This window comes from Fibrobacter sp. UWB3, from assembly GCF_002210405.1.
In the GTDB taxonomy this organism is placed as follows: domain Bacteria; phylum Fibrobacterota; class Fibrobacteria; order Fibrobacterales; family Fibrobacteraceae; genus Fibrobacter.
The window spans coordinates 1-57,671 of the sequence record NZ_MWQJ01000011.1; the positions used below are offsets into that span (position 1 = coordinate 1).

53 protein-coding genes and 1 pseudogene (1 of these 54 running past the window's edge) are annotated in these 57,671 nt (G+C 42.7%); 17 read left to right on the forward strand and 37 right to left on the reverse strand.

What is annotated here, in order from left to right; genetic code table 11:
• Window positions 1-47: 47 nt before the first annotated feature.
• On the reverse strand, window positions 48-2,495 hold the full coding sequence (locus B7991_RS11860; protein WP_088631019.1) for an FISUMP domain-containing protein: 2,448 nt from the start codon (window positions 2,493-2,495) through the stop codon (window positions 48-50).
• A 51-nt stretch (window positions 2,496-2,546) separates the two neighbouring features.
• Between B7991_RS11860 and sppA the strand changes: the two genes are divergently transcribed.
• The 5 genes from sppA to tnpA all read left to right on the forward strand — a co-directional run bounded on the left by sppA (window position 2,547) and on the right by tnpA (window position 7,725).
• Entirely contained in the window at window positions 2,547-4,865 is a 2,319-nt protein-coding gene (gene sppA, locus B7991_RS11865) for a signal peptide peptidase SppA (RefSeq protein ID WP_254917963.1), read from the forward strand.
• A gap of 86 nt (window positions 4,866-4,951) precedes the next feature.
• Window positions 4,952-6,010, forward strand: a complete 1,059-nt coding sequence (locus B7991_RS11870; protein WP_088631020.1) for a hemolysin family protein — start codon at window positions 4,952-4,954, stop codon at window positions 6,008-6,010.
• Between the two features lie 190 nt (window positions 6,011-6,200).
• Window positions 6,201-6,629: a 50S ribosomal protein L13 gene (gene rplM / locus B7991_RS11875; protein WP_014545714.1), complete on the forward strand. Its 429-nt coding sequence runs from the start codon at window positions 6,201-6,203 to the stop codon at window positions 6,627-6,629.
• A gap of 18 nt (window positions 6,630-6,647) precedes the next feature.
• Entirely contained in the window at window positions 6,648-7,052 is a 405-nt protein-coding gene (rpsI, locus tag B7991_RS11880; protein WP_014545713.1) for a 30S ribosomal protein S9, read from the forward strand.
• Between the two features lie 220 nt (window positions 7,053-7,272).
• Entirely contained in the window at window positions 7,273-7,725 is a 453-nt protein-coding gene (gene tnpA / locus B7991_RS11885) for an IS200/IS605 family transposase (protein WP_088629096.1), read from the forward strand.
• A gap of 294 nt (window positions 7,726-8,019) precedes the next feature.
• Here the strand turns inward: tnpA and B7991_RS11890 are convergent, their stop codons facing one another.
• Entirely contained in the window at window positions 8,020-8,775 is a 756-nt protein-coding gene (locus B7991_RS11890) for a flavodoxin family protein (protein WP_088631021.1), read from the reverse strand.
• 152 nt (window positions 8,776-8,927) lie between these two features.
• Between B7991_RS11890 and B7991_RS11895 the strand changes: the two genes are divergently transcribed.
• Window positions 8,928-10,331 carry a CotH kinase family protein gene (locus tag B7991_RS11895; RefSeq protein ID WP_088631022.1) on the forward strand — a complete coding sequence of 468 codons (1,404 nt, stop codon included), beginning with the start codon at window positions 8,928-8,930 and terminating at the stop codon, window positions 10,329-10,331.
• 29 nt (window positions 10,332-10,360) lie between these two features.
• Window positions 10,361-10,864 (forward strand): serine acetyltransferase, encoded by a 504-nt coding sequence (locus B7991_RS11900; protein ID WP_176421820.1) that lies wholly within the window; start codon window positions 10,361-10,363, stop codon window positions 10,862-10,864.
• A 14-nt stretch (window positions 10,865-10,878) separates the two neighbouring features.
• Here the strand turns inward: B7991_RS11900 and B7991_RS11905 are convergent, their stop codons facing one another.
• The 22 genes from B7991_RS11905 to B7991_RS12005 form a co-directional block, all read right to left on the reverse strand.
• The gene (locus B7991_RS11905) at window positions 10,879-11,856 is read right to left on the reverse strand and encodes a hypothetical protein (protein ID WP_141099876.1); all 978 of its coding nucleotides are present in this window, start codon (window positions 11,854-11,856) and stop codon (window positions 10,879-10,881) included.
• Window position 11,857: 1 nt separating this feature from the next.
• A complete protein-coding gene (locus B7991_RS11910; RefSeq protein WP_088631025.1) occupies window positions 11,858-12,694 on the reverse strand; it encodes an aldo/keto reductase in 837 nt (278 codons plus the stop codon).
• Window positions 12,687-14,225 carry a hypothetical protein gene (locus B7991_RS11915; protein ID WP_088631026.1) on the reverse strand — a complete coding sequence of 513 codons (1,539 nt, stop codon included), beginning with the start codon at window positions 14,223-14,225 and terminating at the stop codon, window positions 12,687-12,689. Before B7991_RS11915 ends, B7991_RS11910 begins: the two co-directional genes overlap by 8 nt.
• Before the next feature lie 6 nt (window positions 14,226-14,231).
• Window positions 14,232-16,037, reverse strand: coding sequence for a Coenzyme F420 hydrogenase/dehydrogenase, beta subunit C-terminal domain (locus B7991_RS11920; protein WP_088631027.1), 1,806 nt, complete (start codon window positions 16,035-16,037; stop codon window positions 14,232-14,234).
• Window positions 16,034-17,485, reverse strand: coding sequence for a class I adenylate-forming enzyme family protein (locus B7991_RS11925; protein ID WP_088631028.1), 1,452 nt, complete (start codon window positions 17,483-17,485; stop codon window positions 16,034-16,036). The genes B7991_RS11920 and B7991_RS11925 overlap by 4 nt, the downstream gene beginning before the upstream one ends.
• Window positions 17,482-17,712 (reverse strand): acyl carrier protein, encoded by a 231-nt coding sequence (locus tag B7991_RS11930; protein WP_088631029.1) that lies wholly within the window; start codon window positions 17,710-17,712, stop codon window positions 17,482-17,484. The genes B7991_RS11925 and B7991_RS11930 overlap by 4 nt, the downstream gene beginning before the upstream one ends.
• A 71-nt stretch (window positions 17,713-17,783) precedes the next feature.
• On the reverse strand, window positions 17,784-18,797 hold the full coding sequence (locus tag B7991_RS11935) for a polysaccharide pyruvyl transferase family protein (RefSeq protein ID WP_088631030.1): 1,014 nt from the start codon (window positions 18,795-18,797) through the stop codon (window positions 17,784-17,786).
• Window positions 18,794-19,750 (reverse strand): glycosyltransferase family 2 protein, encoded by a 957-nt coding sequence (locus B7991_RS11940; protein ID WP_088631031.1) that lies wholly within the window; start codon window positions 19,748-19,750, stop codon window positions 18,794-18,796. The genes B7991_RS11935 and B7991_RS11940 overlap by 4 nt, the downstream gene beginning before the upstream one ends.
• A gap of 17 nt (window positions 19,751-19,767) precedes the next feature.
• The gene (locus tag B7991_RS11945) at window positions 19,768-20,694 is read right to left on the reverse strand and encodes a deacetylase (RefSeq protein WP_088631032.1); all 927 of its coding nucleotides are present in this window, start codon (window positions 20,692-20,694) and stop codon (window positions 19,768-19,770) included.
• The gene (locus tag B7991_RS11950; protein WP_088631033.1) at window positions 20,691-21,848 is read right to left on the reverse strand and encodes a glycosyltransferase; all 1,158 of its coding nucleotides are present in this window, start codon (window positions 21,846-21,848) and stop codon (window positions 20,691-20,693) included. The genes B7991_RS11945 and B7991_RS11950 overlap by 4 nt, the downstream gene beginning before the upstream one ends.
• Window positions 21,849-21,859: 11 nt before the next feature.
• Complete coding sequence (locus B7991_RS11955) at window positions 21,860-22,936, reverse strand: glycosyltransferase (RefSeq protein WP_088631034.1); 1,077 nt, start codon at window positions 22,934-22,936, stop codon at window positions 21,860-21,862.
• 12 nt (window positions 22,937-22,948) lie between these two features.
• On the reverse strand, window positions 22,949-24,235 hold the full coding sequence (locus B7991_RS11960; protein ID WP_088631035.1) for a hypothetical protein: 1,287 nt from the start codon (window positions 24,233-24,235) through the stop codon (window positions 22,949-22,951).
• A complete protein-coding gene (locus B7991_RS11965; protein WP_088631036.1) occupies window positions 24,228-25,301 on the reverse strand; it encodes a glycosyltransferase family 1 protein in 1,074 nt (357 codons plus the stop codon). Before B7991_RS11965 ends, B7991_RS11960 begins: the two co-directional genes overlap by 8 nt.
• Window positions 25,298-26,275: a glycosyltransferase family 8 protein gene (locus B7991_RS11970; protein WP_088631037.1), complete on the reverse strand. Its 978-nt coding sequence runs from the start codon at window positions 26,273-26,275 to the stop codon at window positions 25,298-25,300. The genes B7991_RS11965 and B7991_RS11970 overlap by 4 nt, the downstream gene beginning before the upstream one ends.
• A gap of 110 nt (window positions 26,276-26,385) precedes the next feature.
• Window positions 26,386-27,474, reverse strand: coding sequence for an NAD-dependent epimerase/dehydratase family protein (locus B7991_RS11975; protein WP_088631038.1), 1,089 nt, complete (start codon window positions 27,472-27,474; stop codon window positions 26,386-26,388).
• A 9-nt stretch (window positions 27,475-27,483) separates the two neighbouring features.
• Entirely contained in the window at window positions 27,484-28,803 is a 1,320-nt protein-coding gene (locus B7991_RS11980; protein WP_085491208.1) for a UDP-glucose/GDP-mannose dehydrogenase family protein, read from the reverse strand.
• 120 nt (window positions 28,804-28,923) lie between these two features.
• A complete protein-coding gene (locus tag B7991_RS11985; protein WP_088631039.1) occupies window positions 28,924-29,364 on the reverse strand; it encodes a hypothetical protein in 441 nt (146 codons plus the stop codon).
• A gap of 153 nt (window positions 29,365-29,517) precedes the next feature.
• The gene (locus tag B7991_RS11990) at window positions 29,518-30,861 is read right to left on the reverse strand and encodes a Na+/H+ antiporter NhaC family protein (protein ID WP_085491206.1); all 1,344 of its coding nucleotides are present in this window, start codon (window positions 30,859-30,861) and stop codon (window positions 29,518-29,520) included.
• A gap of 46 nt (window positions 30,862-30,907) precedes the next feature.
• Window positions 30,908-31,243: a hypothetical protein gene (locus B7991_RS11995; RefSeq protein WP_088631040.1), complete on the reverse strand. Its 336-nt coding sequence runs from the start codon at window positions 31,241-31,243 to the stop codon at window positions 30,908-30,910.
• Window positions 31,209-31,451, reverse strand: a complete 243-nt coding sequence (locus B7991_RS14695) for a hypothetical protein (protein ID WP_141099877.1) — start codon at window positions 31,449-31,451, stop codon at window positions 31,209-31,211. The genes B7991_RS11995 and B7991_RS14695 overlap by 35 nt, the downstream gene beginning before the upstream one ends.
• A gap of 96 nt (window positions 31,452-31,547) precedes the next feature.
• Window positions 31,548-32,630, reverse strand: a complete 1,083-nt coding sequence (locus tag B7991_RS12000; protein ID WP_088631041.1) for a YhcG family protein — start codon at window positions 32,628-32,630, stop codon at window positions 31,548-31,550.
• A gap of 165 nt (window positions 32,631-32,795) precedes the next feature.
• Window positions 32,796-33,227, reverse strand: a complete 432-nt coding sequence (locus B7991_RS12005) for a hypothetical protein (protein ID WP_235002882.1) — start codon at window positions 33,225-33,227, stop codon at window positions 32,796-32,798.
• Between the two features lie 9 nt (window positions 33,228-33,236).
• Between B7991_RS12005 and B7991_RS12010 the strand changes: the two genes are divergently transcribed.
• The 3 genes from B7991_RS12010 to B7991_RS12020 all read left to right on the forward strand — a co-directional run bounded on the left by B7991_RS12010 (window position 33,237) and on the right by B7991_RS12020 (window position 36,609).
• Window positions 33,237-33,620 carry a hypothetical protein gene (locus tag B7991_RS12010; RefSeq protein WP_088631042.1) on the forward strand — a complete coding sequence of 128 codons (384 nt, stop codon included), beginning with the start codon at window positions 33,237-33,239 and terminating at the stop codon, window positions 33,618-33,620.
• A 225-nt stretch (window positions 33,621-33,845) separates the two neighbouring features.
• A complete protein-coding gene (locus B7991_RS12015; RefSeq protein WP_088631043.1) occupies window positions 33,846-34,949 on the forward strand; it encodes a DNA cytosine methyltransferase in 1,104 nt (367 codons plus the stop codon).
• Window positions 34,933-36,609, forward strand: a complete 1,677-nt coding sequence (locus tag B7991_RS12020; protein ID WP_200816179.1) for an ATP-binding protein — start codon at window positions 34,933-34,935, stop codon at window positions 36,607-36,609. Before B7991_RS12015 ends, B7991_RS12020 begins: the two co-directional genes overlap by 17 nt.
• 14 nt (window positions 36,610-36,623) lie before the next feature.
• Here the strand turns inward: B7991_RS12020 and B7991_RS12025 are convergent, their stop codons facing one another.
• Genes B7991_RS12025 through B7991_RS12050 form a run of 6 tightly spaced genes read right to left on the reverse strand, consistent with a single transcriptional unit; the run spans window position 36,624 to window position 43,597 of the window.
• A complete protein-coding gene (locus tag B7991_RS12025; protein WP_088631044.1) occupies window positions 36,624-38,102 on the reverse strand; it encodes an LlaJI family restriction endonuclease in 1,479 nt (492 codons plus the stop codon).
• The gene (locus B7991_RS12030; RefSeq protein ID WP_088631045.1) at window positions 38,099-39,616 is read right to left on the reverse strand and encodes an AAA family ATPase; all 1,518 of its coding nucleotides are present in this window, start codon (window positions 39,614-39,616) and stop codon (window positions 38,099-38,101) included. Before B7991_RS12030 ends, B7991_RS12025 begins: the two co-directional genes overlap by 4 nt.
• Window positions 39,613-40,707, reverse strand: a complete 1,095-nt coding sequence (locus tag B7991_RS12035; protein WP_200816178.1) for a DNA cytosine methyltransferase — start codon at window positions 40,705-40,707, stop codon at window positions 39,613-39,615. The genes B7991_RS12030 and B7991_RS12035 overlap by 4 nt, the downstream gene beginning before the upstream one ends.
• On the reverse strand, window positions 40,704-41,708 hold the full coding sequence (locus B7991_RS12040) for a DNA cytosine methyltransferase (RefSeq protein WP_103143259.1): 1,005 nt from the start codon (window positions 41,706-41,708) through the stop codon (window positions 40,704-40,706). Before B7991_RS12040 ends, B7991_RS12035 begins: the two co-directional genes overlap by 4 nt.
• A 34-nt stretch (window positions 41,709-41,742) precedes the next feature.
• Window positions 41,743-42,120 (reverse strand): hypothetical protein, encoded by a 378-nt coding sequence (locus B7991_RS12045; RefSeq protein ID WP_088631046.1) that lies wholly within the window; start codon window positions 42,118-42,120, stop codon window positions 41,743-41,745.
• Window positions 42,095-43,597, reverse strand: coding sequence for a PIN domain-containing protein (locus tag B7991_RS12050; protein ID WP_088631047.1), 1,503 nt, complete (start codon window positions 43,595-43,597; stop codon window positions 42,095-42,097). Before B7991_RS12050 ends, B7991_RS12045 begins: the two co-directional genes overlap by 26 nt.
• A gap of 525 nt (window positions 43,598-44,122) precedes the next feature.
• On the opposite strand from B7991_RS12050, the gene B7991_RS12055 reads away from it, so the two are divergent.
• From B7991_RS12055 to B7991_RS12070, 4 genes are all read left to right on the forward strand, one after another.
• The gene (locus B7991_RS12055; protein WP_088631048.1) at window positions 44,123-45,391 is read left to right on the forward strand and encodes a hypothetical protein; all 1,269 of its coding nucleotides are present in this window, start codon (window positions 44,123-44,125) and stop codon (window positions 45,389-45,391) included.
• A gap of 386 nt (window positions 45,392-45,777) precedes the next feature.
• Window positions 45,778-46,272, forward strand: a complete 495-nt coding sequence (locus tag B7991_RS12060; protein WP_088631049.1) for a hypothetical protein — start codon at window positions 45,778-45,780, stop codon at window positions 46,270-46,272.
• A gap of 81 nt (window positions 46,273-46,353) precedes the next feature.
• Window positions 46,354-47,136, forward strand: a complete 783-nt coding sequence (locus tag B7991_RS12065) for a co-chaperone YbbN (protein WP_176421824.1) — start codon at window positions 46,354-46,356, stop codon at window positions 47,134-47,136.
• Window positions 47,137-47,225: 89 nt separating this feature from the next.
• Window positions 47,226-49,151: a carbohydrate-binding protein gene (locus B7991_RS12070; protein ID WP_088631051.1), complete on the forward strand. Its 1,926-nt coding sequence runs from the start codon at window positions 47,226-47,228 to the stop codon at window positions 49,149-49,151.
• Window positions 49,152-49,245: 94 nt separating this feature from the next.
• Here the strand turns inward: B7991_RS12070 and B7991_RS12075 are convergent, their stop codons facing one another.
• From B7991_RS12075 to B7991_RS12085, 3 genes are read right to left on the reverse strand one after another with little or no spacing between them, the layout of a single operon-like run.
• Window positions 49,246-49,785: a low molecular weight protein-tyrosine-phosphatase gene (locus B7991_RS12075; protein WP_088631052.1), complete on the reverse strand. Its 540-nt coding sequence runs from the start codon at window positions 49,783-49,785 to the stop codon at window positions 49,246-49,248.
• Window positions 49,782-50,219 carry a MarR family winged helix-turn-helix transcriptional regulator gene (locus tag B7991_RS12080; RefSeq protein WP_088631053.1) on the reverse strand — a complete coding sequence of 146 codons (438 nt, stop codon included), beginning with the start codon at window positions 50,217-50,219 and terminating at the stop codon, window positions 49,782-49,784. The genes B7991_RS12075 and B7991_RS12080 overlap by 4 nt, the downstream gene beginning before the upstream one ends.
• 8 nt (window positions 50,220-50,227) lie before the next feature.
• Entirely contained in the window at window positions 50,228-50,770 is a 543-nt protein-coding gene (locus B7991_RS12085; RefSeq protein WP_088631054.1) for a glutathione peroxidase, read from the reverse strand.
• Between the two features lie 285 nt (window positions 50,771-51,055).
• On the opposite strand from B7991_RS12085, the gene B7991_RS12090 reads away from it, so the two are divergent.
• Window positions 51,056-51,433: a (deoxy)nucleoside triphosphate pyrophosphohydrolase gene (locus B7991_RS12090; protein ID WP_088631105.1), complete on the forward strand. Its 378-nt coding sequence runs from the start codon at window positions 51,056-51,058 to the stop codon at window positions 51,431-51,433.
• Window positions 51,434-51,509: 76 nt separating this feature from the next.
• Here the strand turns inward: B7991_RS12090 and B7991_RS12095 are convergent, their stop codons facing one another.
• Window positions 51,510-52,439 (reverse strand): ketopantoate reductase family protein, encoded by a 930-nt coding sequence (locus tag B7991_RS12095; protein ID WP_088631055.1) that lies wholly within the window; start codon window positions 52,437-52,439, stop codon window positions 51,510-51,512.
• Between the two features lie 185 nt (window positions 52,440-52,624).
• Between B7991_RS12095 and B7991_RS15235 the strand changes: the two are divergent.
• Both B7991_RS15235 and B7991_RS15240 read left to right on the forward strand, forming a co-directional pair.
• Window positions 52,625-52,981: pseudogene (locus tag B7991_RS15235) on the forward strand (Gfo/Idh/MocA family protein); the annotation flags it as partial.
• A 690-nt stretch (window positions 52,982-53,671) separates the two neighbouring features.
• A complete protein-coding gene (locus B7991_RS15240; protein WP_369597617.1) occupies window positions 53,672-54,616 on the forward strand; it encodes a transporter in 945 nt (314 codons plus the stop codon).
• Window positions 54,617-54,707: 91 nt separating this feature from the next.
• Here the strand turns inward: B7991_RS15240 and B7991_RS12105 are convergent, their stop codons facing one another.
• The 3 genes from B7991_RS12105 to pepT form a co-directional block, all read right to left on the reverse strand.
• Window positions 54,708-55,463 (reverse strand): fibrobacter succinogenes major paralogous domain-containing protein, encoded by a 756-nt coding sequence (locus B7991_RS12105; RefSeq protein WP_088631057.1) that lies wholly within the window; start codon window positions 55,461-55,463, stop codon window positions 54,708-54,710.
• A 64-nt stretch (window positions 55,464-55,527) separates the two neighbouring features.
• A complete protein-coding gene (locus B7991_RS12110; RefSeq protein ID WP_088631058.1) occupies window positions 55,528-57,081 on the reverse strand; it encodes an SLC13 family permease in 1,554 nt (517 codons plus the stop codon).
• An 84-nt stretch (window positions 57,082-57,165) separates the two neighbouring features.
• Window positions 57,166-57,671: the final stretch of a peptidase T gene (pepT, locus tag B7991_RS12115; RefSeq protein ID WP_088631059.1), read on the reverse strand. It continues 742 nt past the right edge of the window; 506 of the gene's 1,248 nt are visible here — the last part of the coding sequence; its start codon lies off the right edge, out of view; its stop codon occupies window positions 57,166-57,168.

The window sequence follows — 57,671 nt, forward strand, 5'->3', positions numbered from 1 at the left end:
AAAATCATAGAGCGCTCCTTTTGAAGATTTGTTGTCCGATATCGACTTTAATCATTTTTAACGCAGCGGATGTAGTGTTGATTGTTCTTGGGGCTTGTTCCGGAGTAATCTTTGGCGTATCCTACTCCGTCTTTTATATATTTTGTATAATCCGTTGTTATTTCATAGGCGTTTTGGCCATCAAAATCATTGGATGCCCAAAAGATAATTTCGTTATAGAATTCTTGTGGTAAAAAACCGACATTTTCAAATATGCTCATATATGGATTCATGGAGTACTTAGTCATCCATTCGTATAAAGTATCCCACTCCTTGACGCTGGGTATATGCCAATCTTTGGGGCAAATCCCTTGCACCGTTTCGGACAATTCACAGGAACTATCTTTTTCAGGTGTGTAACCGCAAGTTATGCCTTTGCTAGACCAGTAAACGGAATCGATGGCGGCACTCCATGTGTAGAGACGGCCATATATTTCACAATTGTCAAGTGTATCTTCTTCACAGCTGTTTCGGTTTAAAATGCTTGGAAATTTGGTGCTGTCCGCGAAATTGAGGTTTTCGGCCATCCATGTTTGTGTTCCGATATTTATCGTTTTATAAATGGTATTGTCGCGAGGATCGGTCATGGTGCCTTGATTTTTTTCGGGGCTGACATCCCAATAGAAATATGTTGTATCGCCCTCGAACAACGAATCGCACATAAGATAAGATTTTGTTCCTTTCAAAATTTCGAATTTTCCATAGGTGTGGGGTGTGCAGCCTAATCCTACGGCTATTTCGATTTTCTTGGCTTCCCTGAAAGAGCCTCTATCGCAAAGGTATTGCTTTTGAGGATTTTTTATCCCTGAAACTAGCTTCCCTTCTTCGGGACAAGACAATCCCTCCGTATTGATTTCTGTGTCCGATGCGATGTCCCAAAAATAGGTTAGACCACCTGTTTTGTATGTTAAGTATTTCAATTCTGCATGCATTAAATCGAAGTTGTGATTAGAATCGTCACGGCATATATAGAATGTTTTTTTTGTAGTATCGATTGATGTTATTTCAGTTATGCATGTACTATAATAATTTTTTTCATTGAAATGGAGCTCTTCGTCACAATCCATTTTTGTGTTCAAAACGGGTGCTTCTTGAATGGTTCCGGTACGCTTTGGGGTACATACGGCAAAACCTAGATTGCAATCAAATACATTGCCCAATCGCCATTGTCCGTTATCATATACATAACATTGATCGTTGCATTTTTTTTCATGACGAATTTCCCATTCTTTGCCGTCCTTCCATTTGGAAATTGTATAGGTGCATTCGTCTGATTTTTCCCATTTTAGGTTGTTACATTTGTACCATTCTTCAGCGGTTCCTTTTTGGATAACATCCTGATTTTTTTCTGTACATAATCCGACTATGCAATGAATTGGATCACTTTTCTCCCATGAATTGTTCCTATAGACGTAACAAATGGTTGTATCGTTTTTACCGATATAGGTGTCCCCCTCTTTTCCTTTGATGCTGTCCAAATTGTCTGGCCAATAGTATTTGGAGATTTCTTTGTCAGATGCCGCTCTCCATATTCCGGGTCTGCAAATGAATTGTTTCTTGACGAAATCGCTGTTGGAGTTCTTATTGGGGGCAATCTCGTTCTTGCGTTTTTCTATACAGTCCTTAAGCCCGTAAATATTCCACCAGAAACGGTTTATGTATTTGTCGAATGAAGGAATGTCAATGGATGGATATAGGTTTGCAATGTTGTCTTGGATGTCCGAATATCTTGTTTTTTCGAATTGTTCGTAAAAGAAGTCGGCGACGAGGGCCTTTGTTTTTTCGTCGTCCCAGGTTCCGTCCTCTTCAAAATCAGTAGCAATGAGTTCAAGACGTTTGCTGGTATTGTTTTTGGAAATTTCGCATTGCATTAAAATAGATAACGTGAATAATGCTTCACTTTGATTGCCTTTCCCAAGAATGTCTAATTTCCCGGCTTCTTTAAAATTGTCATCCATGCCAAAGAATTTGAGAATTTCTGATTCCGCTTGATTCCTGGCTTCTTCTAGGTGCATCTTTTTTTGCGTTATCAAGTAAATTGTTCGCTTGTAGGCCAGGTGCGTGAGCACATTTACGTTGAACCCTCCGTCATCGAGTATGTTTACGATGGCGTACAAGGTTATTTTGTTCATCGATTGCTTGTTTGTGATAAGGTTGCGGTAATAACCGGACGCTTTCAGGAGCGCATATTGTGATTTTAGTTCTTTTACATCCACAGAATATTCGCCCTGGTCGTTTTCAATTTCGGTTTCATAATTGCGGCCCGTTTGCTCGAATTTTTCGTCGAGTTCATAGACAGCGATGGTAGCTCCTTTTTCAAAGGGGCCTATTTGCACTACGCCCGAAATGGTCTTGTTTGTTATGGTTTCAGAATCGCCAGCGGAATTGCCAGAATCGTCACCGCAGGAAATAATGAAAAATGAAAGGAGGATTGAGAGAATGACTGTGATTTTCATGATTTACCCCTTTCGGAATTTTTGCCTTCTTATAAAATTACTAAAATATTTATGATGAAGAAAGAAAAATTTCCATTTTCAGCATTTGCTGTTGCGATTACCGCGCTTTCTGCAATGGCCTACGCCTACCTTCCGGGTGAATCGCGCTTTGTTTCGCTCGACGGGGCGCACGGTGTTTTCGGGAACCCGGCTGGGCTTTCGGCTCTAGATTCCAAGGGGGCGCTGGCTTCGTACCAGTTTGACGATGGCATTACGGAATTTCGCGTGGGCGGCAATCTGGACCGCATCGGGGCGGGGTTTGAATACCGCTTCAACGATAAGGGAATGGATGAATCCCGCTGGAACTTGACGCATGGCTTTCCGCTTTTTGACCGCAGCGTGTTTTGGGGCGGTCGCGTTACGGCGTTCCGCAGTGCCGATTTCAAGGGGACGGAATGGACTTATTCTCCGGGCATTTTGATTCGCCCGTTCAGCATGCTTTCGCTAGGCTATTCTTGCGATAACTTGCTGTATCTCGGGCCGTCTTCGATGGAGCGCGTGCACAACGCTGGTGCGACACTTCGCTTTGGCGATTTCTTTAGTGCAAGTTACGATGTCGAGGACTGGAAAGAACACCGCCTGCTTCTGGAACTTTCGCTTTACGGGTATCGCTTTGGATTCAAGATGCCGATTTATGGCGATGACAATGAATACTCGCTGACGCTTTCTGCTTCGTTTGGCGGGCATGTCGATGCCTCGCTGAAAATTTATGATGACTTTTTGCCTAAAGGCGGTAGCATCGGCTTCCATACCTCTCGCAACCCGTATGCCTCGCGCTCGGCGCAGATTGTGCGTGTGCCGCTCAATATGGATGTGACCGAAGTCGAAAAGAAAATGCTCTTTTTAGGTCCTTCGTCCATTGGACTCATGAAGGTGCGTAATTTGTTTGAACATCTATTGCTCGATCCGGCGGCAGGGCTTGTGGTGCTTGACTTCTCGGGTTATAGTGGCAACTTGGCGATATCCGAAGAAATCAACCGTTACGTAAAAAAACTCAAGGCGCGTGGCGGCCTCGTGATTGCGTACATGGATGACGTGCGTCCGGCGGTTCTTATGGCGGCTGCCAATGTGGACCGCGTTGTCGTAGAGCCTTCGGCTCATTTTACGTGGCTTGGGCTTGGTGGCGGGATTACGTTCTACAAGGGACTTTTGGATAAATTAGGCGTCAAGGTGGAATTCTTGCGCCATGGTGCGTACAAGTCGGCGGTAGAACCTTATACGGCTGATTCCATGTCGGTAAATGCCCGCGAAAATATTGAAACGCTTTACAAGGATATTTGGGAACTTGTCCGTATGCGCGTTGCCGCTCGAATGAAAAAGGGACCGGTTTCTCTCAATACGGAAAGATTGGATTCGTTGGCTCAAAAGCCCGTAATTACAGCTCTTGGCGCCAAGAAGGCGGGCCTTGCCGATACGCTGCTTTACATTGATCAGGTGCCTGCGTATGCGTTGAAGACGTTCTTTGATCTCGATGCTCCTTATGCGAATTTCAGAACGTGGACTCCGTCGAATACCAAGATTTTTGATGAACGCTGGAATCACCGCACGAAAGTGGCGCTGCTGAATATCAACGGCACGATTGATTCCCGCATGGAAGAAGCTGTGCTGGATAACTTGCGCAGACTGCCCAATTCTGGAGCGAAGGCTTTGCTTTTGCGGATTTCTTCGCCGGGCGGGAGCGCAATTGCGTCCGATAAAATCTGGGGTGCTCTCAAGAATTTGAAGCGCTTTGATATTCCTATTGTGGCAAGCATCGGAAGTTCTGGAACATCGGGTGCATATTACATTGCCTGCGGGGCGGACAAGATAATTGCAGAACCTTTTGCCATCGTGGGTAGCATTGGAATTTATGGCGGTAAGGTCGATGCGTCTGGCTTGATGCAGAAAGTCGGGTTGCGCAATGAACCGGTCAAGACGAATGATTATTCGGATGCACGTTCTTTTGCACGCCCGTGGACGGATACTGAAAAGGCGGCTCTTCAGGAATACATGGATGACTTCTACAATCGCTTTACGGGCGTTGTTTCGCAGGCGACTGGAATTGACCAGGCCGTGGTCGACTCCGTTTATGGCAGCGGCCGTGTAATGGTTGGCTGGAAGGCAAAAGAGGCTGGGCTTGTGCATGGCTTGGGGGGATTTGACGACGCCCTTGACGAAGTCCGCAAGCTTGCCGATATCCCGAAGTCTACTGAAATTGAACTGTTGCAATTGAATACGGAGGATTCTTTTGTGGTGCCGTTTATGAATACGAAATCGTTTGGAGACTTTATCCGTGACATGGAACGCACACAGTTCTGGGCGATAGAACCGATGCTGTTTAATGGACCCTAGCTTTATAAAGTTGATTTGTCATCCTGAGCCCCGGAACAGGTCCGGGGTAAACTCCGCGAAGGATCCAGTTAAGTCTTGAGGATTATATGTTAGAAATTGCATTAACTGTTTTTTGTTGTCTTGCTGCTTCGGCATTTTGCTCTGTGACCGAAGCCTCGTTCTATAGCGTCCCGCCTTCGACGGTGGAAGTCTTGGAACGCCAGAAGAAGTTTACCGCGCGTTATCTGAAACACGTGAAGGATAACATCGACCGCTATATTGCTTCGGTGCTTGTGGTGAATACGGTTGCGAATACGGTGGGCGCGTCCTTGGCGACGGCCTTGGCCGTGAAGCGATTGACTCCTTCGCAGGCGATGCTGCTCCCTGTGGTGCTCACAATTCTCATTTTGCTCTTTGGCGAAATCACTCCCAAGACACTCGGCGTGAAGCAGGCGAAAGTTTGTGCGCCGCTTGTGGCCGTGCCGTTCTACTACATCACGAAAATCCTCAGCTGGACGGGAATCATCTGGCTTTGCCTCACGCTTACCAAGCACTGGACGCACGAGGACAAAGAAAAGAAGGACGTGAGCATCGAGGACATCAACAGCCTCGTGAGTCTCGGGCTTCGCGAAGATGTGATTGACCGCCAGCAGGCGCTTGTCATCAAGAACATCCTTTCGCTCAAGTCGCTCCCAGTGCGCCGCGTGATGACGCCGCGACAGGTTGTGTTTACGCTCTCTGCCGACAGTACGATTGGCGAGACTCTTGACGAGCGCGGCAACTGGCCGTTTTCGCGTGTGCCGCTTTACGATGGTAAAAAGGACAATTGGATTGGGATTGTGCTCCGCCGCGATGCATACAACCAGCTTGCCGAAGGCCACCGCGATGTGAAACTCCGACAGCTCATGCGCCCGATGCAGCTCGTGCCTGATAGCCTCATGACCGACAAGCTTTTGCTGCGATTCCTCAAACAGCGCGGACACATGGTGGGTGTTGTTGACGAATTTGGGGCGATTGCGGGCATCGTGAGTCTCGAAGATGTGCTCGAAGAAATCCTCGGTCGCGAAATCGTCGATGAATTTGATGTGGCTGTAAACCTCCAGGAAACCGCCCGCCGCAAGTCCAAGGCGCTCGCCTCCATGCGCAAGGAGAAAAGTAAGCAGTAAGAAAATCTTTGAATTTGCTATACTAATTAATATAATTCTATCGATTGATAGAATGTTTAACCCGCAAAAATACTACTTTTTTCAAAAATTACACCTTTTTACCCTTGAACCCTTGCAAAAAATCATCTAAATTTACTCTGCTTTTCTCGGGGCGCCTTTGCCCCGGAATTTCACTCACTAGAGGATTTACATGAAGACCATTACGGTAAACCCGAAGACTGTCTCCCGCAAGTGGAAGCTTGTGGATGCAGCTGACAAGCCGATGGGACGCGTTGCAAGCGAAGTTGCTCGTCTCCTCATGGGCAAGCACAAGGCCATCTATTCCCCGAACGTCGACACTGGCGACTTCGTGGTTGTCATCAACGCTGAAAAGGTTGCCGTTTCTGGCAACAAGGCTCTCCAGAAGCAGTATTTCCACCACACTGGCCACATCGCCGGTGAACGTTGGATCAACTTTGCTGACCTCTTGGCAAAGAACCCGACTGCTCCGCTCGAAGCTGCCATTTGGGGCATGCTCCCGCACAGCGCTCTTGGCCACAAGATGATCAAGAAGCTCAAGATTTTTGCAGGTGCCGAACATCCGTTCGCTGCCCAGAAACCCGAAGTCGTAGAACTTTAATTTAGAACGGAGAAAACTATGGCTACAGCAAAGAATAAGAAGATCTACCGCGGCACTGGCCGTCGCAAGAACGCCATCGCCGCTGTGATTCTGAAGCCGGGTTCCGGCAAGCGCACTATCAATGGTCGTGATTTCAAGGAATACTTCCATTCTGAAGTGCAGGACATGATTGCAAATCTTCCGTTCGCCATCCTTGGCAACGCTGAAGAATGGGACGTCGAAGTTACCGCTCGTGGCGGTGGCATCGCTGGCCAGATGGGCGCTGTCCGTCTCGGCATCTCCCGCGCACTCGTTGCTAACGACGCAGAAGTGAAGCCGGCCCTCAAGAAGGAAGGCCTCATGACTCGTGACGCACGTGCCGTTGAACGTAAGAAGTTCGGCCGCAAGAAGGCTCGTAAGCACTTCCAGTTCAGCAAGCGCTAATCTGCGATTTTGCTTTTACGGAAAACCCTGGCATCTGCCAGGGTTTTTCTGTATTAAGTCCTTTAGGTAAGAAGCCGATGCGTAGCAGCGGCTTTAACAACCACCCGCTATGCGGGTGAGATTAGAGCTTAAGCCATTACGAATAGAAGAAAAGGGATGTTCCCAAAATTGATAATGTTTAGTTGTTCAAGCCAACACTATCAAAAGGAAACATCCCAAAATGGCAGAAAGTCTAGCGCATACCAAGTATGTATGCAAGTATCATATCGTTTTTACACCTAAATATCGTCGCAAAATAATCTATTTCCAGTTGCGGACGGATATACGCCAAATTATAAAAGATTTGTGCAAGTGGAAAGGTGTCACAATTATCGAAGGTCATTTAATGAGTGACCATATCCATCTCCTCGTGTCGATTCCGCCTAAATATGCGGTGTCAAGCTTCATGGGTTATTTGAAGGGAAAGTCGTCGATGATGATTTTCGAACGCCATGCAAACCTGAAGTATAAGTTCGGCAACAAGCACTTCTGGGCAACGGGATATTATGTCAGTACAGTGGGGTTAAACTCTGCGACTGTAGAAAAGTATATCCGCGAGCAGGAGAAAGCGGATCAGATAGAGGATAAGCTCACAACGAAAGAATACGATGACCCTTTCAAGGGTGGCCGGTAATCAGTCCACAATGGCTTGAACGAAGAGAAAGCCAGCGTCATTAAGGCGCTGGCAGTAACAGCCCCTTCTAGGGGCAAAGCAAGCCACCCCTCTTAGGGGTGGCTTGTGACTTGCTCCCAATACGTCATCCTGAGCGTAGCGAAGACAACTCAGAAGGCGAGCGTTGCAAAAATGAGTTTGCTCATTTTTATAACCGAGCCGAAGAGTTGGGGCTTCAGCCCAATCCAGTTATTTTTGCAAAAAAAAAAAACGCTCCCGCTTTGCGGGAGCTCGTATGTGGCATAGTCCAAATCGTTAGAAATTATCGTCTCTATCAAACATGTGCGTCACGAATTCCACGACGAGCGTCTCGTAGGCGTCGTCGCTAAAGATCGGCTTCTGCATCAAGTCAATCGCCTCCTGCGAGAGCGTCCCCGTTTTGGCAAGTTCGGCGCCGCCCTTGCGGTACTTGTCGCGGAGCATGTTCAAGCGGCGCGGACCGCCACGGTGGTCAAGCGCGCGCATTTGCGGACAGGCGATAAGCGTGTAGCCCTCGTGACCGAGAATGATGTCGAACTGCTTGCGAACCGGCTCGTAAACCACGTCCAAGTCCATCCAGGCGCAACTCGAAAGCAGAATGATCTTTTGGCCTTCTTTCTGAAACTGCAGCCCGTGTAGCGGGGTGCCCATGGCGTTAGCCCCTTCCTTGAGCTTCTGGCCCATGTACGGATGGACCATGCCCACGATGCGGTCCATCAGGACCTTCATCTGGCCCGGGACACCAAACAGGAACAGCGGAAAACTCCAAATGACAATATCCGAATTGATGAGCTTTTCGCGGATCATCGGAACATCGTCGTCTTTCATGAAACACGAACCGTCTTCGCGCCCCCAGCAGCTGAGACAACCGCGGCACGGCTTGATGTTCATCTTGTCAATGAAAATGTATTCCGTCTCGTAGTCGCCGTTTTGTTCCAGGCCCTCGACAAAAGCCTTCGTCGGGATGAGGGTTCCACTGCGTTCCCTTTTCGGGCTAGCGACCATTACGAGAATTTTCTTTTTTTCTGCCATGCGCGCAAATTTAGAAAAATTGTGGAGAGGATTGTTCCACTACTTGTGTGATTCTGGTTGAATGTTTGGTATGCTACAATAACCTTTCTGATTTAATGTCTTTAAAATTCTCTACTAAAAAGCTAATTTTGGGTATCTAGCAGGGATTAAACATGAATTGGGTTGGTTATAGAGTTTTTTCGTATCTGTTAATTTTTTGCATGGCTATTGCTATTGGCTCTTTGGGCGCCTGTAGCAATAGCGTTTTGGATGCGGAGGTTGATGAACAAACCGATGCAGTGCCGATTCGTGCAGACGAATCGTCGTCCCCAAAAACAATGACAAGTAAATCCTCTTCATCGTCTTCGAAGGAAAAAAGCTCTTCTTCTAAAGAGGGGTATCTGAGTTCGTTTAAGCCTGATGATAAGGAATACCCTTATGCCGGAATTCCCCGTATTGTCATTGAAACGGAAAAACGCCAAGCGATTAAAGACCGCGAAACTGAGATTCCTGCAAAACTCCAAGTATGGGGTGAAGACAACGCTGAAAGTGAAATTTTGGACTTGACGATAAGGGGAAGGGGAAATTCCTCTTGGGATGTAATGCCTAAGAAAAGTTACAAGATTGAGTTTGAAAATAAACAGTCAATGCTTGGTATGCCCAAGGACAAAGACTGGGCGCTTATTGCAAATTATGCTGATAAAACATTGATGCGAAATTATCTTGCGTATCGATTGTCAGCTGCGTTAGATGTGTTTTATGCGCCAAGATGTGAATTCGCAGAGTTATATGTGAATGGAAATTATTTGGGTGTATATCTAGTTACGGAGACTATAAAAAAAGACAAGGATAGGGTTAATATTCCTAAAGAAGATGAATCATTTATAGTGGAATTTGACCAAAAATATAAAGCTGATGAACAAGTTGTATTTTCTGATATTATTAGTAAAAATGGTAAGGGGAAACCTTTTAGAATTCATGATCCCAAGAATGCTTCTGAAAGTGTTTTAGATGCTGTCAAAACACATATTGAAGATTTTGAAACATATTTATTGTCTATTAAGGCTCAGGAAGATAATGGTGTTGATGATTGGATTGATGTCGATGAAAGTGTAAAGCATTATTGGGTTCAAGAGCTTTTAAAAAATCCAGATTCAGGCTTTTATACAAGCGTATATTTTTCATGGATTGTAGGCGAAAAAATAAAAATGGGCCCCGTTTGGGATTTTGATTTGGCTATGGGAAATTCTACAAGTGAAAGTGTAAATACAATTGATAATCTTGTTGTACGGACTTGTTATTGGAATAAGTTTCTCTTTAAAGATTCTTTGTATAGTCAAAGAACTAGCGATTTTTGGAATCAAAAATACGAATTCTTTTTGAGCCTTCTTGATTCTATAGATGTTTATAAGGGAAAATTAGCACTCCCTGCACAGAATAATTTTAAAAAATGGAATATATTAGAGAATACTTCTGATCCATGGCATCCCAAACCGTTTAAAACATATGATGAAGCTGTCGAATGGATCAAAGATTGGCTGATGCGGCGAATAGAATGGATTGACCAAAATAAGTAGCTGCAAAAAAAACTATATTGAATTATAGTATGCAGGAATTACAATATCAAAAATATCTTTGCGATAAATCAAGAAATAAATCAAGCGGACGCTCTGTTTTGTATTTGTGGTGCTATCGTACGATTTGTTCAAAGTCGTTTTTTGCTTTAAAGATTCTTGCTAAGATATGCAATGAAATGTTCAAATTTAGTGGAATGGGCATTGAAACCCCAGATATTGGTGGCGGTCTTAGAATACCTCATTTGAATGGAATTTACATTCACAATAATGCAACACTAGGTGAAAATTGTACAATACTTCAACAAGTGACCATTGGTGCTAATGAACATAAAATTGAATACGGTAAAGCCCCGCAGATTGGAAATCGTGTTTACATTGGTGCTGGTGCAAAAGTCATCGGGAACATTGTAATCGGTGATGATGTTCGTATTGGTGCAAATGCCGTTGTTACGAAAAGTGTTCCTGCTGGTAAGACCGTGGTTGGGTATAACAAGATAATAGAAACTCAATCGGAAAGACAAGGCATAATATAGCTTTTGATGTGAGATTATTTATACAAGTCTTGCAAAACTTGTTCGGTGAATTTTTTTCTTCCTTTTTTATTCAGGAAAAACGAATTAAAAAACAAGTCATCTTTTTGCAAGGATTCATCTTTACTATAATCAAGAAGCAAAATGTCGCGATCTACAGATTTCAAGAATCCGTATATATATGTTTCTTCAAATTTAGGGGTGTAGTATTGAGACAAATGCTTTGTGACTGGTGGAATTACATAAGCAGGCTTATAAGTTCTTTCCGTACAAAAATCTATTATTTCGCGCATTAGTTTGATTCGATATTCGCGACCTTTCTGATTAGCTTCTGTTAGTGGAGCCTCAAAATCTTCAATGGAAAATTGTTTTTTCCATCCATCAATCCAACGCTTTGCATCGGCGTCTAATTGAATGTCGGACATTGGGTTATTGTCCATATTTTCTTTTGAATTTGCGCTAGAGACAATTTGTTCTTTACCTAACCAATGTCTGATAACAGCTTTAATTGCTGGTTTGCCCAATAAAATAGGACACTGGGTGTATAGTTGAGCCTTTTTTATTTCTATAGGCTGAATAGGCTCATGAGCGTCAATTTTTAAATATTTCATAGCGTCTCTAAAGCCAGTCGTTTTGTTTAATCCTGTAAACGGCATTATTGTGATAAGAACAATTCCGCCTTTTCTCAGGATAGAATGATAGTTGCGCAACAGGTTGAAGTCTTCTAAAAGGGTCTGAGGCTGCTGAGCCCAATTCATGGCTTTGATGTTGAATCCGGAATAGTCGAATGCCCATTTACCTCCGCTACTGCCTAGATTGATTAAGTCAAAATTACGTTCTTCATGTTTACGATACCAGTTGTTGTCTGGGTATGTTTCGCCATCGGCGCCTACAAAGAAACCTTTATACCATTCCGTTGCGTAAATGGGTTTGCTGAGTATTTTTAAAGGAATCAATGCAATATGTTTTAATTTGCGAAAAATCTTTCTTATCATATCAAAAGCCTGGGCAGCTAGCCGATTCAAGGTGGTACTTGTAATCTTCATCCATGGAATTAATCAGCGCCATGTCGGTTTCGGTTAATTCAAAATCCCAAATGTTAAAATTTTCCGCAAGGCGTTCTGGCTTTGTAGACTTAAAACAAGGTATGCTCTGGTGCTGGTAATGCCAGCGTAAAATGACTTGACCAATGGTTCTATTGAGTCTCGTTGATATTTCCTTCAAAATGGGGGATTCTTTTATTTTGGGTATCATGCGACACAAAGGAGAATACGCTTGTATTGCAATATTGTGTTGCTTGCAAAAATCTAGGATATCTTGGGCGACACGCATGGGATGATGTTCGAATTGCACACAATGAGGAACGATTTCTACTCCCGATTCAAATAGCTTGTTGAAATGGCGAACATGATAATTAGCCATTCCAATCGAATGAACTCGACCCGACTTGTATATATTTTCCATTTTGTGGTATGTATCAATGTAATAACTGGGATATGGCCAATGCATCATCCAACAATCTACATAATCTGTTTGCAAGTTTTTTAGGGATATTTCGAGTTGTTCCTCTATATTTCCAAGACGCTGTTGGCTATTGCCAATTTTTGTTGTAATGAAAATTTCACTACGGTCAATATTTTGTTCCTTAAGGCATTCTTTTAGAACTTGACCAACGATGTGTTCGTTGCCATAATCACGGGCTGTATCAAATGCTCTAAAACCAATTTTTAAGCCTGCTGATACGACTTTTTTCATTGTTGGATAGTCCATCCAATTGGTGGACATGATGATTGGCGGAAACTCAAGGCCGTTGTGAAATTTTATGTTATGCATTTCTTTTCCAAATTATTTTAACAAGCTTTTCTTTAATAATTAATCGAGTACCTCTAGATAAACCAAGATAAAGTACGCATAAACAAGTTGAAAGTATGCTGGATATTGTAGTGGTGCAAAGCCTTAGCCATCCCTCAGTCATGACTTTTAGTTGAATGTATGGTAGGACTATTGCAAGTAGCGAAACTGCTATAGAGTGAATATGGACATTAAGAAAATATTTCCACATTTTGAATTGAATGTTCTTGTATAATGCTCTTGTCTCTAAATAAGTACACACGACCCCATTAACGGCTTGGACGACGAAACAAGTCCAAACAGGAAACTGCATTTTGTACAACAGGTATGTTGTAGGCAAAAAGGTCAATGCTGAATAAACTCCGCTTGTTAAATTTAACGTTTTTACATTACCTGTTGCGTGAACGCCATTTATTAGAGGGCGTACTAAAATTCTAAACAATGTTATTCCAATAATACATCTCAAAAAGAGTACTGTATATTCAGGAACTTCAACTAACCATATCGATAGAATAAACTTAGCTTCTAAAAAAACGGGAAGAGATAGCATGAACAATAAATAGTATGCGAATTTTCCAGATTCAAAGATCAGTTGAAAAAAACGTTTGTAATCTTCTTGAGCATAGGCTTTTACTATTTGAGGGTTGACTGCCGTCAAAAAATTATTGCTAAATGTTGTCAATGCGTTTTCGACTTGATATGCTACAGTTCTTGCTGCATTTACGGTCACGCCAAAGAACATGTTGATGAGAATGTTTATGCCTTGGCCGTTTCCTGTTGCGCAAAACTGTCCTATAAAATCCCACAATGAGTAAGACAGCATACTTTTGTAAATAGATTTATCTTTGCATATTCCAAGATGACTTTCAGGAAAATGCTTATAGCAATAAAAACAATAAAAAAATTGCAAACCGATGCTCCATGCTGCAAGAATTATTCCGTATGCAATTAAATTGTCTTTAAACGGAATGTAGAGCAACGCAAAAATCAGAGCTAGTTTGAACACTGCTTCGGCAATGCCGACATAAGCATAAATGTTCATTTTTTCATATGCAATAATTAATGCATTATAGGGTACTTGGGTTAAACTAAACATGCACGAAACAATTGACAACTGAAAAATTACATTGGCCGCAAATTCACGTCCTTCAGGAATTTGCATACGATTGTTTAGAAACCATAATCCTATTGATTCTAGAAGTATGAACAATGCTGCTGCCATTGCTACATGCATCGCGAATGCTGCACTAAATGTTTTTTTCAGCTTTGCTGCATCGCCTTTACCTAGTTCAAATGTTAAAAAACGGCTAGTTCCAACTGCAAGCGTATTGTTGATAATGGTGAACATCATTACAATGCTACCGATGGCTCCATATAGACCATAATCGTCTACGCCCAGTGCTTGTAAAATTATTCGTGATGAGAATAGCGTAATCGCCATAATCAACAGCGATCTAAAATACAGGAATATCGTATTTTTTGCAATTCTCTTATTTGCAGATTCTTCTGCCATTGGACTTTATGGTCTCCAATAAATATTTTCCGCAACAACTTTAGCTGGGTTTCCTGCTACAATCGAATGTGCTGGAACATTACTTGTTACAACACTATTCGCGGAAATAACAGCTCCATCACCAATTGTGACACCCTTCATAATTTGAGCGCCGGAGCAAATCCAAACATAGTTTCCAATGATGACAGGAGCTTTATCTTTATAGCCGACCTGAATAATCTTGTGTCCGCCGTTATTATCGCGAATCCAGACGTCGCGACCAATGCGAGTGTGGTCTCCTATCCAAATTTTTTCGGAGCAGACGATTTTTAGCCCCATATTGGTAGCGCCGGGGCCAAATCTCAACAGAGCATTCTTGAAAATTTGAATATCGCTTGTGGTCTTGATGAAGTTGTCGCCGTCAATCTGTAATGTTCCGCCATTTTCGATCAGAAGAGCCGTTTCTTCTTTTGTCTTGAAGTTGCGCTTTTCACCAAATGTGAACGATCCTTTGTTTACCACAATTTTGGCAGTCCCTCTTAAATCGATAGCGCAATGGCTTTTGACCGCAAAAATATTGCCTTTTAAAATGTCTGCTTTGACGTGTTTACTAAGGAAACAATAACGCAAAGTTCTTAATGTGTCAAGCGGAGTTTTTTTGTTGTGGTATAAGAATTTAAGTAAGTTTTTGACTTTAGTTTTGAATGTAGCTTTATACTTATGTTCTGGGAAATACTTGTTTGCAAGTTCGTCAAACGGCATTGAATCCATATCATTGAACAGAGCTTTTCTGTCTATTGGTGGATACTTGATAGGTTCAAGAAGAGCTGCTCGATTACCGGGTAAAATATCGTTTAATGAAAAAACGCGACAAACGAGTTTGCTTTTTATCTTTTCAAAGAACGCTTCACCTTTGGGTGTGTTGAGCATTACCATGGATGTTCCAAGATTCTGTTCTAATTCGGGAGCAATCATTTCAACTCCCCAGAAATCGCCAAGTGTGATGTCTGAATAGCGTGGAATTTCTTTGAATTTGCAATCATAGCATGATGGGCGTTCAAACATGTTCCAATGATAGCCGCGACGGTAATGGTCGTCATGGCCTTCACCGTAATATTCCTTGCCGTTGTCAAAGACGACTTTGCGAGCTAGGCTATGCCAGCCATGTTCTTTATTCTTTGCCTTGACATAGACTATTTTACCGCCATATTGTTTTTCTAGCATATCCATGTATTTACGATATGCCTTAGGCGAATTCGTTGCACGGCAAAGGAAATCAACAATAATCAGATTGTCGTAATCTTTTCCAAGATAGGTGCGCAATGCTCCCATTTGGCAGGGAGAACCGCAAGCTAAAACTTTTTCTCCTGCAACAAGATGTTCCTTTATTTCTTTATAGAGGCCTATTGCAGAACTTTGAACATATTTGCTGCTGCGTAAACGGGCCAGGTCGCTTTTGTCGTTTGAAATGAAGTTGCAAACTGTAAGGTCTGGATTTTGTATTGCACCACTTACATATCCGCCATCTTTGTACATTGCGTTGGCTAGTGCCGAAAAAATCCCACCTGAGGTGCTGTCAAAACGGATGGCAATATTCTTGTGATATCCGCCAATGACTTTAGGCGGATTCAGTTTTTCTGCGGATTTGACTTTGTCCATGTTCTGGAGCGGGCAAACTTTGTTGCACATGCCGCAGTTTACGCACTTTTCCAAATCGACTTTCGGATACCAGAAACCTTCTTCATCTTGTGGGAATGAAATTGCCCCCTTGGGACAAATATCGCCACAAGCGTTACAACCACAACATTGTTCTTTGTTTGTAATCTGAATCATTTAAGCAATCCACGTTGAACTTTCCCGCTAGAAGTTTTGGGAATTTCGTTTACCCACTCATAAACGGCTGGAATCTTATAACCTTCTAATTTCCCTGACAAAGCTGAAGATATTTCTTCAAATGTTGGACGCTCTGCGTTCGGCTCTGCCACCAGACATGCCTTCACGACCTCGCCAAGAACTTCTCCAGGATCTGGAATTGCGATACAGGCTGATTCTGCAATTCCTGGAATCAATACAAGCTGGTCTTCAACCTCAATAGGACTTACTTTTTTTCCACCAACGTTGATAAGTTCTTTCTTGCGACTTTTCAAGAATATGTAACCGTCTGAGTTTTTTGCCCCCCAGTCGCCAGTTCTAAAGTAATTTCCAAAGAAAACATCGTTATTTGGATGATTGAGATAGCCCTGCGTTACATGCTCACCTTTAACGCAAATCTCACCTTCTTCTCCTAATGGCAGCATATTGCCTGATTCGTCAAAGACTTGAATATCCGTGTTTGGAGAGGCCTTGCCAACACTGTTTAAAGCGTTTGCATCTTCGTGAAATTCCATAAATGCGGAACGAGAAGCCTCGGTAAGACCATAGTGCATGGTTACGCGGGTGTTTGGTAAAAGCGAAGCTAGTTCTTTTTTGTCACTTTCGGAAAAATAGGCACTGCCCATTTCTATGTACTTGAGTTGGAACGCATAATTGCCTAGCTGGTTGCCACTCATCTTCTGCAGAAATTTCCAGCTTGAAGGCACCATTGTAAAACCTGTTACGCCATCTTCTTCAAAGCTTTTGTAAATACGTTTGACGTTCACAAAACTTCCGAGCAAAATCAATGTTTGCCCATTGGACAAACAACAACGAACGCGTCCGAGTCCAAAGGAATGACTGATGGGAAGTGCTAGCAACTCAACATCATCGGTTTTATTGCGAATGAAATCATTGATATTTCGAGCTGCTGCCGCTTCGTTTTTAAACGTCAGGGGAACTCCTTTGGGTGTTCCCGTTGTACCTGTCGTAAAAAGAATGTCAGCCACAGAGTTCATATCGGGGAAAGCAACCTCCGATTGAAGTCCGCTTTCTTGGAAGGAAAAATCCTTGAGAGATTTATTTACCCAAGATCCTCGAATTTTATCAAAACCGATGACAACAAAAGGATTTAGTGTTTGGGCAATAAAATCAAAGCGGGTCGGATTTGTTTCTGGATCAATGGGGGCTACTTTAAGTCCTGCCAAATGTGCTCCGAAATAAGCGTATGCAAATTCAACCTGTTTTCCTGCAGCCAAGATAACGCATGAGCCATTTTGATAATTTGGCATGCCCTCAAAATATTTTTTTGCATCGAGGCAATGATTTACCAATTCACCATACGATACTGTTGTTTTACCGCTTTTTAAAGCGATTTTTTGAGGATTTTGCTTGGCAAACTCAAATATGGACTGCTCAACCGAAATCATTTTGAGGCGAGTTTTTGGGTGAGGGTGACAAGATCGGAAATATCTTCTAAATCCATGATGTCGGACTGACTGAACTTAATGGAAAACTCTTTTTCAAGGTTTGCAATGATATTCAAGTGATTCATTGAAGTCCATTCTGGCATATCACCAATGCCACAATCGAGTTCTATAGAGGACGGTTCAACTTCAAGAACTTTAGCAATGACGTTAATAATCTGTTCTTCCATAATGATGAGTCCTGTTTCTTAATAGTCTAAAAAAGAATCTATATAAGAAAGATAGCTAATAAAAAAGGACTCTATTTCTCCAATACTTTTTTTAGCCATTTTAACGAGAATTCGCGCATTTCGTCTAGCCTGCCAGATTCATATATTTTGAGCAAGGACTCGAATCGAGCGGAACCTCGGCTTTTGTTATATAAACATTTGAATTTTTTGCCAAAGATTATAGAAAAAACGGTTCCATGGAACGAGTCTGTGACTACATAAGACGCATCACGGAACATAGATAACCACTCTGGGACGCTTAACGAGGCTTTTGAATCTGCCTCGAAAAATTTTAGTGTTAGATTGCTTTCTTTTGCAATGGATTCACATTCTTTGTATGTTGCTTCGTTTTTGTCTAAAACGTAAGCGGCAAGAAATTTTTCTTTTGTGATAGGAACGTTTTTACATAATTCGCAATAGGTTTCTTTGCTGAGCAATAGTGTGGGATCCAATACGGTTGTTGCTTCAATTCCAAGGTACTTGTTGCAAAGTGCTTTGCCTGATTCTTCACGAACGCTTATAGCGTCAAATTTTTTTGCAAGCATAGCGCATTTTTTTGTTTGCCATGCCGTGAATTCCCATTCATCAACCCCGAAAGATGCTGCATAAGCAATTCGCTTTAGGTTGCTTTGGTCCTTACAAAAGTCTAGGAATGTATTTTCTATTCGATAATTGTATTTGGGGCGCCAAACTTGATCTGAACCGACGATGATTGTGTCAATTTCGTTTTGCTTAAGAATTTCAGTATTGTATGTGAAATAAGTCTTAGTTTTATTTATATGTAATGAGACGAATTTTTCATTTTGCGGATTTCGTGTTCCTACATGGGTGTATTTTATAAATTTTCTACGTTTCCCAATGCACAGAAGGAGTATGGTCTTTATCCAGGATTTTATATATCTCCAAAGAGGAGGAATGGGCGTCTTCATATAGTCAATGGTTGTAACGTCATGCCCCATCTGCAACAAAGCTTTTTGTAAAGCAAGGTTTTGCAACAGGCCTCCATAGTTGTCTTGTAACGGTAGTGTTAGAATTCCTATTTTCATATAGTCGAAATCTTATTTTTAAAATTTTCTTTTATTGCATTCAGATGTCTTGCTAATCTAAGCGAAACATGTATTGCCAAATACATAAAAAATTCAAAATGGCCAATTTCTTTAATTTTGAATTTGTAACAACTGTTGATTTCGGGGTAGAGGCTGCGAAATTCTTTGGTGTTTATTTCCTTTACGAAAAAGGCGGTCCTCTTTGCATCTTTTTTTAAGTTTATGATTTCGTTCTTTACTATGGAATCTGTTTTTTGTTCTAACCAATTAATGACGGTCTTTTGGGATTCTAGTTTTTTCCTTGACCATGAACGAACTGCGCTATTACTGTTTGTTGATTCATCGTAGTGATAGAATGCTTTCGGTAAGTATGTAATCTTTATTGGTTGTTCTGCAAGTTTTAGAATCACAAATTGATCTTCCCACATAACCAAGTCTTGAGAAAAAGATATGTTGTATTTGGAAAAACATGATTTTCGTACTAGCTTGTTCCAGCAACTGCCATGTAGCCGATATATCATATCGTAAAAGTAGGATTTTGCTCCATCCATGCTGGGGATTTGCTTCATATAAGAGGTCTTTCCGTTGCATTCTTGAAGGTAATCGCATACAACCATGTCGGAATTATTTGCTTTCGCCTCGTTATACAAGTTTTCTAACATGTCTTTTTCAACCCAATCATCTGGGTCTACATGTATTATATATTCTCCAATTGCATGATCTAAACCAACTTGTCTTGCTGAACTGACTCCACCGTTTTTTTTATGAATTACTCGAAAACGAGAATCTTGAGCTGCATATTCATCGCAAATGATTCCTGATAGATCTTTGCTGCCGTCGTCAATCAGCAAAACTTCAAAATCCGAAAATGTCTGATTTTGAAGACTGTTCAAACATTTACGAATAAATCTTTCGACTTGATAAACTGCGACGATGACGCTAATCTTAATCATAATGTGGCTTGTTTGTTTTAAATGGCAGGTTGTTTTGCAAAGTCACGCAACGAAATACCTTCATATCCAAGGCGTGATGAGTATTTGAATATATTGTCGATGATTTGATAAAGTAATTTTATTGATTCTTCGTCTTTAAAATTAGGACTACCGGCAGGCATCAATTCCGAAGAATGAATCATAAACATCAAATACTGATTTTCTTTTGAAATAATGTCAATCAATTTTATCAAAGGCTTTTGCAACAAGGATGCATCTGGTCTTAGCCACTGGTTTCTTCCAAATACAAAACGCTTGAGTTCTCTGCAAAGGGAATAGAGTGTATAAGGTTTTTCCCATACGAACATATGTTTTTTTCGTATGGTCATTGGGACTTCTAAAATGTCTTTGTAAATGTAGTAAGGCTTTTCGGGACATTTCGAATAGTCACTACCGGGAATACCTGTTGCGCCGACATCTTTTGTCCAATTGATATGGGGAGTCACGGAACAGTCTACTTTATATCCGTATTTGTGAAGTATTTCAAAGTATTTTTGGTTTGTTGTCCAACGTCCGCTACGGTGTGTTGTTGGGCTTTTCCCAAATTTTTTTTCTATAAGTTCTGTCATCGTTGCGACTTTTTTATCCATGATGTCTACAGGATATTCGATTAAATAGTCGCGTTCTCGATGTGTTTTTTTTAGGGAATAATCTGGAGGGGTGTTCCACGCATGCAAATGCATGCCGATTTCACACAAACGATCATCTTGTTTTTCTTTCATGTAGTGGCAAAAGAAATCATCATTTGCCATTTCGTAATTGGTTAGCCATGTAGGCTTGAATTTGTAACGCTCACATAGCTCCTGAAAACGGGGCAAAAATTTTGCATTTTCTGTTGAAATGGGGTTGTCGTAATCCCATTGGTTGTCTGATTCTGTGTCTATTGTAATTAAAAACTTTTTCATTGCTGTATCATATTTGTGTTATTTGAAACGGCTTGTTGATAAATATATTCTAGCTTTTTTATGACAATGTTCATGTCCCAGTTCTCAATTCCATTGTATTTTATTGAATCGACTTTGAAATTTTGCAATTGTTCGGCCCATTCTTTGTCCGTTGCGTTTGGGGACATTCGATGAACAAGGTTGGATACAATTGCGGCTTCAGGAATTGCGGACGATATGACGCATGGAATTCCCATTTTTTGAGCTTCGATAAGGACGATTCCTAAGCCCTCTGATGTTGAAGGGAAAATAAAAATGTCCATGGATTGCATGATTCTTGGAATATCTGTTCTTGAATTAAGAATGGTAACTGATTGCGTTAGTCCCAAAGAATTGATTTTGCTGATTATAGAATCTTTGAGTTCTCCTGAACCGACTAGGAGTAAGTGTGTGTTTGTGTTATTCTTATGGAGTTCGCTGAATGAGTTAATGATTGTAGAATGATTTTTTTCTTTAATAAAACGTCCTACATGACCAATTAAAAAACATTTTTCGGGAATATTAAGAGATTTTCTTATTTCTTCGCGTGTTTCTTGGATCTTAAATCGATTGAAATTAATACCATTGTTTAGCGTAATTGTATTTTGCACCGAAAAACGATGATTTAACTCACTTTGCATTTTGTCATGTAAGGCAATTAATGTCATGTGGTGCTTTTGAATGAGTGAGGAACATGCTTTGCGTTCTTTCTGTGAATTAGGATTGCTGGAATCCCAATATCTAGCGGGTTCTCCATGTACGGTATAAAAAAGTTTGGTTGAATAGGGCGTGTTTGCGAACATCAAGTATCTTAATATTGATAGGTGCGCATGAATGATGTCTGGTTGTATTTGGTTTAGTATTTTTTTTACCTTTAGATGATAAAGTCCGCACTCTTTGGCAATTTTGTTTGCTAATCGACCTGAAAATTTTTTTGTTGACCCAAAGAAATCACTAACAAATATAATTTTAATCCCTGCAGTGGTAAGTAATGTTTCGTATGGAGAATCTGTTCTTCTTATACACAAAATTGTGATGTCAAATTTTGTTTTGTCTAATAAAAGGGCATAATCCTTAACCAAGGTTTCTGCACCACCTTGATAAAGAGTTTCTATGAAGTGAACTACTTTAGTCATGTCTTTTTTGATTAATTGCTAATTAACTGATTTAAGAATTTATTCCACTTTTCAAATATCAAATCTGGATTAAATTGAAGCAACTTTTCTTTGCCTTTAGTGATGAAGTTCGTTGCTCTTTCCTCGTTATCGACGATTGCATCCATTTTGGCCGCAATGGCTTGGGCATCCCCTGTTGGGGTTATATAACCATTTTCACCATCATTGATAAGTACTCGAGCACCACCGGGACTGCAATCTGTCGATACGACAGGAACGCCCATAGCAAAAGCTTCCATTATGACATTCGGAATACCTTCATAGTCCGATGTTAGCACGAGCATTTTTGCGCTGCCAATTTTTTTTGATGCCCCTACAACATCTCCAAGAAAATTGACATTTTTTTCTATTTGTAAGTTTTGGGCTAAATGGCGAATTTTATTAAAATCTAGACCGTCGCCATAAAAAGTTAAGATATAGTCGGGATGCTTTTGCAAAAAAATTTTGAATGCATTTAACATGACATCCTGACGTTTTTGAACAATCATCATTCTTGCAATATGTACAATCTCGTTTTTTCGCTTCTGGAAAGGGATGCTTTCTTGGTCCCCTATTTGAGGATCAAAAGGGTTGTGGATTACGACGCTTCGAGATGTTAAGCGCTTGTAATATTTTTGTACAGCCTCTGTTTGGAAAACTCCAGCGCTTGAAAAGTTGCAGAAAAATGCCGAAATTTTTAAAAGTAAAGAAGTTTCTGTGTAGGGATCGCTTCGTTCACTGAAAACCGTTTTTATAGGTAAACCTAAAGCCGCTAATACTGTGAAACACCCTGCATTGCATCTCCAAGATATTGCAATGTTGGGCTTTATCATTTTCATTTGATCCCGAATGTGCGGTACTGCCCAAAGGTATTCCTTTAATTTAGAATCAGGGATTGGGGATTGGGCAATGTATTTTACGCAGGGATTTAGGATATGTTTGTTTTCTCCACCGAAGTATGAATAAATATAAACTTCGTGCCCTTTTTCTGATAATGCATTTGCGGTAAGTGCAAGTTGTTTTCCTGCACCACCAATTACCATATCTCGAATGACAAAAAGAATTTTCATTTTTAGAATGCTTTAGGCTGCGCTTTTGTTGTCTAGAATGTTGGCGCTAGAACAACATACTATTATTAGCTCTAGCCATAAAATCGGGAATGACAAATATCCGACGGAAGTACACATGCCAAAAAATAGAACCCATAGGCATAATTGCATTTTTATTTGTCTGTTGCTTAAATATTTTACGATGAAGTATAGCCATCCTAAGAAAAGAGAACATCCTAGAAAGCCGATTTGTCCTAAAAGAGTTAACGCCAATCCGGAACCATTGGACGCTCCCAAGCCAACTCCTAAACCGTAAGTGTCCTTAAAAATTTGGAGACCTGACATCATAATCTTTGAACGGACTTCTGCTGATTCTGATCCAGACTTGTTGATTGTCATATCGTAGACGATGTCTAGAAGATTTAAATATTGCGCGAGCAAGTAGAAGGATGTTCCTATTATAAATAAAAAAATAATAACTTTTATGTTGCGTTTTTTTATAAGATAAAGTGCTGCTCCGAATAGAAAACAAAAGAATCCTGTTGATGCTACTGTAAGTAGTAAACAGAGGAGAATGATGGATGAAAAAATTATCTTATTTTTCGTTTTGGTAAAGAATGTATTCCACCAAAAAAGAGCAAGAAATAGTCCGCAGATAGAGGCTTCTACAAATATAGAGGTGAATCTCATTTTGCCGCCGACTGATTGCCATATGTTATTTAGATCAAATGACAAGTTGTTAAAGAAGAATGTTTCTGGAAACCATCCTCCAAAATTATCGGCGATATATTTCCAAATGCCGATAAATGAGATAAAAAGAACGGAATTTTCAATAATTTTTCTTGAAAAACTTTGATCAAGATATTGCTTGTGCTTTATAAGCGAAATCAATCCACCTATATTTAAAAGAAGGTATACCCATTGAATACATTGTTTCATTGAAAAATAGTATGGCACCATACCCTTTGCTAAGGCCGTTTCCATTCCGCCTTGCTCATAGACCATTACTTGACCTTCAAAAAAGTATTTTGCGAGGAAGGACTGGGCAATAATGAATACGATGAAAACTAGCGAAATTATCTGTATATTTTTTACATCCCGAGGAACTTCTTTTTTTAGTCTGATGCCTTTTATGATAAGAAGTATGGGGCCTATTAAATAGGGCATAAAGCCAGTATTGCCAATTGCAAAAATAGCTGTTGTTTGAAATAAGTATGAAAACGCAAAAACCTTAGCCACGGCTTGGTATGAATGGCAAAATGCGATAATTGCAAGAACAATGTAAACAATGCCAAAGGGGGTTATTGATATGTTAAGCATTACTTATAACCTCATTTATTGTACTGAGTACTTTTTTTGCGCTTTGTTTCCAAGAAAAACGGGATGCATTTTTTAAACCCGCTTCAATCAATGCATTTCTGTGTTCGACATTGCTTACAATGTTGTGTATGGCTTTGATAAAGTCGTTTGTATTTTGGGGGTTGATTAAGTCTGCCGAATTGCTTAGAACCTCTGGTAATGAGGATACATTTGATGCTATTACAGGACATGCACAGGATTGGGCTTCAAGAACGGGTATGCCGAATCCTTCATATAGGGATGGAAATAAAAAAGCAATAGCGTTTGAGTAAAGTTTTATTAGTTGCGAGTCATTGACTCGTCCTAAAAATTTTATTCCCGGGTGTTTTACGAATATGTTTAGGTCAATGTTTGAAAAATTGTTGTTTTTTAAATCACCTACAATAAAAAGTTTGAGATTGTTGATTTTCTTAGAAGCCTCTTTATATGCTTTGAGAATCATTCCGAAGTTTTTATTCTCTTTTACGGAGGAAACTGCTAGAAGATAATTTTCTTTTTTTAGATTTTCATCTAATTGCTGATGAAATGCTTGGTCTACAGCATTATATATTACTGAAATGTTTTCATTTGAAATTTGGTAATAGCCAGAAATTTCTTGTTTAGAAAAATTACTAACTGTAAAAACATGCCTGCTTGTTTTTAGTACTAACGGAATGATGACTTTGTAAAAATACCGAAATGATTTTGAAAATGTTTGCGGATAACGGATATAAGTAATATCGTGTATTGTCGATAATTTGTTCTTGTAGAAAATTGGTGCTGTGTTGCAGAAATTTAAAAGAAGGGGGTTGCCTATTTTTCTTAAATACTGGGGCAGGTCTAATTGCTCCCACAGATGTCCTGTGTGGGAACCAATTATTTCTACATTTAGTTCTTTTGCTTTTTGGGGGGTAAGAATATTGTTTGGGGCGACAAAATGAATATCTTTGTCATTGCAAAGATATTGTAATGCTTTTGATATTTCAAACGCAAAACGTTGTACACCTGTAAGAGGTTGTGTTAAAAAACGCGCATTTACAACAATCATTTTTTCATCAACCTCGGTTTAATTCGTGCATGCAAAAAGCCAAGAATTGCTAAGCTTAAATTTTTAGGAGCTAAGAGGTATAAGCAGACTCCTAGATATTGGAATAGATTCTTTTGGGGATTTCTTTCTGATGAGTTTTGCCATGGTGATATTTGCTTGTAGTACTTCCATTCATCAAAAAAGGGGCCTGATGAATTTTTAAACCATGGACGAGATGTACAGAATAAAGTGACGAAGTGTACTATGGACGGATTTTTTTTTGCCTCTTCAATCTCCACGCTGGAATCACAAGCACTTGGTTTGCGGTATTTTAGTAAATCGTCAAAGCAAAATACTGTAAAAATAGACATACAGTTATAGCGTGGGTGGGCAAGCTTGATTTTTCCTTGAAGAGCTAGATTTAAAATTCCTTGGTCTGCGTAAGGTACCTTGCCATTGAATTTTTTAATTATATTCGATATCTTGTTTTCTATAAGGTTTTGATTCCAAGAACTTAAATCAACAAGCATCATTCCCGAATTAATGTAGATATCATTTTCTTCAAGGCCTAGTACTGTTCGATGCTGTTTGCTGATGCAGTCCATTACGCCACAAACCGTATTCCCATTAAGGTCTTGATTGTAGAAATTTTCAATATTTTTACGGATGCAGGTGTCACAATCAAGGTACAATACTCGGGTGCAGTTGTCCGGTAATAGCTTTGATAAAAAAAGTCTTGAAAACTGACTTGCTCCACCACGATCCTGGTGGAGGGTGGACAGTTCGTTGATTATGGAAGTAGTCGGTATTCTTTTAATTGTTCGGCCATATGCTTTGGCTAATGCTTTGAGTTTTTGTTTGTTTTCATCACTGAAGTTTTCTTCCAAAACATAGACTACAATCTCAGCAACATCCTTGTTGTTTTCGAAAAGCGAACAGATGGAAACACCCATGATTTCCGCAAAATTGTCGTCACTGGCGTAGACTACGTTCATCTTATTCCAAATCTCTATTTTGTGTATTAGTTTTTATAATATAGTAACCGACGGTCTTTTTGCTACCGCGATATTCAATTTTATTGTCGGTTTGTCCGCTACTATATCCGTTACTCTCCCTTCCCGTAATACGTTGCGTACCACTCTGCAAACTTTCTCAGACCTTCGCGGAGAGGTGTTGCGGGCTTGAATCCGAAATCATTCTCCAGGGCGGTCGTGTCTGCGTAGGTTACGGGCACGTCACCGGGCTGCATGGGTACGAGTTCCTTGTGGGCCTCGAAGTCGTAATCGGCGGGGAGCACATGCGCGCGGACGAGCTCTTCTTGGAGAATTGTCACGAAGTCGAGCAGATTTTCCGGGTGGTTGTTGCCGATGTTGTAGACCTTGTACGGCGGCAGGGGGAGGCCGTCTTCGCCGTTTTGCTTTTCGGGGGCGTGCTGCATCACGCGCACGACGCCTTCGACAATGTCATCGACGAACGTGAAGTCGCGCTTGCACTTGCCGTAGTTGAAAATTTGGATGGTCTTGCCGGCCTTGAGCTTGTTGGTGAAGCCGAAGTAGGCCATGTCCGGGCGGCCGGCGGGGCCGTAGACGGTAAAGAAGCGGAGCCCCGTGCTGGGGATGTTGTAGAGCTTGCTGTAGGCGTGCGCCATGAGCTCGTTGCTCTTCTTGGTGGCGGCGTACAGAGAGACTGGGTTATCGACTTTGTCGTCGGTGGAGTACGGGATCTTCTTGTTGCTGCCGTACACGCTGGAGGAGCTCGCGTACACGAGGTGCTCGACTTCGCCTTTTTCGGCGCCCTTGCGGCATGCTTCCAGGATGTTGTAGAATCCGATGAGGTTGCTCTGGATGTAGGCATCTGGGTTTGTGATGGAATAGCGGACGCCTGCCTGGGCGGCGAGGTTCACGACGACGGCAAAGTGGTACTTCTCGAACAGGCTGTCGATTGCTGCCTTGTCGGCGAGGTTCGCCTTGATAAATGTCCACTTTTTGCCGGTTGTTGTCGCGAGGGCCTCGATTTCCTTGAGACGCTCGTGCTTGATGTTTACGTCGTAGTAGTCGGTGATGGAATCGAGCCCGACGAGTTCGGAGCAGTTATAGTCGTTGAGCAACTTCTTGCAGAGGTTGCAACCGATAAATCCTGCCGCACCCGTAACAAGGACGGCCTTTCCATTGAGAATAACGTTTTTATCAAGCATGGCGATTCCTTAGCAGCCGATAGCGCTGTATTCAAAACCGGCGTCGGCGAGTTCCTTGGCGTCGTAGATGTTGCGGCCGTCGATGATGAGGGCGTTCTTCATGGACTTCTTCATCACGCCGAAGCTCGGCATGCGGAACTGCTTCCATTCGGTCACGAGGAGGAGGGCGTCAGCATCGAGCAATGCTTCGTACATGTCGTTGCAGTAAGTGACGATGTCGCCCACGCGGCGCTTGCATTCGTTCATGGCGACCGGGTCATAGACTCTAACTATAGCGCCAGCCTTTGTGAGCTTGTCGATAAGTACGAGTGCGGTCGCTTCGCGCATGTCGTCTGTTTCTGGCTTGAAGGCGAGGCCCCACATGGCAATCGTCTTGCCCTTGAGGTTTGCTTCACCGCCGAATCGCTTTGCTAGTTTGTTGAAAAGGACCGTCTTCTGGTATTCGTTCACTTCTTCGACGGCCTTGAGAACGCCCATCTTGTAGCCGTTCTTTTCGGCGGTCTTGATGAGGGCTTTCACGTCTTTCGGGAAGCAGCTTCCACCGTAGCCGCAGCCCGGGTAGAGGAATTTGCTGCCGATGCGGGTGTCGCTACCGATGCCCTTACGGACCATGTTCACGTCGGCGCCCACGAGTTCGCAGAGGTTTGCGATGTCGTTCATGAAACTGATGCGGGTCGCGAGCATGGAGTTTGCGGCGTACTTGATCATTTCGGCGCTCGGGATGTCCGTGAAAATCACGCGGAAGTTGTTGAGCATCATCGGGCGGTAGAGGCGGGTCATGAGTTCCTTGGCCTGTTCGCTTTCGACACCCACGACAACGCGGTCGGGTTTCATGAAGTCCGTGATGGCGGAGCCTTCCTTCAAAAATTCCGGGTTGCTGGCCACGTCGAACGGGACGTTCACGCCACGCTTGTCGAGTTCTTCCTGGATGGCGGCCTTGACCTTCTTGGCAGTGCCGACAGGGACTGTAGACTTGGTCACGAGAACGGTGTACTTCTTGATGTTCTGGCCGAATGTGCGGGCCACTGCGAGCACATACTGTAAGTCGGCGGAACCGTCTTCGTCCGGAGGCGTACCCACGGCGCTAAAGACCATTTCGACATTGTCGAGAACGCTTGCGAGATCGGTCGTGAAGTTGAGGCGGCCTTCGCGCTGGTTCCTGAGCACCATTTCATCGAGACCCGGTTCGTATATAGGGATTTCTCCCTTCTGGAGAGATTCAATCTTGGCCTGGTTCACATCAACGCAAGTCACGTTGACGCCCATTTCGGCAAAGCACGTGCCGCTAACAAGACCAACGTAACCGGTACCGACAATAGCAATATTCATAAATAAATCCTTGTGAAATTCTCTTCTGTTTATCAAAAGAAAAAGTAATAAAATCGTAAGACTGCGTTTGGGAAAGAACAAAAAAAACGCTGCCCCGCAGGGCAGCGCTGATGCGTGAGCTCAGTTCTCTCCATTTCGTATTTCTGTTTGCTCACGATCCATAGTGTATGTCAGGTATTCTTTGAAATCGCGATCAATCTGTGCGATGTCAAAATCTTCAATGTCGCCGATCAAAATACCGGTACCCATTGGATTGTCGTGCCAATCTAATAACGGGATTTCGTCAAAAATAATGACCTTGTCCTGCGCCTTGGCGACATATTCAACTTTTGATTTATCGACCCAGCCCATTCCGCATCGCCCTTTGACGAGGACTTTAGTTTCGGCTTCTTTGACAATAGTCAGTTCGTCATTGAATTCTGCTGTGCAGACAACTTCGCCACCGTCTTTTGCGTTGGTGACTTCGATATCGCCCAGTTTCGATTTGACTATTCGTGCTGCGAACGATGTTGTGACCATAAACGCAAGCATTACAGCTGTTATGAATTTTAAGGTTTTCATGATTTCCTCCTAGTTTATTCTGAGACGTTTGTCTGCCTCAATTGTAAACTACAAAGTAACGTATATGAGGAGTAGTTGTGGGGTAGTCTAAATTGGAATATGAAAAAAAATCCCCGCGAAAGCGGGGATTGTTGACGCAAAATTTTGTTAAAGTTAGTGCTTGTTCTTGCGCGGAGAAATTGCAATGAATATAAGTACGCTGACAAGCAGCAAGAACGGATAGAACATGTAGGGAATGAGGTCGAATGCGCTGATGTTTGCGTTTGGGATTGCTGTCGAAATGGCGGCGAGCGCTACGAGCATCTGTGCGCCATAAGGCAAAATGCCTTGCACCACGCAGCTGAAAATATCCAAGAGCGAAGCCGTCTTTTTCGGCGAGATTCTGTATTCGTCGCCCATCTGCTTTGCAATCGGACCTGCCATCACGATGGCGACTGTGTTGTTTGCTGTAGCAATGTCGAGTGCGCTCACCAAGAGGCCAACGCCCACTTGACCGCTGCGGTGTCCCTTGAACACTTTATGGATAAAGTCTAACAGAGCTGCGAAACCGCCGTGAATGCGAATGAGCCCGCACAAGGCGCTCACCAGAACTGCGACGAGAATTGTCTCGTACATTCCTGAAATGCCGTTCCCGATGTTCTGCAAAAGGCCAATCATGTCAAGCGTGCCGGAACCCACCATAATGATGGAGGCTGCGACAATGCCGATGAGCAAAACCGCAAAAACATTGATGCCCGTGAGCGCAAGTACCAATACGAGAACATACGGAATAAGTTGTACGAGATTGTAGGAGTTTTCGGCAACCGTATTTGCCTTGGTCACAAACGAAATTGCCGTGATAATGATAATCGCGAGAAGTGCTGCCGGGGCTGCCACCAGAAAGTTCACACGGAACTTATCCTTCATCTTGCAACCCTGCGTAGACGTTGCCGCAATCGTCGTATCCGAAATAAAGCTCAAGTTGTCGCCAAACATCGCGCCGCCAATCACCGTCGCTACGCAGAATGGAACGCCAAAGCCCGCCATCTGTGCGACCTCAACCGCAATCGGGGAGACCACCGCAATCGTGCCAACAGACGTACCCATCGCCGTAGAGACAAACGCCGCGACAACGAACAGCACTACCACCGCGAACTGCGCCGGAATGAAATCCAAGAGTAAGTATGCTGCCGCTGAGGCGCTTGAACGCCCGAGAATCCCTGCGAAAATGCCCGCGCAAAGGAAAATCAGGATCATCAAGAAAATATTGCGGTCGCCAAGTGCGCCTGCCATCACGTTCATCTTATGGTCGAAATTCAGCTTGCGGTTTTGCACACAAGCCACGAAAATTGCCACCAGGAATGCTGCGACAATCGGGATGTTGTAAAATCCCATCGGGATCTTGAGGACATATTCAAACGTGATGCCGAGACCCAGATAAAGTACCAGGAACACGGCGATAGGCAAAAGGGCAATCGGGTTGCCCTTGATCTTTTCTTGAGAGTTTTCGTTTTGCATGACGTGAAAGATAGAAAAGTGGGGGGAGGAGGGAGGCTATAAAGCTTTAAGCGAAAGCCGCCTTGTCAAGCAGAACATTCACGTAGGTCTGATACGGAATCCCTGCGGCTGCAGCTTTGCGCTTGATCGCGTCAACAGTCTTGACCTTGAGTCTTATGGAATACATCTTTTTTTCTTCTTTTGCCTCTGCAATGGCACGGCTAATGCGGGCGATGGATTCTTCGAGAGTTTCCGACTCGTGTCCGCCGGTAATAATTATTGGATCTTTTATGGTTGTGTCGTTCTCTAGTCTATCTATTTCTTCTTTGGAAAGAAAATCGTCAACTAGTTTGAAACCCTTAGGTAATTTAATCTTCTCGTGCTTTTCTTTCTTCGTCTTCATGTGCTCTCCTTACGGTTATTAAAGTTTTTAGGTCGTCGGATACAAACAATGTCCAAAAACGATTGTCTACTTCAGAAACGATTTTAGATACACCTTCTCTATCTGATGAAATCCGTACCAAGTTCTTTTTCCGTAGAACTTTCGCAAGCATTTCTACATTAAAGCCTCTTTCACGCATTCTCTCAAAAGCGTGTTTCGTAATATTCATCTAAAGTCCTCTTTATTATAGAAAAATGTATATGCTAGTGTCAATACAACTGTATATACAATATGTTTTTTTTCGATTTCGATATGTTTCAATTTGTCATCCGTTGGCTGACAATTGGGGTGTCCTACCATCTTGCGTTTCGAATTCATTTACCCATTCTTTGACCTTCGCTTGCAAAAGTTTCTTGTCCGGCAGATACAACTCATAAGCGGATGCATAAATATTTGCATTTTCGGGTAACGTCAACCTCACAAGGGTATCCTTCTTCTCTTTGCAAAGTAAAATGCCGATAGTCGGCTTTTCGAAATTCTGCTTTACATAACGATCATAGTAGTTTACGTACATCTGCATTTGGCCAAGATCTTGATGGGTCAATTTGTCGACTTTTAAGTCAACGAGTACATAGCATTGCAGCAGGCGATTGTACAAAACCAAGTCTACATAGTAGTCATCCTCATCAAATGAGAATCGTTTTTGTCGTGCTTCGAACAGGAATCCTTTCCCCAGTTCGAGCAGGAATTCTTGCAGCTTGTTAATGATAGCGGATTCCAAGTTCGATTCCGAATACGATGCATCCGGTTTCAAACCGACAAACTCAAGCGTCACCGGGTTCTTGATGATATCCTCCGGCTTCTCCACCATGTTGCCGACTCGCGATAAGCGGGCAACCTGTTCCTTGTCCCGGCTCAACGCAAGGCGTTCATACAGACTTGAACCATACTGCCGCTGCAACTCGCGAACAGACCAGTTCCCGGAAGTAGCCTCTATCTCGTAAAAACGGCGTTCATCATCATTCTTGATGCGCATGAGCACTAGGTAATGCGACCAAGAAAGTGTGAATTTATATTCGCCCTCAATTTCGTAAACACCGTTTACGAAATTCGAATATACATTGAAAAATTTTCTACAGAGCGTTAATGTTTCAACGGACCAACCTTCCCCATGTTTTTCTATCAGTCTGGCAGATAGATGAATGAGTACTTGTTTCCCATATGCCGCTCGGCTTTTGCCTTTTTGTTCATCTTCGACTATATATTGGCCTATCTTGAATTTGGTGCAGACTTCAGCAGTATTGATGGTCGTTGCAATCATTTTACGAGATTGCGTAATAAGAGGGGATATTTTATTGAACAACGATTCCACCGCTTTTGCAGGGACATTCTCTTTATTTTTAGCCATATTAGCCTCCATGTGGTCACAATTTGCGGCCGGTTGATGTTAGAGGCGTCCCCTTATTCAGAATTTTCGGAATAAAAAAAGACGCGATTCTCCATTTGACAGAGAATCACGTACTGCATTAATGTACCTAAAATCAAAAATGTTGGCTAGGGGAGTAAGAAAATTTTACAAGTCCTTCGGTGTGGTTATTGAGAGAAAATTTAAGGAATAACGACCTGGTCCTACTCCTTCTATTTTCTTTAAAAGATTCAGCGAGCGCATTCGTTTAATCATCTCTGTTGCGGCTGTTGGCTTACACGCTAAAATTTTCATAATATCCTTTGCTGCAATTACTTGATTTTCATCTATTTCATCAATGATTTTTTTCATTTTTTCTTTTATTGTCTTCCCAAAACCTGAATTTAATACAATAGATGCGATTTCCATTTTTTGGAGAGCAATTCCCGTTTTTTGAAGAGCGTATCCCGTTTTTTCGGACTCAATGCTCCCGTTTATATACGGGTAGTAGGCCTCACGCAGAGAGGGGGCTTGACCGACATATTTCGGGCGTATAAATTGTACACAAGGAACCATCAAAATGGAACAAATTTTCAACATGGAGGTAATATGTCCGGCGGGGCTTTTGAATACCACGAAATGTATATTGAAGAAATCGCAGAGTGCATCAGGAACATATACGTAAAACAGAAAAACAAAAAGTGGGTTGCATGGGCGCGGAACGAAGACATGTATTTCGCCCCACATTCAAAGGGAGTCCTAGCCGTGTACAAAAAAGCCTACAAGGCCCTGCGTGTGGCGCATATCTACGCAAAGGCTGTTGACTATCTAGAGGCTGGTGACTACGGCGACGAGGACTTTTTATCGAATGTCAATATGCAACTCGAAAAACTGGATAAAGAAATGAAATCGGGGCTGGAAAACATTGATGGATGCGAAATCAGTCATGAAGGCTATGAGTTGCCAAGAATATATTGGGAAAGTTCAGATTAAACATGAGCGTTCCCCGGCTTCTCGCCGGGTCGGGCTATATTGCAAGGCAGCCCGTGTGCACCTGCGGTACCCTCGTGCCGCTCTTGCAACGGCGTCACGCATGGCGCGTCTCCGCCCCAAGGGGTCACTATCCCTAACGCGAATGCGAAAAAAATTAACTATATTTATGCTTTTTTTCACTCCAATATTGAATGTGCATAAATTTATTTTGGTATTTTTATTTATATGGCTAAATCACGCAAGAGTTCTGCAAAAAAGAAATCCCCTCCTATAGAAGTTGTTGATCTGTTTTGCGGGATAGGAGGCCTAAGTTTTGGATTAAAAAGCCAAGGCTTTAAAATTAAAGCCGGGTATGATCTAGACTATACTTGCCAATATGCATATCATCACAACAACAATGCTGAATTTCGATATGAAGATATTCGCAAAGTAACAGCCGAAGAAATAAACAATACTTATAGTAAAGGTGCAATTCGAGTTCTTGCGGGGTGTGCTCCTTGCCAGCCATTTTCTTCATATGCATTTAAAAACAAAAATAAAGACCCAAATAAGTACAGTTTACTAGATGAATTCGGACGACTAGTGGAAGAAGTTCAACCCGACATTGTCACTATGGAAAATGTTCCGCAAATTTTGAAATTCAAATTGGAACATGTTTTTCAACGTTTTATCGAAACCTTGGAACGTAACGAGTATAATGTAAGCTATAAGGTTGTCTTTTGTCCCGATTATGGTATTCCTCAAACAAGAAAACGTTTGGTTTTATTAGCATCAAAAAAAGGAAAAATTGAATTAATCCCCCCAACACACACTGCAGAAAATTATGTAACCGTAAAGGATGTGATTGGAAATTTGCCGCCAATCGAAGCTGGAGAAAGGGACCCAAATGATGCTTTACACAAAGCACGAGCATTAACACCTTTGAATATTCAACGAATAAAAGCAACTCCTACAAATGGAAGTTGGTCTGATTGGCCTAAAGAACTTCAGCTAAAATGTCATAAAAAGAATAGTGGAAAAACCTTCGGTAGTGTATATGGTCGTATGGATTGGAATAAACCTGCTCCAACAATGACTACACAGTGTACTGGTTTAGGAAATGGACGATTTGGACATCCCGAACAAGATAGAGCAATATCTCTTCGGGAAGCCGCTTTGATACAGACGTTCCCAAGAAATTATCAATTTTTTGTAGATGAAAAATCTGTATCAACGACTTTAGCGTCCAGATATATAGGGAACGCTGTCCCCCCAAAATTAGGGGAAATTATTGGGAAAAGTATAAAGCAGCATTTAAAACAATGCGAGGCTCATGATGGAAAACTATAAATTCAACATTTCCTTAAGTGTTCTAAATCATTTAGGAAGAAATTTGTACCGAAGCCTTATAACCGTTATAGGCGAGGCTATATCTAACTCATGGGATGCGGACGCAAAAAATGTCCACATATACATAGACAGAGAAAAGAACCAATTAGTCGTTCAAGATGATGGTGTTGGAATGACGCCAGACGATTTTCAAAATAAGTTCCTAAAAATCGGATATTCTAAAAGAAAAGATGGAAAAAGTTGCTCTCCAACAAGACGTCCATTTATCGGACGAAAGGGTATTGGCAAGTTGGCATTGCTTTCTTGCGCAAAAAGCATCTCCATCGTTACCAAAACACAAAAGTCAAGCTTGACGGGAGGAACAATAGACAATGCTCGTCTAGATCAGGCAATTAAAGATGACATAACTCCCAATGATTACAATCTTACGCCGTTAAATTCCGATTTGCTAAAAGAAAACAAAAAACTCTCTCATGGGACTATAATTATTTTCAATGGGATGAATGACGGCATAAAAAATCGCATTGATTATTTACGTCAACTTATTGCTCTTGACTTCAGATTTTCATTGTTTGATCCTTCTTTTAATATAAGCGTTAATGGAAAAGAAATTTCAATGGTTGATTTGGAGCCATTAATAAATGATACTCAGTTCTTATGGTTGATAAACCATGATAATGATAATGATGCTTTTGAAAAAGCGATTCGAAAGTCAAAAAGCTTAATCACTCATCGTTTAATATACACAGAATCCGTGACTGTGTCCGGGTTTATCGCTTCTGTTGATACGCCTTCGAAACTAAAAATTAGAACTTCAGACGAAAAGGCAACAGTTGACCTTTTTGTTAATGGAAGACTTCGTGAAAAGAATATTTTGAGTCATATTCCATCAACTCGAATTGTAGAAAGTTACCTTTATGGTCAAATCCATTTCAACGAACTTGACGATGATACAGATCGTTTTACTAGTAGTCGAGAAGGAGTTGTTCCAGACGATCCTAAATTCAATTCACTTTTAGATGTATTGAAAAAAGATATCATGGCGAAGATAATTGAAGAATGGGATGATTTACGTCGAGCCAATCGAAAAACAGGTGATTCCGACAATAAAAAAATACCTCCAAGACAGCGAAAGTCTGAGGAGCTATATGACGCCATTACTGATGATTACGTTCATTTCGACAAAACAACGTCTACCGAAGATAAAGATAGGGTCAATTCTTGGATTAATGAGTTAAAACCCGATGCCGTCTATAATTACGAATCATATGGAGATTGTTTTCTAGCGGAAAATCTACTGCGAAAGTATATTACTACCCAAAAGATTGCATATCCAGATAGTTTAAAAAATGACATAAAAAATTGGAAGGAAGGCTATCAAGCAAAGAAAGATAAAGCGAATTTAAGCATACAAATTCGACATGACGACAACGATTTATCGTATTGCGGAATGGAACAGCTAGCTTATATAGCTGACACCGAAAAAGACAAACAAAAAAAGTCAACTTTACTACGAGACTGCATTGAGTACACCCCTATTCGCGACGCCGTTGCCCACACATCTAGATTAACTGATGTGGCAAAACTACGGTTGAACGTATGTTTTGAGAATATAAAAGCAAGGATCAAAAATCTATTAAAGATATCTAGCAAGCCCTAGTTTTTGATTTAATTTTATTCCATATACTGCAAGGTATCTGGATATTTCAACACATTTCTAAAAACATCTTCTAATCGAATGCGTTTCATCGCTTCGATCAGCGCCGGCTTCTGAATGGATCCGTTAATATAATTCATCCACACGAACTCAGGCTTTAAGAAAACAAGATATATTGGGACAAGTTGTTCAACGCCCCATTTTAGCATAGTCACAAAACCGCGGATAAGAATTTCCTTTTCTGGAGAACCATCTGCATCAAAAAGTGGAAATAAGAAAGCATTAAAAACACATTTGCAATTCTGTTCGCAAAGGTAATCGTGGAAAGATTCATGGTAGGCGAATTGCTTTACAACATCTTGGACGCCGGGATTTCCTGAAATATTCTCGGACGTTTTAACCAGATAATATTTCCCATCTAGTATGCAAAATACATTCCTGTCATTAATTTCACATTTGGTTATGATATCCGGAATTAGAGATTTTGTTTCATAATGACCGCCGTTCAAGTACCATTGAGGTTTCTTTATTTCTGATTCGACTTGATCATGAATGTTCCCAAATATCTGTCCGCAGGCTTTTTCCCAAATCAAGTTCATGCAGTTAGTGCCATAAAGACTATAAGAATTTTCCTGCGAACTCGTTCCAGATGTGGCGACAAATGTATATAGCGTTTTTAGTAGGTTCTGTTTCTTTGTGACAAACTGATTTGCTATTTCTCGTTCCAAACGGTAAAGAATATAGTCCGTATCGCCAAAGTCTTTCAAATCCGATTCGCTTAAAAGAACTTCCGGTATGTCAAAGAAATCTAATACATCTAATTCTTTGAGATATTTGGAGCATTGCGTAACGATACATTCATGCAATCGCTTGAAATAATCTAAATCATCGTTTTGTGATAAGCGTGTTTTTAGTTCAAGATAATAAGGACGATTGTTCTTGATGTAGGCGAATGTTTCGTTAATCGTTCGATCCCAATCGATTTCTCCTTCGCCATTAGTTTCTATAATTTCTTGAATATTCGTATAAACGCCATTCTCGAAATAATCCTGCAAAATATGCAATGACAAGGCCAATTTGTTATACTCGCCTTTATCGTCTCTATTATGCAAATGAACCAATTCGCCTTTAGAATCATATTTGCGAATGGCTTTTATTGCCAATTTCAATTCATCTCGAATTTTTTTTTCATCAGTACTTGAGGTGTATTTAGGATAGCAGAGAATCACCTTATTTTTTACAGCAACTACGCCTACAAAATCAAATTTGTAGCATGCTCCCAACACCTCTTCTGCAGAATCCGCTATAACAAGGTCGTCATTATTCAAGTCTGCAAAATCTAGACTTTCGTTCTTGACAATCTTTACGATTCCGTATTTTCGTAGTGTGTTTATGTAAGCTTTTACATTTTCAGAGGTACATCCCAAAAGTTCCCTAATCTCTCTTGGGGTGTACCGTTTCAATTCTTGAAATAGGGATGGTTTTTCTTCTGTCATTTGGTAAAATTGAAAATTCTTTGACCGATTTCATCGAACTTTTCGCAGATATCCGAGAATCGTAACCTGCTAATTGTATTTTCATCAAAAAGGTCTCTAGGACGCATCTTTACAGCATCTTCAAAGAGGTACATCAGCACCTTGCTCTTGAAGAATTTTACAAATTCTTCAGCATTTTCTACTTTTCTACCTTCAACTAACTTCAGTTTTTCTTCAGAAATAAAATAGGGACCAAGCAATTTGTCTTCGTTGATTTTTAGATCTGTCAACCTATCATTTATTTTATGACGGAGTTCATTCCAGTTCATCCATTCACGAGAACTTTCTTCTTTTTTTTGCATTGGTATTTCGTAATTCTTCATATCGTCTTCTTTCTCGTTGATACCAATGTACTCGAATTCCCAACGGCGTTTGAATGCAGTATCCATAGGGAATACTCCCTGGTCGGCACTGTTCATTGTTGCCCAGATATACATGTTGTTGGGGATTCTCAACTCATCACAATGGTCAATTCCGTTGTCTTTTAAGTATTTCTTGATATCTTCACTTGCGGCAATAGGGTATTCACTGACGCCATTTTTACGGTCAAGAAGTTGGAATACATCTCCAAAAACAGCAGCAACGTTAGCTCGATTGATTTCTTCAATAATGAGAAGAAAATTTTGTTCAGGATTTTGCAGTGCCTTTACTAGGATTCGCAAGAACGGCCCCGGGATATACTTATACAGAATCTCAGATTCCTTTCCTTTTTCAGTATTTTGAACAGGCTTATATGTTCCGACGAACTGAGCGAAGCTATAATTGGGGTAAAAAGTAGCACGTTCATAACGTTTCCCAATTTCCTCAGCACTATTAGATATCTCACTGTCGCAGAAATAGGTTTTACAATATTCCTCTAGCTGATGAGATTTTCCCGTTCCGGGTGCGCCAAAAATAATTTTTTGCTTAATCAACTGATTTTGCGGTGCTTGGAAATTTACTCTAACGTCATCAATATCGATAGCGGCGTTCCCTTCTGGCAACGGATTTTGCTTGAATTGAACTACATTTGTTTTTATTCTTAAATGAAATTGATTCTTATCATCCTTTAAAAAAGAAAGTGTTGAATAGTTTGCAATTAAAAATTTTCGTATGGAAAAATTACCCTTGTCAAGTCCGTAAAGATATCTACGGGACTGTGTAGTTTCTGATGGCTTGAAATCTTTGTATATGGTTGTTTTATTCTGACCAAAGAATTCATTTATCATTTTCATATAAGATGAACAAACTTCAGATGGAGAATCATGACTTATCTTTTCTCCGCCTTTATTCGAATATAATGGCAAGGATGCAATAATGCTTGCCATTGCTGCTATACAATCATCCTTGTAAATGATAAAAGACAAGTTTTCCATTCCTCCCAAAAAATCTATTAATTCTGGTGGAAAGAAAATGCCTGTATCCTTAGAACCAGTTGGTTCTATTTTTAATGTTGCGCTATGTCCTGCAATATTTAGATCAAATTGTTCACTCATATTTTGATATTCCTTTTAACTTCCTTTATTAGAGCCATCATAACGTCGACTACCATAGAATTACCTGCTTGTTGATACATTTGACAATCTGATACGACTTGCTTGAAATCGTCTGTGAATCCCATCAGTCGCAGACATTCTCTTGGTATAAGCCGCCGAATTCTACCGTTTGTTGTTACGTAATTATCTTCTCCCGCACGATGCATTTTATGCATCGTGCGCATCAATGGGCGGGCTATTTTTAGGTCGATTTCTGGCTTCATAGAAAATCCTCCAGAACCTTCACTTAAAATTCCGGGTAAAATTTTTTCTGATAAATAATATTTTTCTGGAATTTCACCTTTTGCATGCTTAATACAAATTTCGCCATTATTTGATGTGAAATTTCCTTCAGGTGTGTTTTCCAGCAAAAAGTCTTGAAGAGTGTAATTTAATTCCTTAATTGGGGGAAATTCGAAATTTTCCCCACCTCTTTTAAAACCTACTACAAAAATACGACGTCTTTTTTGAGGAATTCCATAGTTTACAGCGTCCATAATTTGATAATGGATTGTATAGCCCAAAGATGCGAATACTCGTTGGACAACATCCCAAGTTTTGCCACCATCATGTTTTACAAGTCCCTGAACATTTTCATATATAAAGGCTTTAGGTTCTATTTCTTTAATCAATCTTGCAAATTCATAAAATAAAGTTCCGCGAGCTTCTTCTAATCCTTTTTGGTATCCTAATAGTGTGAAACTTTGACAAGGACTCCCTCCAATAAATAAATCAACTTTATTTTTGTATTCAGTTCCGTCAAGTAACTTTACATTATGATGAAAATGCTTTTCGTCGAGATCATAATTTGCTAAGAAAGATTTTTTTACATGATTTGTTCTTTTGGGTAAAAGGGAAGCTATGTAAGTTCGCCTTTCTGAGAACGATAATCCCTTTAGGTTTTCAAGAATTTCTTCATCAGACTTTAATAAATCAATTTCTCCGTTATCACATGCAAATACAAGTTTATGCGGAATACCGCTTCTTTTAAGAGCAAACTCTGGAGCTCCAATTCCACTAAAAACTGATGCGACCTTCAATATGTTTTTCATCTAAAATCTCCAAATATTCCGGTCTTTAGGATACTTTTTATAACATTTTCCATAACATTTACAGCCATTGAATTTCCAGCTTGTCGGTATGTCTGCATGTCGTTTACTACAATTTTGAAATCTTCAGGAAAACCCATTAATCGTAAACATTCTCGTGGCGTTAACGTCCTCGCTATGCCTCGTGTTCCCTGATAAACCCCTTTGTAAATTCTTGGATCGTCTTCAATACGTTTGGGAATTTGGGATTCAAAACGCATATCGCCAAACCAATTGTATTGTTGACAGGCTACTTGACACCGTGCAATTTTGCCATTTAAAGCAACATGTTTAGATTGATTTGGATCAATAACACGGTTAAAGCCTTTTTCTGGTAAATAGTACTTATTAGGTACCGATTTATCCAAAAAAAATTTCATATCCTCATTTAAGTTTATTTTTTCAGGTTCCTTTAACTTATTAAACCATTCTTTGTATTTTTTTTCAAATCCGATTACAAAAATGCGCCTACGATTCTGCGGAAGACCGAAATCTTTAGCATTCAAAACCCAAAGTTTCCAATCATATCCAAGACTGTCAAATATTCCTGAAATTACATTCCATGTTTGTCCATGATCATGATTTAACATCCCTGTGACATTTTCATATATAAAAACTTTTGGCTTTGCTTCTGATACAATTCTTGCGTACTCATAAAAAAGTGTACCTCGAGCTTCTTCTAACCCTTTTCTTTTTCCCATTACAGAAAAGGATTGACATGGACTCCCTCCAACAAATAAATCCAATTGACCTGCAAAACGTGTTGCTGAAAAATTACGAACATCAGAATGCCAATCAGATTCACTTATTTGATAATTGGCAAAAAAGGCTTGTTTACAAAAAGGATCAATATCTCCTGCGAATAAAATTTTTTCGTTTACACCCAATTTCTTTAGCGCTTGTTCAGGTGCTCCAATTCCACTAAAACTAGTTCCAATTGTAATATGCAATTTTTTTTTAGGCATGTTTCTCTAAGTGTCCGGCAAAATATTTGTAAAATCACACATTCACATACGCAAAAGATTGCGGTGCAGTATGAATGTTGAAATCGGCAAGGGATTTGTGCTTGGAGTATCTTTTGGTTGAGGCCACCTTGATTGCATAAGCCTTGTCTCGACCTTCAAAGTAACTCTCGAAGAACTCTTGAGAAATCCCTGAATATAGTCTAGTTTGAATCCAGATTTTGTCGGGCGTACCATCCAAGATTGTCTCGATTTCAAATTCTCCGATAACCTTCTGTTCTGGTGATGAAGAATACACGATGACCTTCTTTATGGACAAATCCTTGAAGACCTGCTTGCGGAACTCATACTTTTTTGAGCCCTCAAAAATCTTGTGAGCGAATTCAGGCTTAATCGACAATAAAACGGCCTTCACTGGCGGTCTCCTTTAAAATGCTTTCAAACTGGTTTTTAGAAATTAACCTAAAACCGCGGGGTGCGTCATTGACTCCGTTAAAGATGCCCATGTCAATCAACTTGCTCATGTTTATTCTATTTGGGAAAGAATATACATAAAGAAAGCTCACCACAAAAGGTCTTTGATGGCGATAATCCCACATTTTCTCGAGTTCTTTCTCTGGGAATACGCTACCCTTGCTGCAGTAAGTAACAAATTCTTCTTTATTGCTGAAATTTTCCTTAATTTCAGTTACAATACCGATTGTGGTAATGACGCTTTTGTATAATCCACCCGTTCGATAGAACACAAGAAGGTCCCCAATCTTGGGGTGCGGTTCATAGGCTCGCGATACATACACCTTCGAAATACTATTCCGATGGGGCGAATCTTCCACAAAATCGCTCGGCGATTCCGTATTGAGAATGGAGTCGGGTAGCAGTTCCGTATGGTAGTCGGGATAAATGGGGACTATAAATGTATCGCGATTTTTTGAAATGTAGGGATAGGTCTTGCAAACATCTTCTATGAAAAAATTCGGGTTGAAGTCACGAACATATACTCTCTCGCCGCCCTTCTTCCCCCAATAGACAAAGCCCCACTTTTCCATAAGGGCAATTAACCGCTTCTGCTCGTCGGTCCTATCGAAAATCGTTACATAGATTTCTTCGACCTTGTTTTTTAAGGCGTTGTCAAAGATTATCTTCAAAAATCTTTCGCCAAGTCTAAAACCGTTACTAATAACTTTGAAAGTCCCGACCTTTAAGCGCTTCTTGGGCGGCAACGGAGGCGTGATGTCGGCGTAGTTTTCCGATTCATCTTCTTTCTTGACATAAAGGAATGAGAGCAATTTTCCGTTGTTCGAATTTATGGTAATATAAGCGGCTTCGTCATATTTCCGCAGAAACCATTTATCGAAACCCTCATAATCATCTTTTAAGGACTGAAAGAAGGGGTCGTTCAAATCAATCTTTCCCAAAGGAACCTTTTGAACATTCAAGACCTTGTAGTTGACCAATTCCGGATTCTCGGAGAAAACCTTTTCTAGGAAGCGGTCTATGTTGAAGACTTTATCTGAAATATTTAGAGCGGCAGCTTTTGCATGAATCTTTTTGTCTTCGGTAATTAGCAAGTCAACACGATCGCAGAAGACTTCGTTAAGCAAAATGGTGTCTACGGAGTCATTTTCGGTTGTGTCCATCTTTTTGGACACGACGAGGACCTCTTCTGCAATAGGCGAAGGATTTTGCAGAATTTCGTAGTTCTGAATTTTTGCCTTGAATGACTTAACGGTTGTGGCGTTTTTGTTCTTGAGAATTTTTTCGATTGATTTAGAATGGACGATTTTTTCGCAGTGGGTGCGATCTAGCCATTTGAAGAGAGTGCCGATATCCTGGTTCTCTACATGACTAGCTTCTCTGTGAATGATGATGTTTGTATCTAGCAAGACCTTCATACTTCCTCCTTGTTCTTTTTTTTTTTACGCATTGTTTTCTTATTCTTTTTACTGTTCTTTTTTAAAATATCCTATTCCTATATAATGCGCAATAGGGCTGAATTTCCTGTAAAATCAAATATACATATTGAAAATGACGTATTTTGACATTTTTGAGGAATCGCTATTTTTGATCTAATAATTGCTTGGGTCTTTTTTATTTAACTGGATTTTTCTATTAAAACAATAATATTCCCTTCTTGTATGTTTGCTCTTGATCCATGAAAGTGATGCATTGAACATGTTCATTTTTTCTTGTAGAAGAATTTAGATTCTTTGGATTTGAGATGCAATGGTAGTAAGTTGCAAGGTGTATTGTGATGAAATTGAGCTTTGGATGATTGGAGCTTTTTGACGATAAACTTTCGGTAATCTATATTGTTGGTGTGCGAATGTGCAGAGGTACTTCAGCGGTATAGCGCTTAATACAATTTCCTTTACATAATTCCCAATTGATACGATAAATAAAAAAAAGAAACCTACCTTATGACTTTACAAGAAAAACTCAACGCAATTCGTGAACCTAGAATTCCAGATATTGAAGTAGGTTCCTCAGAAACCATTGCTGAATTTTGGGATGCTTTCGTCGCGCCTAAGCTTATCCCGGTAGAATATGTTAGAGCATGGTGGGACCTTCTGAAAAGATACGTTGAAGAACCTAATGCTCTTTTTGCAATAAGAACGTTCGGGAACGGCCGCGACTGGGACCGCGACTTGCGAAGAGGTTTTTACAATATCGTCACCAACGATACGTATAGGTTCTTCTATACGGACAATTTCTTTACCGCTTATTTCTTCAAGATGGCTTATGACCGCTACGTTCCCAGTTATGAAGACTTTAAAGAAACGATGATTTCCCGAAATTTCCCTGCCCGTTTTGGACGGAGCCAACGATCTGAACGGGATAAGGCGGCGATATCATTGGCTGGGAAAGATCCGTATATTGCCAATGCGGGGTATAAAATTTCCCATATCATGAACGCGGGAACTGATATATGGGATGGAGAAAGATTGGCTAAAATCTCAGATATCTGCGAGGATTATTTCCCGCGGGATGAATATGAAGATTGGACACTTCACGAGGATCCTTCCGGAAGCTTTTATGCTAGAGATATTGAAGTTGACGAATATGGGAAAGAATTGCTTAAAGCGCATTTCCTCCGCCTAACCTGCCCTATGAACTTCATCTTGACTCCTAAAAGAAACCTGCAACAGTTGCGCGTACATGTAAGGTTAAATGACATTGGTGAGTCTGAACAGTTGCAGAAATATGCAATGAAGAAATACCATGAAATATATGGTAGCATGTACGAAGAATTTTTGTCAAAAATCGCGATGAAGCCAGGTTTTGATATAAATGAGGTAGACCCAACGGGCGATTTTGAAGTTGGTATTCAATATGGCGCGCGTCATGCACTAGCACCGCGTCCTGCCCAGACTGCTGCTACAAGGAACTCAACTCAGGCGCAACGCGCGAGGACTAGAGTGAGGGCAAGTCAATCTGAATTAGATTTTAGGGATTGGATGGTTGACGAAAACGGCATTAAGCCGAAAGTAGCAGGATGTTATATAAGCGCTCTTCATCGTATTCTAGAAGATGCTGGAAATATGGATTTTGATGATTTTGCAGAATCGATTTCGGATGTCGCTGACAACTACAGACGCGGAGGCGATAAGGAAGCCTTGGGTGACGTATACCATGGTTCTGGTAGAGCCGTCATCAATCAACTATGCGCGTTCATGCTAGAAAATTAGATCGTGAAATCTGAACGGCAGCACCCCTTCCACCCGCCGGATGGAAGGGGGCTTTTTGCATCAATACTCAAAACATCTTGACAGCGGTCTTTTGGTAACTTATATTGTTGGTGTGCAAGTGTGTAGATACGCTTCTGCGCATTTTGCCTGAGATTTCGAAAATCCCCGTGACAGTCGGCATAGGCCTTATGGCCCGTACGTGCATCCGCGATGGGGCGCATCCACCTTCTTGTGGGTGTTGTTGGATGGCTAGTTGAAATGTATCACCACTGGTGACCAAATTAATCTGCTTGATATCTGAATACAAATTTCAACACTTTATCTGTTGTTTTTTGTTCGTATTTTTTTGTAGTTTATCCCTACAAATTATTTAAGGAGTACACATTATGAGAAAACTGATTCTTCCTATTGCTGCCTTTGCTATGGCTTCGTTTGTCGCCTGTGGTGATGATAGTTCTCCAAATGCCCCGGCGGCTGGCCCGAAACAGGATACGCTCCCGGCGAGTGTTGATAAGTTCTTTGATCTGGATAACAACTACACTTGTTCCCAGACTGTGAACAAGTGCGCAACGGTCGTTGTTACGGGTTATTCTGAATTGGCTCAATGCAATGGCGCTCAGTGGGATATGCAGACTTTGGGCAATCCTGTGGCGGGTTGCGAAAATGCAGCTCCGGCTACGAATCCTCCTGCAACTGATACGCCTGCTACAGGCACGCCCACTACTGATACTCCGGCAACGGGCGCGATGGTTTCTTGCGATGTCCCGGGTGTCTTTGGCGAATGCCTTGAATATCCGGCAGGCAGTGCAGATGCGGCGGCGATAGAAGCCCAGTGTGTGAGTGTGATGATGGGGACTCTCGGCACGGGTTGCGCAAAGTAATCTAAATCCTTAGAATGGATGGAAAGGCCGGCCGCAGGGTCGGCTTTTTTGTATCTTATCATCAAACCTAAGGAAACGAAAATGATCGGTTTTAGAAAAAATTTGGCGATGAAGGTCGCTATCTTTGTTGTGTCTGCGGTTCTTGCGGCGGGGGCGTCCGAAGATATTAAAATCGTTAAAATCAACGATGACAATTTCGAAAAGGAAATTCTGCATTCCAAGAAGCCTGTGATTCTTGAAGTCTCGTCAACGAGCTGCCCGCCGTGCCTTGTCATGATTCCGACGCTTATCGGTATTGCAAAAAATTACAGCGATATCAAGATTGCGTCTATCGGGATTGACGAGCCTAATATCGAGAAAATCAAGAATACGCTCCCGATTCGGGCGTTTCCGACGTTCTTTTTCATCAAGGATGGTCGCATTATCAACCAGCGCGTGGGCGTTGTCAAGGAGCCGGAACTTCTGAGCGCGTTGGATTACACCCCAAAGCCAAGTGCTGCGCAAAAGACGAAGAGCAAACCGAAAAAGAAAAATGCGCACAAGAATCTTGTCTGCAAGGTTGATGGCCAGTTCAATGGACTCAAGAATCTTGTGACGATTTCGTTTGTGTTCGGCGATTCAGAAATTGAGAATGTCGATATCGTGACGGATGTGTTTGTGCCACCGGAGCAGTTCGACAGGCGCGACCAGATGATGGAACATATCCGCGCGAGTGGCAAGGGCGAGGTGGCCCCAACGATGACGGGTTTCCAGATGCATATCGACAATGATTGCCGGTTTATGAAGGCGATGGACATGAAGCGCACTTCGACTTATGGCGAGATGCGGGCCGGGCTTGAATTGCAAGGTTTTACTTGCAAGTAGTTTTGTCAATCCGACAATAAAAACGCTCAAATTGCTGTGAAATACCCCCTTTATGGGGGTATTTTTTATTGTGGTAAAAAGGATGTGGTATGAAAAACAAATTTCTCTTTTTATTTTTGGCGGTTTCTGCTTCTCAGGCCGCGGTGAATCTGGGTGTAAGTCTTGGCGATAGCATCAAGCCGGTGACGCATGTGGCGACGGGCTCGCTTTATGGCCTTACTGAGAGTCTTCCGAGCAATATCGAGCGTGATGTCGCCCCGCTCAAGCCGAACGTGTTCCTTTCTCCGGCGCGCAGCGGTAACGGTCGCCAACAGCCGATTGGTGGGGCTTTCCTTGTGGCTCCCCGTGTCGAAAGCATCGGTGCGAAAATTCAGATTCGCCTTGCTGACGTTTTGCCGGGATGGCCGTACAAGTTCCAGAATATGGACCACTGGAAAAATGAAGTAAAATCGGTCATCAACGATAAGCTTAAATCAAACAACAAGAATTTTGACGGTTACGAAATCTGGAACGAGCCGAATGACACTTGGAAATCGAATATCGACTTCAATTCCGGTCTCTGGAAACAGACTTACGATTTGATTCGGCAGATGGACCCTGGTGCAAAGATTATCGGCCCTTCGTACTCATTCTACCACGCTTCGCAAATGGAAGCGTTTATCAAGTATTGTGCACAGAATAACTGCTTGCCCGATGTCGTGAGCTGGCACCAGTGGGGGAGTGGTGGCTTTGTTGGAGCTGTCGAAACCTACCGCGCGCTTGAAAAAAAGTATAACGTGACTCCGCGTCCGCTGAGCATCAACGAATATTCTTCGACGGAGCATTCCGAAGAAGGTTGCCCGGGTTTGTCGGTGCCGTTTATTGCAAAGTTTGAACGTCACGGCGTCGAAAGCGCAATGATTTCCTGGTGGTTTGTACCGCTTCCAGGTCGTTTGGGGAGCCTTCTCACCAAGGACAATGAACGTGGTGGCGGCTGGTGGCTTTATAAGTGGTATGGCGACATGAGCGGTTACATGGCTAAAGTGACCCCGCCGAACGACAAGAGCGATGGCGTGGACGGTTTTGCCGCTCTCGACAAGAAGAAGGGCTTTGCAAGTATCGTGCTTGGCGGCAACACCAAGGGCGATGTGAATGTGAATATTTCGGGCATCCCTGCAGAATTTGGCAGTCAGGTAAATGTCTCTGTAGAATATGTTGTATGGGAAAATAAGGACAAGGCAGTGCCTTCGACCACGACTGTATCAAATAAGGATTACGATGTAAGTGGCGGAAAGATTACGGTGCCTGTAAATATCACGAATACAAAGTATGGCTATCGTGTGTATATCACGCCGATTATTCCGCAAGCCCCTTACAAGGATACGGCTATGGAGATTCCTGGTAAAGTCGAAGTCGAAAATTACGATGTAGGCGGTTCGGGCAAGGCTTATCTTGATTTGGATGATGACAACAAGGGTGGTGAATATCGCGAAGACGCTGTTGATATCGTGAAGGCCGGCAATGGCTATGCCGTTGGTTACACGCAAGAGGGCGAATGGCTTGAGTACACTGTGAAAGTTACTGAAAAAGAAGATTACGCGGTTTCAGTCCGCTATGCGACTTCTTCGGAAAATACGGGCATGAAGCTGTATGTCGATGGCAAGGTCGCCTTGGACAATGTCGCGTTCCCGCAAGGTGCGGACTGGGAAACTTATTCGACGGTCGATGCCGGGAAGGTGAGTCTTTCGGCGGGCGAACATGTGCTCAAGCTTGAAATTGTCGGAAACTACGTCAATATCGACTGGCTGAACTTTGAAAGCGAAAAGACGATTGCGATTGGAAAGCCTACGCTGCACGCTGTTCCGCATGAGGCTAGTTATGATGTGTTCGATATGCAAGGTCGCCTTGTTGCAAAATTGAAGGCGTTCGGCTCCGAAAGTTTGCGCTCAAAAATTTCAGCTACGGTGAAGCGCCCTGGAACCTACATTGCAAAGCCTCAAACGGACGGAAAAATGTTGCGAATTTCGGTGAAATAGGTTAAAAACTTTATTCGCTAAAGTTTGTTTAAAACTTGCGCCAAAAAGCCGGTTCCTTATGGAGCCGGCTTCTTTGTAGGATTCTATGAGGAGTCTATGAATTTTTCAAAATGTGCTGTAGCAAGGCGGTACAGCCTTCGTTGACGTCTTGCCAGGTGGCTTCGAAATCGCCTGTATACCAGGGATCTGCAACGTCGCGGTTTTTGCCCGCCCAATCCATGAGGAGTGAAACTTTGTGAGCTCGGGAATCACGCGCATCTTTGTATTGCGCAAGTTCTCGTTCGTAAATGTCATGGGGTAAAATCCAGCGGAGATTCCGCAGGTTATTTTGATCCATGAGCACGATGTAATCGTAATGATTGTAGTCGGCGACGGTCATTTGTTGGGCCGTTTTTCCGCTACAGTCGATTCCGTGACTGGCGAGCATGCGCCTTGCGGGCGGGTACACCGGATTTCCGATTTCTTCGGTGCTTGTCGCTGCTGATGCAATCTCAAAGTCTGCGGCAGTTAACGCTGTGTTCGTCGTGACTTGTTTTGCGGACGAACTAATGTCGCGTACCAACTTTTTCATTACAAATTCTGCCATCGGGCTACGGCAAATGTTCCCGTGACATACGAACAAGATTTTTATCATGCGTCTTTCCTAAGGCTTTCCAAGATTTTGTAAAGCGTGTGGTAAAGCGCCTTGGCCTCGTCTTCTGACAAATTTACACAACTTGCCATGGACTTAGGAACGCTCGCTGCTTTGAGCTGCAACTTTTCACCTTTATCGGTCAGGCTTACAGAAAGGCAACGCTCATCACTTGCTTCGCGGGTTCGTGTGATGTAGCCTTTGCTCTCGAGCTTTTTCAGGAGTGGGGTGAGCGTTCCTGAATCAAGGTAGAGCTTTTGGCCGAGCTCGGTGACGTTGCACTTTTTCTCTTCCCACAACACGAGCATCACGATGTACTGCGTGTAGGTGAGGTCAAGCGGCTCCAGGAATGGCGCGTAACGGCGCGTGATTTCCTTGGATACTGCATACAACGGAAAGCATAGTTGATTTTCAAGTTTTAGTTGAGGACAAATCATTGCACCTCCTAAAGTAGCTTTTCAACGCAAGAACGTACGTCCTCCATTTTGGCAGTGGGTTCAAAACGGGCGACAACGTTGCCTGCGCGGTCGATGACGAACTTTGTGAAGTTCCACTTGATATCAGGATTGTTCTTGTAATCCTTGTCGATCTTCTTCAGAAGCATGGCCATTGCTGCCGCCTTGACGCCGAATCCGAAACCTTCAAAGCCTATTTTGGATTTCAGGTAGGTGTAAAGCGGGAGCTCGTTGGGGCCGTTCACGTCAGACTTTTTCATCTGCGGGAAGGTGGTGCCGTACTTGAGCGTACAGAATTCATGGATTTCTTCGTCAGAGCCTGGGGTCTGGTTCATGAACTGGTTGCACGGAATGTCGATGACTTCGAAGCCCTTGTCGTGGAAGTCCGTGTACATCTGTTCGATCGGCTTGTAATGCGGGGTGAATCCGCAGCCGGTCGCCGTGTTCACGATGAGCATGACTTGGCCCTTGAATTTAGAGAGTGGAACTTCGTTGCCTTTACCATCGGTAAGTGTGAAGTCGTAGATTGTCATATTTTTTCTCCATATACACTGTTTTGTTTTACACAATTAAATTTTATAAAATTTAATTTGAAAAGTCAATAGTTGGCGGAAAAAAGTAAGTTATAATTTGGTTTTTATGTGATTTTCCGCAAATGGAATGTCATCCTGACTGCAAAGAAAACCTGCATTTTCGTCATCCCGAGCGTAGCGAGAGATCCAGTTAAGTCTAGATAGCGTTTAAATTTTTTACTGGATTCTTCGCCATAAATGGCTCAGAATGACGCTGTGGACATTGCTTTTTCTACATTTTACACCATGAAATCTATAGAAGTTGTCGCGGGTGTTATCACGGATGGCGGGCGCATTTTTGCCACGCAGCGTGGGTATGGCGACCAAAAAGATGGCTGGGAATTTCCGGGCGGCAAGATGGAACCGGGAGAAACGCCCGAACAGGCGCTAGTCCGTGAACTCCAGGAAGAACTTGATGTTAAAGTGATTGTTGGCGAAAGAATTTGCACGGTGGAATACGATTACCCGAAATTTCACCTGACGATGCATTGCTTTTATTGCTCGCTCGCTGCAGGCTGCAAGCCGAAACTCCTGGAACATGAAGACGCCAAATGGCTTGACCGTGAAAATCTAAACACTGTCAGCTGGCTCCCCGCCGATGTTGAGGTTGTGAAACATCTATAGCATCACCGTCATTTGCGAGTAATGCATCCTGCTTCTTCGTCATTCTGAGCGAAGCGAAGAATCCAGTGAAATCTTGTTATGACAGCTTCTTTTGCAATTCTCGCGCGAGTTCGGTCCCTTCGAGGAGTTCGCCTAAGAATTCGCAGTAGGGCGTCGGAATCCCGTGAGCCTTCCCGAGCTTAGTGATGGTTCCGCAGAAATACGTGTTCTCCGTTTTGCGTCCGGCCTCGATATCCTGCAGCATGGAACACTTGCCGAGCGGCGTGTAGTTGCATGTGAGGCGCAAGTTTTCTTCAAGGTCTTCGTTTGTGAGTGCAAAACCTTCGGCGTTCGCCACCTGAATGACTTCGTTCCCAATTTTACGCACAAGCGATTGCATCACCGGGAAATTGAAACCCGCAAATGTCGAACGGCAAATGGCTCCGATTGAATTGAACACCGTGTTCATTAAGAGTTTTTTCCACATTTCCAAGCGGATGTTTTCTGGAATCTTGTGGACGATGTGCGCTGTTTCAAAAAGCTGGTGGATGGCTTCGATACGTTCGGAACGGTGGTTGTCTTTTTCACCAAAGAGAATGATGCCTCGGCCCGCACAATCGATATTTCCATGCTTGTTGATGGACTGCAAATTGACGATGAATCCGTACAACGTCTTTTCTGCACCGTAAACGCGCTCGATTTCTGTTTCGGAATGGACTCCGTTCAAAAGCGAAAGTAACGCTGTGTTCGGTCCGACTGCATTTTTCGCTTCTGCTAGCGCTTCGTTGAATTGCAAATTCTTGGTCGCAAAAATCACAAGGTCAACGATCGGGACTTCGTCCGGCGTGACAAAGTTGAAGTCCGCCTTTTTCCCGTTGATGACGATTCCGCTTGCTTGGTATCGCGCCTTGCGTTCGGCGTCCATCACGCAATAAAGCTTGTTCCCGAGAACGCTCAAGAGCTGTTCTGCCACAACGGCACCGACCGCCCCGAGACCCACAACTGCAACTGTTTCAATCTGCTTCATGGTGAAAAATATATCAAATTCTGGAGCGTTTGACGGTGAGGGTGATGCCCGCGCGGTGGCGGGCATGACAGACTTGAATGTGGGCGGCAACTGAAAAACGGGTTTGATTTTATTCGGCTACAGCGGTAAACAGGGGGTGCAAAATTTTTTGGCGGTTTCGGGTGTGAGCGATTTATATTTATGGTATGAAAAATTTGAAGTTTGCGATTCTTGGGTGTGGTCATATTGCGACAAAGATGGCTGCCGCTGTTAAAACTTTGGAAAATCAGGGAATGGGCGTAGAATGCTACGCCGTGGCATCCCGCAATTTGGAAAAGGCGGATGCTTTTGCCAAGGAATATGGCTTTGAAAAAGCGTACGGCAGTTACGAGGAACTTGTTGCGGATTCTGCAATCGATTTGATTTATATTGCGACGCCGCATTCGCATCATCATGTATTTGCAAAACTTTGTATTGAACATGGCCGAAATATTCTTGTCGAAAAGGCTTTTACGGCGAATGCAAAACTTGCCGCAGAGGTGATTTCGCTCGCGCATGATAAGGGCGTTTTCTTGTGCGAAGCGATGTGGACTCGATTCTTGCCTGCGCTAGAGACGATTCGTAGCTGGATTAGCAATGGTCGCGTCGGAAATGTTGAATCGGTTGAAGCTGATTTCTCGATGAAACTTAGCGATAGGGACCGTATGCATGACCCTGCGCTTGCGGGCGGTGCGCTTTTGGATATCGGTATTTACAGCCTTACGTTTGCGGACTTGTTCCTTGGCACACGCGAAACTTCTGATGGCAATTTCGTCCGCAACGAAATTACATCGATGGATTGCAAATGCGTCAAGTTCAAGACGGGCGTGGATGCGAGCGACTGGATAAATCTCACGTACGAAAACGGCCAAAAAGCATATCTTAAGACATCAATGGTCTCGCCGACGCATAACGAGGGCGTGATTTACGGAACGGCTGGGCAAATCCGCGTGCAGAACTTGAATGATATGGTGAAACTGGAATTGCTTGATGATGCCGGAAATGTCGTTGAAACCGTTGAGCCTCCGCGCCTCTGCAACTGCTACGAATATGAAGTCCTTGCATGCAAGGAAGCGATTGAAAATCCCGCGCAATTCCGGCACGAAATTTGCGACGGCCCGGCGTACTCCGTCGTTTGGGAGCGCCCGGAAATGACGCATGCGAAGACGATGGAATTCATGACGCTCATGGACAAGATTCGCGAGCAGTTTGGTGTGAGCTACACGTTTGAAATTTCTCCAGGTGAAACGTGGAATCGTAACGGCGACAAGTCTATTTTGCAAGTGTTCGATATCGAAACTGGCGAAGCAAAAGTTCTCAAGGAATTCGACTGCGTGATTGAAGCGCCGAACTGGAGCGCTGACGGAGCGTTCCTTACGTACAATAGCAACGGTCGCATTTTCAAGTACACGCTTGCAACAGGCGAGGTGGCAAAAATCGAAAGTCATTGTGTGGACAACTGCAATAACGACCACGTTCTTGACCCAGATGGCAGCGGCGTTTACGTGAGCCACCACACCAAAGAAGACGGACTTTCACGCATTTACAAGATTTATTTTGATGGTCGCGAACCGCGATTGGTGACGCCCCTTGCGCCAAGCTATTTGCATGGAATCACGCCTGACGGAAAAACGCTTGCGTACTGTGCCGAACGCAACGGCTCGTATGACATTTACACAATTCCGGCGGCGGGCGGTAACGAAACTCGCCTCACAACTGCATTTGGACTGAATGACGGTCCTGAATATGATTGCAATGGCGAATATATCTGGTTTAATTCCGAACGTTTTGGACGCATGCAAGCTTTCTGCATGAAGGCGGATGGCTCCGAGCAAACGCAGATGACGTACGATTCCCATTGGAACACGTGGTTCCCGCATATTTCGCCGGACTGTCAAAAGGTTGTGATGGTCGCGTACACAGAAACGGATGTGCGCCCGGGCGAGCATGTCCCTAACAAAAATGTGGAACTCCGCTTGATGCGCCGCGCACTCCCCGTAGAATCGAATTGCTCACTCCCTGCAGATTCTTGGTCTGCACCGCAAACGATTCTTAAACTCTTCGGCGGTCAAGGAACTATCAATGTCAATTCCTGGGCTCCCGACAGCAAACGCTTTGCTTTTGTAAGTTACGTTCACGGCAACGATTCTTCCAACTAACACCCTCCTCGGAACGGAAACGCACTTACAAAAAACACAAAAAGCCCTCGCGAATACTCGCGAGGGACTTTTGTATAGGCTTCGCCGTCAATTACACGTTTTTCACGCAGCGAATCGAGAGAGCGTCGGATCTGTACACGCCTTCGATATCAACGGAATTGTTGGTAATGCTCAGGCGGAATGCATTAGCCTTGCCGTATTCATCCTTGCTCCAAAAACGGGCGCGTCTGCTGAAATGGCAGAAGTTGCCGTTGTCAAAGCGGTAGCCCGCCGGGAGCGCAAAGAATCCGAACGTATCCTTGCCCTTGTTCTTCCACATGAATTTGCCGCGCAACTCACCACCATCGGACTTTGCGTCAAGATTGCTGAGGAGCTGTTCCCATTCCTTGTTGCTCGGAATATGCCAACCTTCTGGGGCAATGCCCTTGTAGTTCTTGTCCTTGATTTTGTTGTACATCTCGATGTCTTTTGCCGGAGATTGTTCAACGTATTCATCGGGAATGTTCAAAGCCTTTGTCCATGTGTACAAACGACCGAACTTTGCAACGTTCGATTCATCGTTGTTCGGAGCGTAGCTACCGTCGGTTTTGAAGCGCAAGTTTTCTGCCATCCAGACCTGGTTTCCGATTTGAATGGTGCGGTACGTTTCGCCATCGCGGGCGTCCGTGAATGTTCCGTACTTGAACTTGGCTTCGTTTTCCTTGATGCAGTCGTCGTAAGGCGTGTTGTTCAAAGCTTCGGGCGCATTCTGCTTGGTTTCTTTGCTGATTCTACGCCCTAGTGCGTATGCAGCGACGACGATGACAATGAGAACAAAGATATTGAATATGATGAATGAAATATGCATAGTAACCTCCGTATGTTTAATGTATAATCTTTTTTGATGAAACTGATAACTTTAACTTATATTATTAAAAGGGAAAAATCAAAGTTGTTATAAATATATTTGCCGCTAGGATGATAAAATTCATCGGAAGGCCGATTTTAACAAAATCTGTAAAATGGTAACCGCCCGGGCCGTAAACGAGCATGTGGGTGGGGGAGCCAATCGGGGTAGCAAAACTACTGCTTGCGGCAATCATGAGTGCGATACAGAATGTGAGCTGGTTCACGCCAAGGGCGCTCGCGGCGCTCAATGCAATGGGGCAGAACAATGCTGCGGCTGCCGTGTTGCTGATAAATTCGGTGATGAAGGTTGCGACAACGCACATAATGGCGAGTGTAATGTAGGGGTTGCTTCCGCTCACGCTCAAAATGCTGTTTGCGATTTTTGAGGCGACACCGGTGATTTCAAGCGCTTTGCCAAGGCAAATGCTTCCTGCAAAAACGATGATGATTTCCCAGTTGATGGCGTTCATTGCTTGCGTGCTTGAACAGCAACGGAAAAGGATCATGGCTGCGGCAGCGAGTAAGCAAGACGAAAGTAACGGCATTATGTTAAATGCCGAAAGGAGCACCATGGCAATCATGATGGCTGCGGAAATGACGGTTTTCTTTCCAAATTTTTTTCCGACGGCTGCGTTTTCGATGACGCCTTCCAGGTGCTCGTTTTTCAAGTTGAGGTTGTTACAAATCCACTGGAGTTGCTCCGCCTTCCCCGATACGATGATGTGGTCTGCGCCCATGATGATGGAATCGGGGGTAGCAACTTCGACTTCGTTATCGAAACGGCGGATGGCGAGAATGCCGTTCTTGTCTTTCTCGAAACCGCGCGGATTGCTGTCGTAGATTTCTCGCAAAGTCATGCCGATAAAGTTATGCTTTGAGGGCACGCAGAGTTCGAGTGTCATTTCGTCATCGCTGAGCCCGCTTAACGGGGACTTGCGTTCGGGGAGGAGCTTCTGCAGTGCGATGACAGACAAAATGCCAACAGCAAGGCAGAATAGCCCGCAAATCGTTGTCGTGAAAATCCCGAGATGGATGCCGGTCGTGTCGGTGTAGAGCCCTGAAATAATGAGGTTTGGCGGAGTTCCGATCAAGGTGCAGATGCCGCCCATTCCAGATGCGTAACTGAGCGGGATCAAAAGCTTGGACGGCGAAATTCCGAGCTTTTTGGACCAAATCTTCACGATGTTGATGAACAAGGCGACGATGGTCGTGTTGGTGAGGAGAGAACTTAAAAGGGCGACGGGGAGCATGAGGCGCGTGATGGCTCCCGTGAGAGTTTTTGGGGTGCCCATCAGGTGCTTGACAATCCAGTTCAAAACGCCTGTCTGATTGAGACCTGCAATGACTGCGAAAAGGACGCCAATGACGAGGACGGATGGTGCGCAGAATCCGCCAAAAGCTCCTTTAACGTCAAGAACGCCACTTATATATAGTGCGGCCATGGCGGCGACAAAGATGAGGTCGGTGCGCAATTTTGAAAACATCATGGATGCAAATAGGGCAAGGATTACAGCTATTGTAAACCACGCATTCCCCGAGAGTCCCAATAGTTCAAAAGAAAGTAAACCTTGTAACATTCTTCCCTCCATTGGGGAAATCTATAATAATATTACAAGGATTTCAAACGGCTAATTATTTCAAATTGGAATGATTTTGGGCTTTTAACCCCTGCTGGTGGCGATTCTCTTGATGATGCGGACGACTGTTTCCATGCCTTCGACGGTTACGTGTTCGAAGGGACCGTGGTAGCCGTAGCCGCCCGTGCCGAGATTTGGGCAGGGGAGTCCCATGAAGCTGAGCTTGGCGCCGTCGGTGCCGCCGCGCACAGGGTCGCTTACCGGCGTGATGTTTTCGGCGGCAATGGCTGTGCGGGCGCGTTCAAGGACTTCGGGCGTTTTTTCGATGATTTGCAGCATGTTGCTGTAGGAATGCTTGAGCTCAAGCTCGATAGAGCCTTCGCCGAATTTTTCGTTAAACTTTTTGGCGATTTCGCGCAGGAATTCCTGGCGTTCTTCAAATCGCGTCTGGTCGTGGTCGCGGACGATGTAGCTGAGTGTTGCTTCGGTCACGTCGCCTTGCATGTCGGTCAGGTGGTAGAATCCTTCGCGGCCTTCGGTGGTGGCGGGTGTTTCGTTTTCGGGGAGCGCCATCGCAATTTCGACGGCCA

Bases quoted from the DNA above. Each gene is read 5' to 3' on its own strand.
- B7991_RS11860 (WP_088631019.1), bottom strand. From the start codon at position 2,495: ATGAAAATCACAGTCATTCTCTCAATCCTCCTTTCATTTTTCATTATT.
- sppA (WP_254917963.1), top strand. From the start codon at position 2,547: ATGATGAAGAAAGAAAAATTTCCATTTTCAGCATTTGCTGTTGCGATT.
- B7991_RS11870 (WP_088631020.1), top strand. From the start codon at position 4,952: ATGTTAGAAATTGCATTAACTGTTTTTTGTTGTCTTGCTGCTTCGGCA.
- rplM (WP_014545714.1), top strand. From the start codon at position 6,201: ATGAAGACCATTACGGTAAACCCGAAGACTGTCTCCCGCAAGTGGAAG.
- rpsI (WP_014545713.1), top strand. From the start codon at position 6,648: ATGGCTACAGCAAAGAATAAGAAGATCTACCGCGGCACTGGCCGTCGC.
- tnpA (WP_088629096.1), top strand. From the start codon at position 7,273: ATGGCAGAAAGTCTAGCGCATACCAAGTATGTATGCAAGTATCATATC.
- B7991_RS11890 (WP_088631021.1), bottom strand. From the start codon at position 8,775: ATGGCAGAAAAAAAGAAAATTCTCGTAATGGTCGCTAGCCCGAAAAGG.
- B7991_RS11895 (WP_088631022.1), top strand. From the start codon at position 8,928: ATGAATTGGGTTGGTTATAGAGTTTTTTCGTATCTGTTAATTTTTTGC.
- B7991_RS11900 (WP_176421820.1), top strand. From the start codon at position 10,361: ATGCAGGAATTACAATATCAAAAATATCTTTGCGATAAATCAAGAAAT.
- B7991_RS11905 (WP_141099876.1), bottom strand. From the start codon at position 11,856: ATGATAAGAAAGATTTTTCGCAAATTAAAACATATTGCATTGATTCCT.
- B7991_RS11910 (WP_088631025.1), bottom strand. From the start codon at position 12,694: ATGCATAACATAAAATTTCACAACGGCCTTGAGTTTCCGCCAATCATC.
- B7991_RS11915 (WP_088631026.1), bottom strand. From the start codon at position 14,225: ATGGCAGAAGAATCTGCAAATAAGAGAATTGCAAAAAATACGATATTC.
- B7991_RS11920 (WP_088631027.1), bottom strand. From the start codon at position 16,037: ATGATTCAGATTACAAACAAAGAACAATGTTGTGGTTGTAACGCTTGT.
- B7991_RS11925 (WP_088631028.1), bottom strand. From the start codon at position 17,485: ATGATTTCGGTTGAGCAGTCCATATTTGAGTTTGCCAAGCAAAATCCT.
- B7991_RS11930 (WP_088631029.1), bottom strand. From the start codon at position 17,712: ATGGAAGAACAGATTATTAACGTCATTGCTAAAGTTCTTGAAGTTGAA.
- B7991_RS11935 (WP_088631030.1), bottom strand. From the start codon at position 18,797: ATGAAAATAGGAATTCTAACACTACCGTTACAAGACAACTATGGAGGC.
- B7991_RS11940 (WP_088631031.1), bottom strand. From the start codon at position 19,750: ATGATTAAGATTAGCGTCATCGTCGCAGTTTATCAAGTCGAAAGATTT.
- B7991_RS11945 (WP_088631032.1), bottom strand. From the start codon at position 20,694: ATGAAAAAGTTTTTAATTACAATAGACACAGAATCAGACAACCAATGG.
- B7991_RS11950 (WP_088631033.1), bottom strand. From the start codon at position 21,848: ATGACTAAAGTAGTTCACTTCATAGAAACTCTTTATCAAGGTGGTGCA.
- B7991_RS11955 (WP_088631034.1), bottom strand. From the start codon at position 22,936: ATGAAAATTCTTTTTGTCATTCGAGATATGGTAATTGGTGGTGCAGGA.
- B7991_RS11960 (WP_088631035.1), bottom strand. From the start codon at position 24,235: ATGCTTAACATATCAATAACCCCCTTTGGCATTGTTTACATTGTTCTT.
- B7991_RS11965 (WP_088631036.1), bottom strand. From the start codon at position 25,301: ATGATTGTTGTAAATGCGCGTTTTTTAACACAACCTCTTACAGGTGTA.
- B7991_RS11970 (WP_088631037.1), bottom strand. From the start codon at position 26,275: ATGAACGTAGTCTACGCCAGTGACGACAATTTTGCGGAAATCATGGGT.
- B7991_RS11975 (WP_088631038.1), bottom strand. From the start codon at position 27,474: ATGCTTGATAAAAACGTTATTCTCAATGGAAAGGCCGTCCTTGTTACG.
- B7991_RS11980 (WP_085491208.1), bottom strand. From the start codon at position 28,803: ATGAATATTGCTATTGTCGGTACCGGTTACGTTGGTCTTGTTAGCGGC.
- B7991_RS11985 (WP_088631039.1), bottom strand. From the start codon at position 29,364: ATGAAAACCTTAAAATTCATAACAGCTGTAATGCTTGCGTTTATGGTC.
- B7991_RS11990 (WP_085491206.1), bottom strand. From the start codon at position 30,861: ATGCAAAACGAAAACTCTCAAGAAAAGATCAAGGGCAACCCGATTGCC.
- B7991_RS11995 (WP_088631040.1), bottom strand. From the start codon at position 31,243: ATGAAGACGAAGAAAGAAAAGCACGAGAAGATTAAATTACCTAAGGGT.
- B7991_RS14695 (WP_141099877.1), bottom strand. From the start codon at position 31,451: ATGAATATTACGAAACACGCTTTTGAGAGAATGCGTGAAAGAGGCTTT.
- B7991_RS12000 (WP_088631041.1), bottom strand. From the start codon at position 32,630: ATGGCTAAAAATAAAGAGAATGTCCCTGCAAAAGCGGTGGAATCGTTG.
- B7991_RS12005 (WP_235002882.1), bottom strand. From the start codon at position 33,227: ATGTTGAAAATTTGTTCCATTTTGATGGTTCCTTGTGTACAATTTATA.
- B7991_RS12010 (WP_088631042.1), top strand. From the start codon at position 33,237: ATGTCCGGCGGGGCTTTTGAATACCACGAAATGTATATTGAAGAAATC.
- B7991_RS12015 (WP_088631043.1), top strand. From the start codon at position 33,846: ATGGCTAAATCACGCAAGAGTTCTGCAAAAAAGAAATCCCCTCCTATA.
- B7991_RS12020 (WP_200816179.1), top strand. From the start codon at position 34,933: ATGATGGAAAACTATAAATTCAACATTTCCTTAAGTGTTCTAAATCAT.
- B7991_RS12025 (WP_088631044.1), bottom strand. From the start codon at position 38,102: ATGACAGAAGAAAAACCATCCCTATTTCAAGAATTGAAACGGTACACC.
- B7991_RS12030 (WP_088631045.1), bottom strand. From the start codon at position 39,616: ATGAGTGAACAATTTGATCTAAATATTGCAGGACATAGCGCAACATTA.
- B7991_RS12035 (WP_200816178.1), bottom strand. From the start codon at position 40,707: ATGAAAAACATATTGAAGGTCGCATCAGTTTTTAGTGGAATTGGAGCT.
- B7991_RS12040 (WP_103143259.1), bottom strand. From the start codon at position 41,708: ATGCCTAAAAAAAAATTGCATATTACAATTGGAACTAGTTTTAGTGGA.
- B7991_RS12050 (WP_088631047.1), bottom strand. From the start codon at position 43,597: ATGAAGGTCTTGCTAGATACAAACATCATCATTCACAGAGAAGCTAGT.
- B7991_RS12055 (WP_088631048.1), top strand. From the start codon at position 44,123: ATGACTTTACAAGAAAAACTCAACGCAATTCGTGAACCTAGAATTCCA.
- B7991_RS12060 (WP_088631049.1), top strand. From the start codon at position 45,778: ATGAGAAAACTGATTCTTCCTATTGCTGCCTTTGCTATGGCTTCGTTT.
- B7991_RS12065 (WP_176421824.1), top strand. From the start codon at position 46,354: ATGATCGGTTTTAGAAAAAATTTGGCGATGAAGGTCGCTATCTTTGTT.
- B7991_RS12070 (WP_088631051.1), top strand. From the start codon at position 47,226: ATGAAAAACAAATTTCTCTTTTTATTTTTGGCGGTTTCTGCTTCTCAG.
- B7991_RS12075 (WP_088631052.1), bottom strand. From the start codon at position 49,785: ATGATAAAAATCTTGTTCGTATGTCACGGGAACATTTGCCGTAGCCCG.
- B7991_RS12080 (WP_088631053.1), bottom strand. From the start codon at position 50,219: ATGATTTGTCCTCAACTAAAACTTGAAAATCAACTATGCTTTCCGTTG.
- B7991_RS12085 (WP_088631054.1), bottom strand. From the start codon at position 50,770: ATGACAATCTACGACTTCACACTTACCGATGGTAAAGGCAACGAAGTT.
- B7991_RS12090 (WP_088631105.1), top strand. From the start codon at position 51,056: ATGAAATCTATAGAAGTTGTCGCGGGTGTTATCACGGATGGCGGGCGC.
- B7991_RS12095 (WP_088631055.1), bottom strand. From the start codon at position 52,439: ATGAAGCAGATTGAAACAGTTGCAGTTGTGGGTCTCGGGGCGGTCGGT.
- B7991_RS12105 (WP_088631057.1), bottom strand. From the start codon at position 55,463: ATGCATATTTCATTCATCATATTCAATATCTTTGTTCTCATTGTCATC.
- B7991_RS12110 (WP_088631058.1), bottom strand. From the start codon at position 57,081: ATGTTACAAGGTTTACTTTCTTTTGAACTATTGGGACTCTCGGGGAAT.